Below are 55,650 nucleotides of genomic sequence, written 5' to 3'. Positions count from 1 at the left end.
AGAAGAGTGACTACCTCGATCCATTTCCAGTTCCGCCCTATGGGGGGCTCGGCTTTGGTGACGAGGCGACAAATGCAATCTTCGACAGCGCGTGGCCGACCGTAGAAAGACACCTCATTGCCACACAGGCTTTCGCCCACGTTCTCTCTGATGCCACGGTCGACGCACTCAGGAATGAGCTCCGCGCGGTGAGCAATGAATATCTTGCCGGCAAATTAAGAGCAGAAACCTTTGCTGCATCTAGCCAGAAAAAAGCCGCGAGACAGATCATCAACCATGTCGATGCACTCGTTCCACAAATTGAAGAACTCTGGCGCGTAAATCTTCCGACGAGAAGTCGTCAAATCGCAACCCTTCGGCGCGAGACCTTACTGGAGCTATTGAAGGAACTGCGATGTGAATGCGCAGCCGTAGCGGGCAAGCGCGTGCAACCGGGCGCCATGGCTGCACATTACATTCGAGGCGGAGTAGTTGATTTTATAGCTAGCTATGAGAGCATCTTGGGCCTTGGATTTGAGCGCTCCAAAGTCGTAGGCAGTGGGAAACTAGGCACTCGGAAACTGGGCACCGGATCCAAAACCGTAGGCAGCGGAAAAAATAGCGAATTTATAGCCACCGGTCCGCGCCTCCTGCAGATATTCTTTCAGGCCATCGACCCGAAACTACCTCTGAGCAAGCTCGCGAGCATTATCCAGACTCTGCCAGAAAAGTAATTAGCCAGCTACTTAAGCCGTCATTTCGGACAAGGAACAGCGTGCGTTGCAGATCCAATGCGTGCAGCATGCTCCCGTTCGCTCCGAAAGTGAGGTGCAAGTTGAGCAACAAACTACCGGAAACAGGCTTCGTTCGCCTGAAATCCATCATTGGGCCGACTGGACCGATACCCATCAGCAAATCTAGCTGGTGGAAAGGCATCCGAGAGGGACGGTTTCCGCCTCCTCAGAAACTAGGCCCTAGAACGAGCGTGTGGCCCGTCGAATCCATCCGAGATTTGATCGAAAAACACACCGTAAAATAAGAATGTAGACAATCGCCGCGGGCGGAATGCCCGCGGCTCCCCCAACAAACTCGCTCGTTTCATGCGGAGCTTCGCCTTCGATCGCCTCTCCATGCGCGAGTGATAGGCAGGAACCCAATGGAAAAGAAGAACGCAAATACATCAACGCCAAAAGTACCCGACATCACACAAAACGAAACATATAGGGGGGCTGCATACTGGCTTAAGAAGGGTGCGGCCATCGTACCGCTGGAACCGCGTTCAAAAAGGCCCTTCAATGGCTATAGCTCGCGGAAATACATCAAGAAGAAAAAGGAGCTGAAGAAATTTTTCCGCGAATATCCTGATGCGAACTACGGCATAGCAACAGGATCCGCCTCAGGGATCATCGTCCTCGACGTCGACGGGAAGGAAGGCCGCCACTCGCTGAAGGAGCTGAAGAAGGCGAAGGAGGGATTTTCGCCGACGGTTACCGTAGAGACAGGGCGTGGCAGACATTACTATTTCAAGGGAGACGACTGGTTCCGCAACTCAGCGAGCAAGCTCGGCGACGGTCTGGATGTCCGCGGAGATGGCGGCTACGTAGTCGGCCCCGGAAGTGTGCATGAAAACGGGACGCGGTATAAGTATCGTGATGGTTACAGTCCTGAAAAGGTATCCGTAGCAGACTCCTCATGGCTTCGTGAACGTGTCGCGTCAGTGGTCCACCTCAAAGCGACCTCAGTTTCTACCCATGTCGAAGAGGGCGGCCGTAACAACGCCTTGATCAGTTATCTCGGCGGATTGGTGCGCAAGGGCATTGTCGAAGATGACCTTCTAGCCTTAGCGCGCAACTTTAATGCGTCTTTCCCAAGCCCACTGGATGACGATGAGGTCGTGAAAACCGTCAACAGTGCGCTGACCTATTCTCCCGTGGACCGAGATGCTGATCCAGGCGAAGCATACGCTGATGCGGTCCTGCAATCGTATTTTGATGGTGGCAACCACCTCATGCGTTTGGATGATGGCCTGTTTTGGAGCTATGACGGGAAAAAGTGGATCATTGAAAACGTCGACAGCCTTAAGCAGAAGACGTTGAAGGTGGTCCAGCAAAACCCTCAGCGTCCGGGGATGGCGACAACTACCGTGATTAATCAGGTAGTCGACATCCTAAAGGCGAAGGTCATGCGCGATGGTGATCCTTTGCGATTTACCGAACCTCCGGCCGCCGCATTGAATCTTCGTAATGGCGAACTATGGCTTGCCTCAGACGGAGCGACGAAACTAAGCGCGCACAATGCCGAATCTTATCTCCGTCATTTTCTGGATATCGAATATGATCCCAACGCGACTTGTCCGCTTTTCGATCAGGCGATGAAGCAGATTTTCCCCGGGGAGCACGCCGAGATCATTCCCTACATGCACGAGCTGATCGGCTACATACTACAGCCTGAACGACCTATTGCCCTGATTTTGATCTGGAAAGGTGTCGGTAGCAACGGCAAGTCCGCGTTGGCTGGCTTGCTGGCCGACCTTCTGGGACGCCATGCAGTTGCGGCGATGCGTGTACGGGATCTGACAAGAAACCAGTTTTCAGTGAACAGCTTGTTTGGGCGCATGCTGTTTCTCGACGACGACGTTCAGACCGGCACCCGCCTTCCAGACGGCGACTTAAAGCGTATCAGCGAGAAAAAGATCCTGACTGCCGAGCGCAAATTCAGCGGTCACTACTCGTTCGAGAATCGCGCGGTGCCGTTGATGCTCTGTAACAATCCTCCCTCCATTACAGACCTTAGTCACGGATTGCAGCGACGACTTCATGTCGTGCCCTTCACTCGTCAGTTCCAAAAGAAGGAAATCGACAGCACGTTGTTTAACCGCATCAAAGCCCAGGAACTTCCTGGCGTTCTAAATCACGCGTTGCAAGGATATCAGCGGGTAGTCCGGCGAGGTTGGAGGTTCAAAATTCCTGATGCGGTGAGGGCAACCTCTGAGCGGTTCTTGCAGGAGGCGAATCCCGTTCCGGCTTTCATAGATGAAGAGTGCATTAAAGGGACAGGCAACTGCCTCGTGGCAGATCTCTACGCCCGCTATGGAAACTGGTGTCAGCAGCAGGGAATTACCATGGCGCAGCAACGCTCAAGCTTCGAGCGAAACGTCACCTCACTTGGCTACAAGGCTGTGAAGCGAAACAAGGGGATGACGTTTCTCAACCTTAGCATCCGCTACCTCTAGCCATTGGTGTCGTGGTGGTCGTGGTGACGAAAGTGCTGGAAATTCCTAACCCAGTGCAAGGTATATCGGGGTATAAAATACCCTAGTTTAACAGCCCGTCACTTTCGTCACCACGACCACTGCCACACCAGCATATCGGAAGCATAAAACGCTAACTAATTGACAAGATTGATATTTCTTGTATACTACTATCGCTTTCATCATCAACGATGCAGTGAAACAGAGCTGCTCAGCACAGGTGAAAGCTGATCAACATGAGCGCCAATTCGGCGCTCTTTTGCGTTTTCAGGAGCTACGCGATGGACACGCCTTCAACCTCGCCCTCAATGCCGCGTTCGACGATCACACTGCCACGCGTTTCGATCTTGGGCACAGCCCCCGCACCAACACCTGGCAGCAACTCCAAGACCAATGCCGCTGCTGCTGCGCAGGGGCCCGACGCTAAGTGGATCATGGTTGGTTTGGACGATCAGGGCAAACCGCATGCGTCGTGGTTCGCGGAAGTCGATGGCGATGCCGCTGCGGTTGCCGCCGACCTAATGGACATGGCGCTGATCGGCGTCAGCAACGACGAGCTGACTGCGGTCGCCAAGAACCTGCCGCGGGGAAAGCTGTTCGACAGTGGCAAGGCGTTCGTGCCTTTCGTAAAGCGAACGACCTACGACCAACTTGCGACGTATCTCGACGACGACTACCTCGCGGCAACAGCAGCCCGTGTGGAAGCTGCAGCAGCAGTAGCCAGCGCCGCAGCTGAGGACTATGCGAAAGCAAGCAAAGGGGAAGTGCCAGCTCGGCAACCGGAGGACTGGTCGAAGCTTTTGGTTGGCGACCTCGTGCTTGCCCGTGAGACGGCCGAGGAGGGTTGGTTTGAGGCCATCGTCGTCGAGGCCACCGACGACCGTTTTCGCCTTCGCTGGCAAGACTGGCCGGAGCTGCCGACCTTCACCCGCGTTGTCACCGAGATCGCCCTGCTGCACCCTCAGTATGTCAGGGCGTAGGGCGATCATCATGACGGTTATCATATTGCCGATACCTCATACGAGCGGCGTTGGGAACCAAAGCGGGTCCAACGTCGCCACCCCATCGTCAACGAGAGAGTGCCGCATTCGCGATCTCAACGACGAGCTGCGACGGACCTTCAGTAGCGGCCGTGTCATGCTCACCAGCGGCGTGCAAGCTCTCGAAGAAGGCCAGCGAGCCGAGCTGCTGTATGCGGTCCAGCAGTTCGACGAGTTTACCTCCGCCAACGACCCCTATGGGGAGCACGACTTCGGGCGTGTCGTGGTTGATGGTCAAGGCTATTTCTTCAAGGTCGACTACTACGACGCCGATCTGCAGTATCGGTCGCCTGACCCTGCCGATGTCACCGTGACGACTCGCGTCCTAACGATCATGCGGGAGGACGAATATTGAGCCTGCCATTCAACGATATGTTTTCGCTCGAAAGCCGCGCCTCGTTCGCGGCTTCTTTTTTGTTAGGCCCTGCCCGGCTTTCTTCCTGCCCGCATGGGCGCGGGGCGGGGTTCGTCAGGCCCGGCTTCTTGAAAGAAAACGCCTACCTTCACGTTCAAGGCACGCGACAGCGCCTCCAACACGGAAATGGTCACGTTCTCTTCGCCCCGTTCGATACGGCCGACATAGGAGCGGTCGATCGCTGCCTCAAGCGCAAGCCGTTCCTGCGACAGGCCGCGCTCGACGCGCAGTTTTCGGAGGTTCCAGCCGATGAGTTCGCGAGCATCCATAGCCGTGCAAAAGGCCACAACGCATGCTTGACAATCGACGGACTGATAGTCCCATATTTCGCGCAACGGACAGTTGTCGTCCGAGCAAAAGAAGAAGCTGGCCGTTGCTCGGCACCCGCTCTCTACCAATTGAACGGAATGCCGAGCGACGGAGTCGGGGCACATGAAAATCGCAATTGGAATTATTTCAATCTTCTTGGGGCTGCTGGTGCTGCTGCAGTCGTGCACAGTCGGCACCGCGTCGCATATGCTGGGAGACAAGGCGACGAGCGATGCGGGCTCAGTCGGTATTCTGGTCGGCCTGCTTTACTTTTTCGGAGGCGCATTCGCGTTCGGACTGCCTGCCGTCGCCATGGTCATATTGGCGCTCGCCGGCCTGCTCGGTTTCGCAGCGGCCAGCGGCGGCAGCTTCGCCGACATGACAGTATGGGCGGTGATTGCACTTATCCTGGCAGCAGGCGCGTTTTTCAGCTGGCGCAACGCCCGCAAGGCGAAGGAGGCGCAAAGCAATGCATAGGGCGGCAATCCGATTTGTGATGGGGCTGGCGATACTCGCAGCCCCAGCCTCGTCGAGGGCCGAGGAAACATCGTATTTTGCGGGCGACGTCTGGAGCGTGACGCAACACCTCCCTGCTAGTGAAGATGTCGAGGATGGGGCGAAGCCGCAGTGCCTGTTTGGCACGCGGGCTTGGCCGCAGAGGGGGTTAAACTTCGTCTATGTGCTGACCAGCCATGATTACATCGAGCCTTGGCTGCAGGTCTATTCGGAGAATTGGGAACTGCCGGTCGGCGAGAAGACAACGGTCGATCTGGTAACCGTCGGAGGTACTTTAGGGTTCGAACTTAGTGCGGGCAGCGTCAATTATCTGACCGGCTCGATCGATCCGAAGATTATCGGTGAGAAGAACAACTTCGCCCTCAATGTCGCGTTGGGCTACATGCTCGACTCACGGCGCGCAGGAATTACCATGCGCATCAAGTTTGCCGGCAGCGAACCCGAGTGGTTTATCCCGCCGATGAGTCGGCTGGAAACCTACGAGGTCAAGTCCGCGCTCGACAAATGCATCGCCAGCCTTCGAAGCAAAGCATCGGATTTTTATTCACGAGATGGGGGGAAACGCGAAGGCAAGACATCACCGTTCAATCAATCAGGCGCCTCGGATTTGACGCCCGCGCCAGACGCCTCCGACGAAAGCTCGGCAGCGTCAGCTTCTGCTCCGGTGCAAGCGTGGACGGAATGGCGCTTCGAGAGGGTGGAGGAAGAGGGATCAAATGTCTGTTTCGCCGAAACGGAGGTCGGTGACGTAAAGGTCGGCTTCATGGCTCGTCCCGGCGCGGACGTTGATGGCTTCGTAGCAGGAACGTTTAGTGGTCAAACAACCACGACGTGGACGGTCGATAACAAGGCACCTCATATTCTCGATGGAGATGAGGACGCCTATTTCGGCTGGCACAGCTTCAAAGAGGTGTCGGAGGCGCTTGTCGCTGATGTTGCTGCCGGCAATGAATTAAGGATCGCCAAGCTGGGTGAAGAACGCCTCGTTGTCCCGCTAGAGGGGGCGCAGCAGGCGCTCTTGTCATTCGCCGAGTGTGTCGGCAAGCCAAAGCCCGCTTCCGACGCTGAAAGCTCGCAAATCGACCCGCAGCCGGCTAACAAACGCGACAGGTTGTGCCTGCTTGAGGTCAAGGGCGAGAAGGTTATTGACGGACCGTGCACATGGGAACCCTACGGCACAAGCGGACCCGCCTTTCAGATGGGCGCGAACGGTTACTTCGTACTTCTGAAGATGGAAGACGCCGACAACGCAGTCGGTTACTGGAATGAAACCGCAAATTCCGTGCACGCCCACGCGGAGCTCGGAAAGCTCAACAGGAGCGGTGATTGCTGGGTTAACGCGAACGTTCGAATGTGTCCTCGAAGATGATTACCGGCTCGTCAGGGCCTGTTGAAGCGGGCCAGACTAGCGGCTGGGTATTGACGCCATATCCGCTACGACATCCGCTGACCGACAAGCGCGTTGCGCCACACCTTAACTCGTTTGACGCTCCCATCTGGATTGCGCTTGATCGAATGCGCGTGCCGGTCCGGAAAATGGTTGCGCTGCAAATCTCGGATAATTTGCCGCGTATTCCGATGAGGTGCTACAATATCGATGAACCAAAGATGGGGCCCGGAATGCCAGCAGTTCGGAGGTGGGTTGCGCCCGTCTGCAAGCATCGCTTCATGACATGCATCATCGACAAGTGCCCATGTCACAAAAGCGTCTGGCTCTCCCCTGTCATTGATATAGATCTTGAATTGACTAACAGTCAAAGGGGGAACGAGGTATAGACCGGCCTCGCCAAGCGTCATGTCAACATAACCAGAATCCATGGCTATACATGCCATCACGCCGAATGCCTCAAATGTATTCGCGGGCCAGTACGTCTTCGGTGCGTTCTCCACCTATCGTTCTCCAAAACTATCTTGCAATGCCTTTAGGATGGGCTCGAAAAAGTAGCTAATCACCCGGCGTTCACCCGTGATCACATCGACTGTAGCGGTCATGCCGGGCGAGAATGTAGCGATTCGATCTCCAAGCTGAATGCCATCTTGGTCAAGCCGCAAGCGAACTGCATAGACCCATTGTGCTGCCGAAGGCTGTTGGCGGGCATCAGCGCCGACGCTTGACACGGTTCCCTTGACGATCCCGAAACGCTCTGCTGGAAAGGCATCAAACTTCACGAATGCCCGTTGGCCTTCTTTAAGAAATCCAATATCCCGATTATCGAAGAACGCTTCGAGTTCAATCTTGCCGTCTGTCGGGACCACCGCCATTAAGGTGGCGCCAGCTTCAGCAAAGCCGCCGACCGTGTGCACCGACAAATTTTCTACCCTGCCGTCAATTGGGGCCTCGATTGACAGATCTGCCTGTCGACGTTCGGCGGCGCTAAGTTCGGCCTGCAAGGCTTTCAACGCGATTGATGCTGCACTGAATTGCTTTCGATAGGTGGAGCGCACTTCGGATATCGCGCTCTTGCGCTGTGCTGTCACCGTCTGTGCTTCGGCATCAAGCCCTGCCAGTTCGCGCTTGGCAATCAGAACCTCGTTCCTACCTGCATTGATGAGCCGTAACCGTTCAAGGTATTCCGAATTGCTAATTGTGCCCTGTTTCTTCAAGGTCTCCGAAGCAACAAAACGTTGGGAGAGAATGTCCCATTCGGTGATAGCTTTCTCAATCCGAGCGGCCTGCACCTCCTTCATTTGTTCAATGCGGAAGATTTGCGTATCGATTTGCGCAATCCGGTCGCCAAGCGCCGATAGGACCGCAACAGTGAGCGCTTCGGTATCTCCGGAGGCCGCCGCAACTTCTCGCCGCAAAACTGTCAGGCCACCATCAACAAAATCATGATCGGCAGGGTCGTTGCTATCTAGCGGTGACAGTATAGCCCGTGCGACGGCCCTATCTTGAGCCTGCCGGTCTATTTCTGCCTTGATACGATCGATGTCGCTTCTGACCGATGTTTCATCCAATACGACAAGCGGTTGTCCCTGCTTTACCGCTTCTCCTTCCGTGACATGAATGGCTGTAATCTTGCCGTCGGCCCGCGGTTGCACTGTTTGAACCCGTCTCGTCGGCACGAGTTTACCTTGACCTCGCGCGACGATCTCGGTCTTGGCGACATAGCTACCCGCGACTATTGCCCCGAACATGGAAACCAATAGCCACGCGGTGACCCGAATTGTCGGGGACAGCGGACGCGCGATGATGTTCAAATCCGTATTCATGCACCTGCCGACATCCGAGAAGCGGCGGAATCGATGGCGCTCAGAGCGACACAGTTCACACTTTTACCGAGTAAGTCAGGCCGGTGCGTAATGATGACAAGGGTTATGTCTCGTGCAAGGCGTTGCAACGTTTCTGCGATCCTCATCGTCGCCGCCGTGTCTAGAGCGCTTGTCGGCTCATCCAGAATGAGGAGACGCGGTTGGCTCAGAAGTGCCCGCGCCAATGCTATCCGCTGCCGTTGGCCGCCAGACAGGTAGCCCCCACGTTCGCCTACCTCACTGTCGAGGCCCTTAGGAAGCTGTGCTATTACTTCGTCGCTGGCGCTATCGATTAGAACTCGCGTAATTTCCTCGCTTGTCGCATCGTGCTTCGCGAGTAAAAGGTTCTCGCGTATTGATCCCGCAAACAGGGTCGGCTCTTGGGGTAGGTACGCGACTGCTCGCCTCACGCTGTGCGGATCATGTTCGGCCAGATCGAAGCCGTTGGCCAAAACGCATCCGCTATCCGGCACATAGAGACCACACATCAGTTTCGCCAAGGTCGATTTCCCACACCCCGACGCACCAACAATCAAGGTGGGAATGTCGGGTTTGATGTCCAGATTTATGCCGCGAATAATGGGTTGCTCAGGCGTATAGCCAAACGAAACATCCTTGAGCGTCAGGCGCAACTTCCCGTCGTCAGGTAAGCTAGGCCGCAGGGTCTCTGTCTCAGGCGCAGTGTTGAGGAAATCCCCAATCCTTAAGCGCGCAATCCGCAATCCCTGCCACTTCTCCCAGATCGAGGCGAGCGACATAACCGGTCCGGTGACATGGCCAGCAAGCAGGTGAAAAGCAACCAACTCGCCAAGCGTTATCTCGTTGCGGAATACCAATTGAGAACCGAGAAAGATCATGAGAATCGTTGGAGCGCTACCAAGAATTTGCCCAACAAATCCGCTGCAAATATCAATTTTGGTAACACGCCAAGATGCGCCGAGACTGCTGACAATGGTTTCTTGAAAACGTGCGACCTGCCGTTCCTCACAGGCTAGAGCCTTAATGGTTGCAATGTTCCCGAAGGCCTCGACAAGACGTGACTGATGGCGGGCATTTGCCAGAAACGACTCCTGCATTCGACGTCGCAGGAACGGGCCAATCAATCCAAAGAATATGATCTGCAGCGGCAGCGTGACCAATACGACCATCGTCAAGAATGGGCTGATCGCCAGAAGCGCGCCCAAATAGACGATCGCAAACAATAAATCGAGCAGCGCACCAGATACAGTCCCGGTCAGAAACCCCCTTACGGTATCTGTTTCGCCGAGGCGGGCGAGTGTCTCGCCAGCAGGCCATCGTTGTAGGAAAGGCAATGGTAAATTAAGTACATGCCGAAACAAGCGTTCGGCCAACTCGGCCACCAGCCGGTTTGCCATGTGATTGCCGAGATATGCGGCAAGCACACCGAGCACAGCCGAAAAGACAGTCGTCATTATCAATACGACGGCTATGAGTGTAAGCGTGGCCTCCCTCTGGAAGGGCAACACCCTATCGATGATAGTTTGAAAAACGAACGGCTCGACAAGCCCCAAGAGACGCAACACGATGGCGATAACCATCGTTTCCGCTATGAGTGGCGTGTACCTGAGCGTCGATTTGGTGAACCAAGAGAGTGCAACCGGTCGCGACGCGTCAACCGGCGGTGAGGCGTCCAACGATGTAACCATCGCCAGTTCACGCCTCCAAAGCAGGCACGAACCGGCGTTCGATTTTTAGCATCAGGAACAGGATAATCGCTATTATGGTTGTGGCTACCCAAGCCGAGGTTACCAATGGCAAAAATCTTGTCTCATCTCCAATATATATATCTCCATAAATATTGTATGCCGAATGCAGTATCGTGCAGACAAGGATGGCGAAAAATGAATTTCTGGAGTACAAATAGTAAATGCTAGTGTATAAATGAATTATGCTAGTCGATATCCCGATGATCGAAGCTCCTAAATAAACCCCGATTATTTCATCTCTTGTTCCAGTCACGTTTTGCGTCAGAGCGCCGACCTTCAGCATGGCCTCAAAAAGGAAAAACCAAACCAAAGAAGGAATAATCAAGCGCCGCATGGCAACGGCGATTTTCACGCCCGCCAGTTTAAGTATCTCTTCTACAAGCGCCCAAATCACGAAGTACGCAATCGCAGCCATTATCCGGCGAACCCTATGTGCAAAAAAGGGGGAGTCGCCTTGAGACGACTCCCGTTCCAGGGGTTAATGGCGCCCGTGGTCAAACTCTCTATCTTGCCTCGTGCCGCTGTAGAAACCGCCTCGGAAAGGGTAATCGGCCTCACTCCTGGACTGCGTCCGATCATTGGAGCCGGTAGTGAAGTTACTCTTAAAGGCTTTCCATCCTAGTGCCATCCAAGACTGTCCTGGGGGCATGCTGTAGTTGTTATTCTTCATTTTATCCATGATGGTGCCGCCATCGATGCCCGTGCCAAAGCCGTTCGAATAGCTGCTATTATTCCGGCTGCCTGACCCGCTATCTCTCCACGTTTCGATTTACCCATTGGCGCATGGCATCGTGTTGGCCGCTACCGCAATCTATGCTAGAGGCCGTCCATGTTGCATGTCAATGTTGCATGAAGCGAAAAATGCGCGTTTTGGATAACAGTTTCAGCTGTCAGCTACCCAAGATTGTCTTGGTGTAAAGCGAGCGCTGAAACAACGCTGCGAGCAAGCCCCTGTCGCCTCAAGGTATCACCACATGTGTCGCATCGGGCGTTACGCCGCTTAGCGTCACATCAGTCTTGACCCCGACTATTTGCGACAAGGTAGCCTCGACCCTAAAAGCTGAGGTGACAAATGGCGCGTATTGGCTATGCCCGTGTGAGCACGGTTGATCAGGATTTCGATATACAACAGCAGCGATTGAGGGCCGAGGGCTGTCAAATCATCCGCAGTGAAAAGGTCTCAGGCGCAAGTCGCGACGGCCGTACTGAACTTGCAACTATCATCGAATTCATGCGTGAGGGCGACGAGCTGGTCGTGACGCGGCTTGATCGACTGGGGCGGGATACGCGAGATGTTCTCAATATTGTTCACGAGTGCGAAGAACGAGGCGCCTACGTTACGATCCTTGACCCGCACGTTTCGACCCGCGGCGAGATAGGGCATGTCATTCTTACGGTTCTGGGAATGGTTGCTCAGATGGAACGACGGTTTATTAAAGAGCGACAACGGGAGGGAATTGCTCGCGCGAGAGCAGCCGGGGTTTATAAAGGAGGTCGGCCGCGCCTCGATTACCAACTCATGCAAAGACTTCACACCGAAGGCATGGGGCCATCCGCTATAGCCAAGGCGGTGGGCTGTTCGCGTATGCAGGTCTATCGCATATTAGCGAAGGTTGCGGCAGTCGCCACTGACCATGCGAGCTGAATGCAATTGGTGAGGTATGCCGGGGATCGCAACTGGCTGCGATCTGCCGACCTTTGCCCCGAAACCTGCCGGCTTAACCCTGTATCGCTCGGTTGTGGACGCATAACAACTCACTACGCCGCACGACCCGAGTAAATTAGGCGATCCAACTCAGCGGCGAGCTATCTTTCGGTGCCAACTGTTGTGATAGTCGATGAAAAGCTGGTCGACGAAATGGCCTCGGGCGATTCTCAAAGCGGCCGACTCGATGGGCCTCGCAAAATAGTCCAACTCGGCATGGTGGTTCGGGCAAACACACACGACGTTTTGTTCGGTGTCAGGACCGTTGTGTGGCTCCCCCAAAGGCCGCACATGGTGCGCTTCGACATAGCGCGTTCCGTCTGCGAGTTCGATCCCTTCCCCGCATATTTGGCATCGGTATCCGTGCAATTGCTTCACCCGCCGGGCGACAAGCGTGTCACGCAATATTCGGTATACTGTTGTCTCAACGCGAGTAGTCTTTGTGGCGTCGGCAGCCACCGGTGTCTTAGGCAGGGGTGGTGAGGTCGCAGACCGCTCGCGCGCGGGCAAATAGGGCCTCCAATCGAAGGACTTCGATCGCGCTACCTCGCTTTGCCACCAGTCGAAGTCCATAGCCGGTCGGCCGTAGACTTTGAAATAGCCTTCTCCGGGCATGCCGGTATCCTTGCGGATGACCAGACCAGTAATGGCCGGCAGGTTCGCCTCAAAAATGGCATTCGCTAGCTCAGCTAGGCCTTGGTACTCTAAATCTTGAGCAGTACCCGGCAATCCCAACGCCGAGTGGATCTCGCCATAGGTCTTGTAGGTGGACGGATCACCGGGACGGACGTTCGACAAGCTCGCGACAAGGTGCTCAAGCACAACCATAGCTTGCCGACTCAATGATAATCTGCGGCTCTCAGGCATCTCTCGCCTCGCTTGCTTCTCGACTGTGAACACGCCCCAAAGGATTGAGACCATCGCGCGCAACGTACTGCCGAGTTGCCGCTCATTTGTTCACTTAACGCCGCCGTCTCACGTCCGTGGAACGATGGCAAATTCGCCGGCGTTGGGCTCAGACAACGAATTCGGGAGTCCACCTATCGTCGACTACGGTGTCGATTACATACCCGTGTGTATCCGGTGCGCGTTCTATTCCGACGATGAAATACGAACCATAATGTGGGGCGAAGCGTGGGTTACTCGCCCAGAGCGCGAAAAAACTAAACAATTTCAAATGGTTGCAAATGCAATTGGCGGAGAGGGTGGGATTCGAACCCACGGTACGGTTGCCCGTACGCCGCATTTCGAGTGCGGTGCTTTCGACCACTCAGCCACCTCTCCGCTTTGCTGGTCGGCGCTTGGTTAGCGCGGTCGGGTTCATAGCGGCAGATTCGGGTGCTGGCAAGTGCCTGTTTGAAGAATATGTAACGGCTCTGTTGCTTTCGCCTTGACACACACGCGCGATTCCTTGTAATCCGCGCAATGAAGTGGTGTGGCCTGGCCATTCCGCATCGGGTGTGATTTGCGCCCTTTCACCGGTGGATATCCTTTTGGGCATTCCACTCAACTGTCGACTGACAAAAAGACGGCCTTGTCCTCGGGCAGAGAGCCGGATCGAACATGAAAGGATAAAAAATGTTCGCAGTCATCAAGACCGGCGGTAAGCAGTACCGCGTGGCCGCCAACGACGTCCTCACCATCGAAAAGCTGGAAGGCGTTGCAGGCGACAAGATCGAATTCACCGAGATCCTGATGGTCGGCGTTGGCGCCGATGCAACCATCGGTGCTCCGTTTGTCGAAGGCGCCGTTGTCAGCGCTGAAGTTGTGGAACAGGGCCGCGCCAAGAAGGTCATCGCCTTCAAGAAGCGTCGCCGCCAGAACTCCAAGCGCTCGCGCGGTCACCGCCAGCACCAGACGACCGTCCGTATCCTGGACATCGCTGCTGCCGGTGGCAAGGCGAAGAAGGCTTCGAAGAAGACCGAAGCCGCCGCTGAAGCCGCTGCAAACTGAGTTCAGGGATCTAAGGTTTAAAGGAGAACACCAATGGCACACAAAAAAGCTGGCGGTTCGTCGCGTAACGGTCGCGATTCTGAGTCCAAGCGCCTTGGCGTGAAGAAGTTCGGCGGCGAAAACGTCGTTGCAGGCAACATCATCGTGCGCCAGCGCGGCACGAAGTGGCATCCGGGCGCCAATGTCGGCCTCGGTAAGGACCACACGATTTTTGCACTTACGGCCGGCAACGTGGACTTCCGTACGAAGGCCAATGGCCGCGTGTACGTGTCTGTAATGCCGAAAGCCGAAGCAGCGGAATAAGCCGGTAGCGCTCTAAAACAGCCGGCGTCTCATCGACCCGGCTGACGCACCTGATGGTTCCAAGCCAGACTTCAAAGGGGAGATGGGGCAATACCCAACTCCCCTTTTTCGTTTCTGGAGGAAACCATGCAAACCGAGTTGTTGAGGGAAGACCAATCCCGGTCTCCCGAGCAGAGGCTGCGGCCCCAACGGTCAAGGACCGATTGCCCGATATTGTTGTCACCCAGGCTCGTTCTGCGCGCGCCCCATGAAGACGATATCGACGCCCTTGCCCATCTTGCCAACAATGCCAATGTCGCGACCATGGTCTCGCGCATGCCGCACCCGTATACGACGGCCGATGCCGCCGACTTCGTGCGACGCGCGAAAGCCGGCACGATTGGCAAGTGCGTCTACGCGATTACCAAGGCGGACAATGGCGCATTTCTCGGTTGCTGCGGTATCGAGCCGCATCCCGACGGCAAGACGGCGGAACTTGGCTATTGGCTGGGCGAACCATACTGGAACCAGGGCTATGCCACCGAGGCGGCCCAGGTCCTGACCGACATGGCCTTCCGCACCCGCGATATCGACCAGATCGATGCGCGCTGCCGGGTCATGAACCTCGCATCCCGCCGGGTCATCCAGAAGTGCGGCTTCCAGTTCCAGGGAAGCGGCATGGTCGGCAGCCTGGCGCTCGGCGGCTCGATCGCTGTCGAATGGTACCGGCTCGACCGCAAGACCTGGGTCTCCTTGAGAAGCTGGGGAGGCATGCGATGAACGCGCTCGTTTCCGAACGCCAGCGGGTCGTCGCCCGCCCCGGTCCCGGGCCCTGCCCGGTCATCGAGACGAAGCGTCTTGTCCTGCGCCCGCACCGGCGAAATGACGCCGAGGCGATCGCCCAGTCGCTCGGCGATTTCCAGGTGGCGCGCATGCTTGCGCGCGTTCCGGCGCCCTACGACCTGCAGGACGCGCTCGACTGGCTGACGGCGCAGACCTCAGGCCTGACGCCCGACTGGACATTCGCCGTCACCACTGGCGACGACGTGCATATCGGTTGCGTCGGCATCGAGCTCCGCCATGGCCAATGGCATGTCGGCTACTGGCTGAACCGCTTCTACTGGGGCAAGGGTTTTGCCTCCGAGGCGGTCTATGCCGCGGTCGAGCGCTTCTTCCGCCGCATGCCGGAAACGATGCTGCATTCCGGCGTCTTTGCCGACAATCCGGGCTCGCTGAAGGTGCAGGAAAAGATCGGCTTTCAGATCACCGGCTGCACCCAGGTCTATGCGCTCGCCCGCAACGCCATGGTCGCGCATATCGAAACCCGGCTGACCGCTGCCGATCTGCACCGACCGCATTGAACGACATCCCCCGCGAAGCTCGCCTTTGCGGGGGATTTTTCATGAAAGCGTGAAGCCGACTGGCAGGTGATCGGAGCCCTTGGCGTCATATTCCGTCCAGGCGTCCGTCAACCGCGGAACGAGGCCGGCGCTTAAGAAACAATAGTCGAGGTGCATGCGTTTTTCGGGGTTTTCGGGATGAATCCAGCTATAGCTTTCCGGCGTCAGTCGACCGAGATGGGCAAGCACGTCGACCGGATTCTCAAGCCGCAGCGAACGGCCATAGTAGGCATCGCGCGCACCCACCATGGCACAATATTCCCGCGTCTCCGGCTCCATGTTGAAATCGCCCATGACGACGAAGTCCTCCGGATGCGGCGGCTCGGCAAGGCCGAAATCGACCGCCCCGGTGATCGCGCCACCTTCGAGCGGATAGCCGAGCAACCGGTCCTTCAGGTAGCGGATCTGGGCGATGCGCTCGGCGGGAAGCACATGATCGAGATGCACGGAATAGACCCGGAGCGGACCGCCGGGCGTCGCGATCAACGCTTCGGTCGCACCGCGCTGCAGGTTCATCGGGCTGATCGTGCGGGTGCGTGGCAGGGGGATCAGCCGCGTCGCAAGGATCGGCCAGCGCGACAGGATCATGTTGCCGAACTGGAAGCGGCGGCTGACGGCGCGGCCATCTTCGATCGTCGAGCCGACGTCGATATCGCAGGGCGCGTGAAAGGCCGCGAAATGACCCGGGAACAACTTTTCGAAGCGGGCGACGAGATCGACGTGATCGTTGCGATGAAAACCGCGCGTTACTTCCTGCAACGCAATGATGTCGGCGTCCCCGACCGAGGCCGCGATGCGTTCGGGGTCGAAGCGGCCGTCGAGACCGATACCGTATTGGATGTTGTAGCTGACGAACCGCACGATATTCTTTGACCTCCGAATAAACCGCCTATATCGATGGCGGCAAATTAAGACCGCGCACCTACACCGAACAGATGGCAGCCCAATGAAATTTCTCGACGAAACGAAAGTCTATATCCGCTCCGGCGACGGCGGCGCAGGCGCCGTCTCGTTCCGGCGCGAAAAGTTCATCGAGTTCGGCGGACCGGACGGCGGCGATGGCGGTCGCGGCGGCGATGTCTGGGTGGAGGCCGTCAACGGTCTCAACACCCTGATCGACTTCCGCTACCAGCAGCACTTCAAGGCCAAGACCGGCCAGCACGGCATGGGTCGCAACCGCACCGGCGCCGGCGGCGACGACGTGACGCTGAAGGTTCCGGTCGGCACCCAGATCTTCGAGGAAGACAACGAGACGCTGATCGTCGACATGGTGGCCGAAGGCCAGCGCTACCGGCTGGCCGCCGGCGGCAATGGCGGCTTCGGCAACGCCCGCTTCAAGTCGTCCACCAACCAGGCGCCGAACTGGGCCAATCCAGGCCTCGAAGGCGATGAGAAGACCCTCTGGCTGCGGCTGAAGCTGATCGCCGACGCCGGTCTGGTCGGCCTGCCGAATGCCGGCAAGTCGACCTTCCTCGCCGCCTGCACCCGTGCGCGTCCGAAGATCGCCAACTACCCGTTCACGACGCTCCATCCCAATCTCGGCGTCGCGACCATCGACGGCAACGAGTTCATCATCGCCGATATCCCGGGTCTGATCGAAGGCGCGCATGAGGGTGTGGGCATCGGCGACCGCTTCCTCGGCCATGTCGAGCGCACCCGCGTTCTGCTGCATCTGGTTTCCGCCCAGGAAGAAGATGTCGCCAAGGCCTATAAGACGGTGAAGTACGAGCTCGAAGCCTATGGCGGCGGCCTCGAGGATAAGCCGCAGATCGTCGCGCTGTCGCAGATCGACGTGCTCGACGAGGACGAATTGAAGGTGAAGGCCAAGGCGCTGGCAAAGGCCTGTGGCGAACAGCCCCTTCTGCTTTCCGCCGCAGTCGGCAAGGGCATGACCGAGGCGCTGAGGGCGCTGCGCAGCGTCATCGTCGCCGCCAAGGCCGGCGAAGGCTTCGGCGAGGAGAACCTGTAAGATGACCAAGACCCGCAAGCCGCTTTTGAAGTATCGCCGGGTCGTCATCAAGATCGGGTCGGCATTGCTGGTCGACCGCGCCACCGGGTTGAAAAAAGCCTGGCTCGACGCGATGTGCACCGATGTCGCCAATCTCAAGGCTAACGGCGTCGAAGTGCTGGTCGTCTCATCGGGCGCGATCGCGCTTGGCCGCGCGGTGCTCAACGTGCCGGCGGGCGCGCTCAAACTGGAAGAAAGCCAGGCGGCCGCCGCCGTCGGCCAGATCGCGCTGGCGCGCGCCTGGTCGGAGAGCCTCTCGACCGATGCGATCGTCGCTGGCCAGGTCCTGCTGACGCTCGGCGACACCGAGGAGCGCCGCCGTTATCTCAATGCCCGCGCCACCATCAACCAGCTGCTGAAGCTCGGTGCCGTGCCGATCATCAACGAGAACGACACGGTCGCAACGACCGAAATCCGCTATGGCGACAATGATCGCCTCGCCGCCCGCGTCGCCACCATGGTCGGCGCCGACCTCCTGGTGCTGCTCTCCGATATCGACGGGCTCTATACCGCCCCGCCGCATCTCGACCCGAATGCCCGCTTCCTCGAAACGATTGCCGAGATCACGCCGGAAATCGAGGCCATGGCCGGTGGTGCCGCGTCCGAGCTTTCGCGCGGCGGCATGCGCACCAAGATCGATGCCGGCAAGATCGCGACGACCGCCGGCTGCGCCATGATCATCGCCTCCGGCAAGCCCAACCATCCGCTTGCAGCAATCGAAGAAGGCGCCCGCTCCTCCTGGTTTGCCCCCTCGGGTTCACCGGTGACCGCGCGCAAGACCTGGATTGCCGGGCAATTGCTGCCCGCCGGAACGCTCAGCGTCGACGCCGGCGCCGAAGAGGCGCTGCGCTCTGGCAAGAGCCTGCTGCCGGCCGGCGTTCGCGACGTCACCGGCAGCTTCAGCCGCGGCGATACCATCGCTATTCTCGGCACATCGGGCCGCGAGATCGCCCGCGGTCTCGCCGGCTACGACGCCGACGAGGCGCGCCAGATCGCCGGCAAGAAGTCGGCCAAGATCGCTGCGATCCTCGGCTATGCCGGCCGCGCCGCCATGGTGCATCGCGACGATATGGTGATGACCGGAAAACGCGCCCAAGAAGAGGGCAGCCGGAAGGATGAGATCCATGCTTGACGAGGTGAAGAACAAGGACGACGTCGAGAGCGTCATGCTGGAAATCGGCCGCAGGGCCAAGGCCGCCAGCCGACCGCTTGCCGTCGCCGGCGCCGAGCGCAAGCATGCCGCCTTGATCGCCATGGCCGACGCGATCGTCGCGCGGATGGGCGAGATTCTGGCGGCCAATGCCATCGACCTGGAAAATGCCCGCGAGACCGGCGTCGCCAGCGCCTTCATCGACCGCCTGACGCTCACCGAAGGCCGCATCCGCGACATGGCGAACGGCATCCGCGCCATCGCCGAGATCAAGGACCCGGTCGGCGACGTGATTGCCGAATGGGACCGGCCGAACGGCCTGCATATCGAGCGCGTGCGCACCCCGCTCGGCGTCATCGGCGTGATCTATGAAAGCCGGCCCAACGTAACCGCCGATGCCGGCGCCCTGTGTTTGAAGGCCGGCAATGCCGTGATCCTGCGAGGCGGCTCCGACAGCTTCCATTCCTCAGGCGCCATCCACGCCTGCCTCGTCGAAGGCCTCAAGGCCGCCGGCCTGCCCGAGCATGCCATCCAGATAGTGCCGGTTGCCGACCGCGCCGCGGTCGGCGCCATGCTCTCGGGTCTCGCAGGCACGATCGACGTCATCGTGCCGCGTGGCGGCAAGAGCCTGGTTGCCCGCGTCCAGAATGAAGCGCGCGTGCCGGTCTTTGCTCATCTCGAAGGTCTCTGCCACATCTATGTCGACGCTTCGGCCGACCTTGCCATGGCGGAAAAGATCGTCGTCAACGCCAAGATGCGGCGTACCGGCATCTGTGGCGCGGCCGAAACGCTGCTGATCGACCGCAACGACGCCGAGCGGCTGGTCAAGCCACTGTTGAGCGCTCTACTTGCGACCGGCTGCGAAGTGCGTGTGTCGGATGAGCTCGCAGGCTCAGTCGACGGACTGAAGGCCGCGACCGACGAAGACTGGGCAACGGAATACCTCGACGCCATCATCTCGGTGAAGCTAGTGGACGGCATCTCGGGCGCCATCGAGCACATCGCCACCTGGTCGTCGGCCCATACGGAGGCCGTCATCGCCGAGGATGCTGCGGTGGTCGAGCGTTTCTTTGCGGAGATCGATTCCGCGATCCTCCTGCACAACGCCTCGACCCAGTTTGCCGATGGCGGTGAGTTCGGCATGGGCGGCGAGATCGGCATCGCGACGGGCAAGATGCACGCGCGCGGACCAGTCGGTGTCGAGCAACTGACCTCCTTCAAGTATCGGGTGCGTGGTGCTGGACAGGTCAGGCCCTGAAGTGACCGCGGGCAAGGTGAACGCCCGCTACCTGTGCATGCCCCATGTCGAGAGCGGCATGGTGGTCGGCCTCTTCGGCGGATCCTTCAATCCGCCGCACGAGGGCCATGTGCTGGTCGCCGACACGGCGATCCAGCGGTTGGGGCTCGACCAGCTCTGGTGGATGGTGACGCCCGGCAATCCGCTGAAAGACCACAACAACCTGGCGCCGCTCGCAGACCGCATCGCCATGAGCGAGAAGATCGCACCCAACCCGCGCATCAAGGTGACCGCCTTCGAACAGGCGCTCGGCCAAAGCTACACCGCTCGCACGCTGGAGACGGTGCGCGCCCGCAACCGCGATATCCACTTCGTCTGGATCATGGGCGCCGACAACCTGAAGAGCTTTCACCGCTGGCAGAACTGGCAGAAGATCGCCCGCACCTTCCCGATCGCCGTCATCGATCGGCCGGGCTCGACGCTCGCCTATCTCTCCTCGCGCATGGCCAGGACCTTCGACTATGCCCGCATCGACGAGGACGACGCCCGCCGTCTGGCCTATCACGCAGCCCCCGCCTGGACCTTCATCCATGGGCCTCGCTCATCGATGAGCTCGACCGCGCTTCGGGCGGTGAAGCCTACGTGAATTCCCATGATTCACTTCTCCTGTCTTGAAACCGCTACGGTTTGATGCCTACATTCACTAACGGTTCGATCTTTGTTCGAATCGATAGTGCCTGTTCTGTTCATGTGGAAAGGAAAGACCCTGACAACAGCACACGCCAAGGGATATGCGGTCTCCGCGTTCCCGCGCAGCACGGGATCTAGCGACGAAGCCGCTGTCCGTGCGCTTCAACTGGTCCTCGAAAGCCTAGAGGACTCGAAGGCAGAAGATATCGTCAGCATCAACATTGCCGGAAAATCGGCGCTGGGAGACTTCATGGTCGTTGTCTCCGGGCGATCGACGAGGCATGTGATGGCCATTGCCGATCACCTGACGACCGACCTGAAAGACGGGGGCTTTGGCAATGCCCGTGTCGAAGGTCTGGAAGGCGGTGACTGGGTGCTGATCGACACCGGCGATGTGATCGTTCACATCTTCCGGCCGGAGATCCGGGAGTTCTACAACATCGAGAGGATGTGGGCGGCTCCTGAGATCGAGGACGGCACCTTGCATTGAGACCGACCGGGTCGCCGCGCAGCTGAGTGCCGGACGAGCCGAGATGCGGTCATGCATGAATTTGAAGGGCTGGCGCCGCTCGCGGCGTTGTCAGCCGTAAGTTTGTTGCGACTGATCGTAACCTTTTGAGCTCGTTATCCGGACCAGGCGCGAACGACGCTGCAAGGCTCCATGGACGCGGCATAAGATTCTCCTTGAATCGATCCGATTTCAGGAACTATGCAGTGTGCGTTGCAGCGCAAGCGAGGACGGATAAGGTCATGCGTATCGGACTTTTCGCAGTCGGCCGCCTCAAGGCGGGGCCGGAAAAGGATCTCGCGGCCCGTTATCTCGATCGCTTTTCCAAGGCCGGTCCGGCGATCGGTCTGGAACTTTCCCGCGTCGTCGAAGTCAACGAAAGCCGTGCGTCGAATGCCGACACGCGCAAGCGGGAAGAAGCCTCCCAGCTTGAGAAGGCGCTTGCCGAAGGCAGCCTGCTCGTGCTTCTCGACGAACGTGGCAAGGCGCTCGATTCCGAAGGCTTTGCATCGCTCCTCGGTACGTTCCGCGACAGCGGCAAGCGCGACCTGATGATTGCGATCGGCGGCGCCGACGGCCTCGACCCGAGCCTTCACGCCCGCGCCGATGCGGTGCTCAACCTTGGAAAGATGACCTGGCCGCACCAGCTCGTGCGTATTCTGATCGCCGAGCAGCTTTACCGCGCCGTCACCATTCTCTCCGGCCACCCCTATCATCGGGTCTAGGCAACGTGGGCCGTTTTCCGCGGGATCCTTCACCCGGCAACACGCACCGATAACGAGAATATGCTTGGTCGTGCGCGACAAATCAGATTAGGTTTTTTCTTCATATTTTTCGGATGGACGCACGCAAACCGATGACGCGCCGAGGCAGGACCAGCGCTTTCAGCATGGGAAGAGACGACGCAGGACGGCTTGCCCGTAAAGCGGCGGCCTTTGCGCTCGCGCTGGCGATCGGCCTGCCGGCCGGCGCCCAGGAGGTCACGCCGCCCGGCGCCTCGATGGCCGGCCAGGAACAGGGGCCACCCGATCCTGCCGCCGACCTCACCCTTCGCCGCAACAGCACGCGCAGCGAACTCGACGCGCTGTCGAAGACCATCACGCTGTCGCAGGAACGCGCCAACGCGCTGACCGAGACCATCGCCGAGATCGACAAGACCAACGAGACGCTGCGCGCTGCGATCATCGATTCCGCCAAAAAACGCCAGGGCCTTGAGCAACAGATCGTCGACGGCGAAAAGAAACTGAGCGATCTGCGAACCAAGGAGGACGCCGTCCGAAAGTCCCTGCATTCGCGCCGCGGGGTACTTGCCGAAGTTCTCGCCGCGCTGCAGCGGATGGGACGCAACCCGCCGCCAGCGATCCTGGTGACGCCGGAGGATGCGCTGTCCTCGGTGCGAAGCGCCATTCTGCTCGGCGCCGTCGTACCCGGTCTTCGCAAGGAAACCGAAAACCTGGTGGCCGACCTCAAGGCATTGGCCGACATTCGCGCCGGCATCGACCGGCAGCGTGAAGAACTGACCGCGACGATGACGGCCAATGTCGAAGAAGAGCGCCGCATGTCCATGCTCGTCGCCGAAAAGGAGAAGCTGCGCCAGTCGAGCGCCAGCGAACTCGCCGCCGAGCAGCGCAAGGCGCAGGAACTTGCCGGCCAGGCCACCAATCTCCAGGGCCTGATCGGCTCGCTCGAAAACCAGATCGCCTCTGTCCGCGAGGCCGCAGAAGCAGCCCGCGCTCAGGAGCAGGAGCGCCTGCGCATGAGCGAGGCCGAGCGCGAAGCAGCACGCGAGTTGGCCCGCAATGCCGTGCCCGACAAAAACCGCATTGCGCCAGCATACGTGTTTTCGGAGCTGAGGAATAAGCTTGCCTATCCGGCCGCGGGATCGCTTTTGCGAAAGTTCGGTGATGCCGATGGCACGGGGCACTCCCTGCAAGGGATCATGCTGGAAACCAATCCCGGCGCGCTGGTGACTGCGCCGTCAGATGGCTGGATCGTCTATGCAGGCAATTTCCGCAGTTATGGGCAGATGATCATTCTCAATCCTGGTGACGGCTACCATGTGGTGCTGTCGGGCATGGAGACGGTGAGCGTGCAGACCGGACAATTCGTCGTGGCGGGTGAACCGCTGGCGACGATGGGCGCAAAAAGAGTCGCAAGTGCTGCGGCCTTGGCGCTGGAAACGGACCGGCCGACGCTTTACATTGAATTCCGAAAAGACGGAAAACCGGTTGATTCCCGACCGTGGTGGACCGCAGCAGAGGTTGGAAAGGCGCGAAATGATACGTAGGGCTTCACTTGTTCTGGTCGGAGCGCTCATGGGCGCGACCGCGATGGGCGTGGTTTATTCGGCTGTCGTTCCGGCCGTCGCTGCCAACACCTCGACCTATCGCGAACTGGCAATTTTCGGCGACGTATTCGAACGCGTGCGCGCGCAATATGTGACGCCGCCGCAGGACGACAAGCTGATCGAGAACGCCATCAATGGCATGCTCTCCTCGCTTGATCCGCATTCGAGCTACATGAACTCGGCCGACGCCGAGGACATGCGCACCCAGACCCGCGGCGAATTCGGCGGTCTCGGCATCGAAGTGACGATGGAAGACGACCTCGTCAAGGTGACGAGCCCGATCGACGACACGCCCGCAGCGCGTGCCGGCGTGCTTGCCGGCGACTTCATCTCGAAGATTGACGGTGCGGACGTTCGCGGCCTGAAGCTCGAAGACGCCGTTGAAAAGATGCGCGGCGCCGTCGGCACCCCGATCAAGCTGACGATCCTGCGCAAGGGCGCGGACAAGCCGATCGAACTGACGATCGTTCGCGACGTCATCGCCGTTCGCGCCGTCAAGGTCCGCACCGAAGGCGACGTCGGCTATCTGCGCGTCATCTCCTTCACCGAGAAGACCTATGACGACCTGAAAAAGGGCATCGAGAAGATCAAGGCGGAAGTGCCGGCCGACAAGCTCAAGGGCTATGTGCTCGACCTGCGCCTCAATCCGGGTGGCCTGCTCGATCAGGCGATCAACGTCTCCGACGCCTTCCTGGAGCGTGGCGAGGTCGTTTCGACCCGCGGCCGCAATCCGGACGAAACCCGCCGCTTCAACGCGACGCCGGGCGACCTGACCGATGGCAAGCCGGTGATCGTGCTCGTCAACGGCGGCTCGGCTTCCGCTTCGGAAATCGTCGCCGGCGCCCTGCAGGATCTGAAACGCGCAACCGTTCTCGGCACGCGCTCCTTCGGCAAGGGTTCGGTCCAGACGATCATCCCGCTCGGCGAAGCCGGTGCCTTGCGTCTGACGACGGCGCTCTACTACACGCCGTCGGGCAAATCGATCCAGGGCACGGGCATCTCGCCCGACATCAAGGTCGAACAGCCACTGCCGCCGGAACTGCTCGGCAAGGTCGAGGCTCAGGGCGAATCCGACCTGCGCGGTCACATCCAGGGTCAGAGCGAGACCGACGAAGGTTCGGGCTCGGTCGCCTATGTGCCGCCGGAAACGAAGGACGACCTGCAGCTCAACTACGCACTCGACCTGTTGCGTGGCAAGAAGACGGATCCGACCTTCCCGGCCAACCCGGAACAGGCGCAGCTCAAGAAGTAAGCCTGCAGGGTATGCAATTGAGAGCGCCGCGTGTTCGAAAGAACACGCGGCGCTCTGCATTTCAGTAAGGCGCATCCTCCGCCCAAGGCAGATGCACTGGTCAACGCGACACCGCTAAATTATAGGGGTACAGGCGCTGTCGCGGCCACTGATTCTCACGCCACCGGCGCGCTAAGGGAAGAACAGGCGAAGCGTCTCAGCGCCGCCTCGCACTGCAGCGCCGCGCGTCCTGCTCGATGCGCAAAGGTCGCTGCAGCACTTTGAATTGCTGCGTGTTTTGTCCTTTGATCGACTATGATCATAGGCAGGCGTGCAGAAGCGGCAACATCGCACAGATCGACCGAGGCTCCGTTTGGGAACTGATCTCAATGCCCCCCTGGGCCAGAACCGGCGGGTGAAGCCAGCGGCGAAGCGCAATCCCCGACGCATGCTCGGGTTCTCTTTACTCGGCCTCTGTATTGCGACGGTTGTCGGACTGTCGCTGTGGGGCACCCTTGCGCCTGATGGACTGAAGCGCGGTCAGACCGAAACAGCGGCGAACGAGAGCGCCAAGGGCACCGACGAGAAACCAGCGAAGGCAGAAAATGGCCAATCGGGCGCGGGCGGAGCGATGAAGCCGGGGACCGCCTATTCCGGCGCCGACGTCGAACATACGCTCACCGATGACGGTTCCACCGTTACCACGTTTTCGCCGCGCGGCCGCGACGGCAAGGGCCCTGCCCTCATCAATGTCGGTCCGATCCGCGGCCAGGATCCGCGCATGGCGGCCATGCCCAATGACGATCTCCTGGAAGAGAGCCCCGCCGGGCGCCTGCCGATCACCGGTGCGGACGGGCTGCGCCCGATGGATCAATATGCGCGGCCCTGGTCCGGCGCGCGCGGCACCCGCATCGCGCTGGTCGTCGGCGGTCTCGGCCTCAGCCAGACCGGAACGCAGAAGGCGATCCGCGACCTGCCGGGCGAAGTGACGCTGGGCTTTGCTACCGCCGGAAACAGCCTGCAGCGCTGGATGCAGGAGGCCCGCCGAAGCGGCCATGAGATCCTGCTGCAGGTGCCGATGGAGCCGTTCGACTATCCGGCCAATGATCCCGGTCCCAACACCTTGCGCATCGGTCTCGGCGCCAAGAAGAACCTTGCGGAGCTGCATCAGAACCTCGCCGAGATCACCAATTATACCGGCATCATGAATTATCTCGGCGGCCGCTTCCTGTCGGATGCCGATGCGCTGGAGCCGGTCATGCGCGATCTCGGTAAGCGCGGCCTGTTGTTCCTCGACGACGGTACCTCGGCGCAATCGCTCTCGGGCAAGCTCGCCGATGCCTTCGATGTGCCGCATGGCTTTGCCGACCTGACACTCGACACCGAGCTCAGCCGCAGCGCGATCCTGAAGAAGCTCGACGAGCTCGAGCGTATTGCGCGCCGCAATGGCACCGCCATCGGCGTCGCCTCCGCCTTCGACGAAAGCGTCGGCGCGATTGCCTCCTGGATCGGCGAGGCACAGGGGCGCGGCATCGAGATCGTCGGCGTTTCCGCGCTCGTCAAGGATCCGCAACAGAACTAGCTTACAGCCATCCCGACAGGATGATTTGACGATTGGAAAGAAGAGGCAGTCGATGAGCAAAGACAAGGACAAACAACTCAGAGCGGAGGACCTTCCCTATCGTCCTTGCGTAGGGGTCATGGTGCTGAACCGCGCGGGTCTCGTTTGGGCTGGACATCGCATCGCCGTTGGCAATTCCGAATATGATGGCTCGCCGCAGCAATGGCAGATGCCGCAGGGTGGCATCGACAAGGGTGAGGATCCGCTGAAGGCCGCCTATCGCGAGCTGTACGAAGAAACCGGCATGAGCACGGTGTCGCTGCTCGCGGAAGCGCCGGGCTGGATCAACTACGATCTGCCCGAGCACTTGATCGGCATCGGTCTCAAGGGCAAGTATCGCGGCCAGACACAACGCTGGTATGCCTTCCGCTTCGAGGGCGAGGAGAACGAAATCGCCATCAACCCGCCGCCGGGCGGGCATGACCCGGAGTTCGATGCCTGGGAGTGGAAGCCGATGCGCGAATTGCCGGAACTGATCGTGCCGTTCAAGCGCAAGGTCTACGAGGAGGTTGTCACGGCCTTCGCGCATCTCGCGCCGTAAGGCGTGTGGCGCAAAAGTGCGCAGCGGTCCTCACTGACAAAAAAGCCGGCGAGATCGCCGGCCTTTCTTTCAGATATTGCGCCGAACTCAGTCGGCTTCGGCCTCGTTGGCCGGGGCAGCGTTGAGCTGGCCGTATTTCTCTTCGCCGATCTTGTCGAGCAGTTCGAGCTGGGTTTCCAGGAAGTCGATGTGGCCCTCTTCGTCGGCGAGCAGTTCTTCGAAGAGCTTCATGGAGACATAGTCTCCGGCGGCATGACAAATGTCGCGCGATTTCTTGTAGGCGGTGCGGGCGTCGTATTCGCCGGCGAGGTCGGCCTTCAGCACTTCCTTGACGTTCTGGCCGATGCGCAGCGGCGCAACCGTCTGCAGGTTGGGGTGACCTTCAAGGAAGATGATGCGCGCAACGAGCTTGTCGGCATGCTGCATCTCCTCGATGGATTCGGCGCGCTCCTTCTTGGCGAGAAGCGTGTAACCCCAGTCTTCGAGGAGGCGGTAATGCAGCCAATACTGGTTGACTGCACCGAGTTCGAGATAGAGCGCTTCGTTAAGCTGCTCGATGACTTTTTTGTCGCCTTTCAAGATCCGCCCTCCGATTATCCTCATGGAATTGTTTGAGGCGGGTCATGAAATCAAATATCTCAGCGTCCGTCGAGTCGCGGTGCGCGTGATATTGCTCGGTGGTGCGGATGATGATGTCGACGACATTGGGGAAGCAACCGCAGCAACGGCCGCGCTTTTCCATCGCGTGATAGACTTTTGCCGGCACGATCAGCTGCCAACAGTCCTCGTCGAGGAGGCCGACGATCGTGTCCTCGATCTCTTTTTCCGTGATGAAATTGCAGCTGCAAACCAGCATGTCGTCTCGCCTGTCGTACGCAACGCCCTGTATCAGCGCATAAAGCAAAACAGGACATTTAGTGTCAACTAAAAACTCCGCGAGCGGAAGTTGCAGGTCGATTAGAACGACTCTAAACTTGACAAAAAACTTCGTCTTTTCAGAATTTTAGAGAAACATGAACGACTATTCTTGTAAACCAGAGGTCGATCATGCCGCGCGTTTCCTGCGACATTTTTACACACCGCAGGCGCTACCCTACTATGAAGAGCCCGACTGTGGCCTCCACACATGATGATCCGGACCGTTCCGGACCTCGGTAAGATGATCTGCTTCTTTCCACGAAAACCCCACCCGGCTGCCCGTTGAAGCCGCGCGGGTCGGACCCTCCCTTCAATGGAAATTGCGCCCCTTCGGCATTACGTCCGCCACCTCGGCCGTCGTCTGTTCCGGGCTGCCACCGGAACGCCGCACCGTGGCCAGGCGCAGATCGCCCTGCACCTTCCTCTCGCGCGCATCGCCGGTCGGCCTCAGCGCTTCATCGGCACGGTCGCTTGCGCCGAACCGCCGCGTCTCTGTGCGCAACAGTCCCAGCATCGGCGTGATGTCTTCGATGTGTTCGGCAACCACATGGATGACGCTGCTTTCGCGCTGCAGCCGGCCGCGGATCTTGACCAGCCGCGCGCCCATGACCACCGACCGATAGGTCGCAAACACCTTCGGCCAGACGATCGCATTGGCAACGCCGGTTTCGTCCTCGATCGTCATGAAGATCACCCCCTTGGCGGAGCCCGGACGCTGGCGAACGAGCACCAACCCGGCGACCGTTATCCGCCGCCCGACCGGGGCGGTCGCAAGCATGCGGCTGGTGACGATGCCCTTCTCGGAAAGCGCCTCTCGCAGGAAGGAGACCGGATGCGCCTTGAGCGAGAAGGAGAGATAACGATAATCGTTGATCACCTGCTCGCCCGGCAACATCTCCGGCAGGATCATGGCTGGCTCCGGCCGCAATTCCGCCCTCGCCGCGCCTTCGAAGAGCGGTAGCCTTTCGGCAGCACTCTTTTCGTCCAGCGCCTTCACCGCCCAGAGCGCCTTGCGGCGATCGAGCCCGATCGAACGGAAAGCGTCCGCATCGGCGAGCCTTTCGAGCGCGGAACGGGAGAGACCCGAGCGCAGCCAGAGGTCACGGACCGTCCCGTAACCGGTACCCCGGTTGGCGACGAGTTTCTTCTCGATCTCTTCTTGGTTCAGCCCCTTGATCGAATTGAAGCCGAGGCGCATCGCCTTGTCAGTCTTGATCACGTCCTCCATTTCGCGATGACGCGGCTCGATGGCACCCTTATCGAGGCCACCCTCTTCGAGATCGGCATCCCAGACCGAATGGTTGATGTCGACGGGACGCACCCGGACCCCATGCTCGCGCGAGTCGCGCACCAGTTGCCCGGGCGCGTAAAAGCCCATCGGCTGCGAGTTCAGAAGGGCGGCACAGAAGACATCCGGATAATAGGTCTTCAGCCAGGACGAGACATAGACCAAGAGCGCGAAGGACGCGGCATGACTTTCGGGAAAGCCATATTCGCCGAAACCTTCGATCTGCTTGAAACAACGCTCGGCAAAGCCCCTGTCATAGTTATTCTTGACCATGCCTTCGATCATCTTCTCGTGGAAGGTATGGATCGTGCCGGTGCGCTTGAAGGTTGCCATGGCACGCCGTAGCCGGTCAGCCTCGCTGGGCGAGAAACCGGCGGCAGTAATGGCGATCTGCATCGCCTGCTCCTGGAAGAGCGGTACGCCGAGCGTTCGCTCCAGGACCACCTTTAGTTCGGGGCTCGGATATTCGATGGGTATCCTGAGATCTCGCTGCTCCCGCCGTTTCAGATAGGGATGCACCATGTTGCCCTGGATCGGCCCGGGCCGGACGATCGCCACCTCGATGACGAGATCATAGAAGATGCGCGGCTTCAGCCGCGGCAGCATGCTCATCTGCGCCCGGCTTTCGATCTGGAAGACGCCGATCGTATCGGCGCGGCAGATCATGTCGTAAACGTCCTTCTGGTCATCCTTGAAGAGCTGATGCAGGGTTTTCTTCTCGCCGTAATGCCGGTCGAGCAGCTCGAAGGCCCGGGCGATGCAGGTGAGCATGCCGAGCGCCAGCACGTCGATCTTCAGGATCTTCAGCGTGTCGAGATCGTCCTTATCCCACTCGATCATGTAGCGGTCGGGCATTGCCGTGTTCATGATCGGCACGACCTCGTCGAGCCGGTCGCGGGTAATGACGAAGCCGCCGACATGCTGGGAGAGGTGACGCGGGAAGCTCATCAGCTCCGTGGCATAATCGAGCACCCGGACAGTCGTCGGATCCTTTGTGTCTAGACCCGCAGCCTGAGCCTCGCGCTCGGAAAGATCGGCCACCAACCAGCCCCAGACCGAGCCGGCGAGTGCCGATTGCACGTCCTCGGAAAAGCCGAAAGCCTTGGCGGTCTCGCGGCCGGCCGAGCGCGCCCGGTAGCTGATGACGGCCGCCGTCAGCCCCGCATGTTCTTTGCCGTAGGTCTCATAGATATGCTGGATGACCTCTTCTCGCTTCTCATGCTCGAAATCGACGTCGATATCCGGCGGCTCGTCGCGCTCGGTAGAAAGGAAGCGGTCGAAGAGCAGGGTGGTCGAAAGCGGATCGACTTCGGTGATCCTCAGACAGTAACAGACGGTGGAATTCGCCGCCGAGCCGCGGCCCTGGCAGAGGATTTCGGCCTTGCGCGCAAACTGCATGATATTACGCACCGTCAGGAAATAGGGCTCGTAACGCTTGCTGGCGATCAGCTCGAGCTCGTACTCGATCTGCTTGGAAACCTTCTGCGAAATGCCGTCGGGATAGCGCTCGTGCGCGCCTGCCATCGTCAGACGCCGCAGGGTTTGTGTCGGCGTCTCGCCCGCAATGCTTTCGTCCGGGTATTGATATTCGAGTTCCGACAGCGAGAACTTCAGCCTCCCAAAAAACTGCCCGGTATTGGCGATCGCTTCCGGATAATCGCGGAAGATGCGCGCCATTTCGGCGGGCGTCTTCAGATGCCGCTCGGCATTGGCATGCAACCGGTAGCCTGCGGTCGCGATCGTCACATGCTCGCGGATGGCGGTGACGACATCGGCGAGCGGCCGTCGCGCGGCGACATGAAACAGCGGACTGTTGGTGGCGACGAGCTTGATCGCGGCATGGCGGGCAATGGTCGCAAGTCCGGCGAAGGCAAGCTGGTCGAAGCCGTCATAGCGCGGCACCAGCGCCAGATAGAGCCGGTCGACAAAATGCGGCTTCAGGCGCTTGAGAAAGTCGGCAAGCAAGGTTGCTTCCGGCGCGCCGATGACAGGATCCGGCAGCACGACGAGCAACAGGTCCTCGCCCCACTCGACGAGATCGGCTTCATAGAGCGTGCAGGTGCCCTTCTTGGCGCGCAGGTTTCCGGCACTCAGCATCCGGCAGAGATTGCCCCAGCCGCGGCGACTTGAGGGATAGGCGAGCACGTCGGGCAGATCTTCCGCAAAGGAGAGCCGCGCGCCGGGCTGGAAGGCGTATTTCTCCACCTTGGCCTGCGCATGCGCGCGCACCACACCGGCAACCGTATTGCGGTCGGCAATGCCAAGGCCGCCAATGTTAAGGCGGCTTGCCGCAACGACCATTTCACCCGGATGGGAGGCACCTTCAAGGAAGGAGAAATTCGACCAGGCGCCGATCTCAAAATAGGGGATCATGTCGCTCATGCGAAGACCCCATGCATGAACCAGCGTGGCGGGGCGCTCGCACCATAATGCCCCTCGCGAAACAGCCAGAACCGCCGGCCGCGTTCGTCTTCCACCCGAAAATAATCGCGCTCCATCGCCGGCTCGCCGTCGAGCCACCACTCGCCGGCGATCCGCTCCGGCCCCTCGGCCCGCGCAATGCGGTGCAGCGTGCGCCGCCAGCGGAAGCTTCTCGGCGGCCCCTCCGGCACCTCGGCCACCGCCTCCACCGGCTCGGGGCTTGGAAAGAGCCGCTGCGGCCGAGCCGCCGCGGCAAGCAGGATCGCGGGAATGTTTTGCGCAGGCGCCTCGGCCTTGCCCATGAGCGCGAGATCCGTGAGTGGGCGGAAGCTTGCCGCCCGCTCCGGCACGTGGCTTTCCGACAGAGCCGGCACCAGCAGGCTCTCCGCCCCGAACCTTGCCATCACTCGGTCGGCAAAGGCCGCAAGCGGGCGCTCGCGATCCGGCGTGCCGGAGAAATCCTCCTGCATCGCCTCGTATTTTTCGCTCTTCGGCACCGAGAGCCTGAGGATTTCGAAGCCGAAGCCGGCATCGAGATCCTCGTGCACCGCCTGCAGCCGTTCACGGAAGAGACCGGCGACGCGCCGCGGCTCGTTGAGCGGCGAGGACGTGCCGGCGGCGATGCGGAAGACCGCGCCATCGACGCGGAAAAGCAGAAGCTCGAACAGACGCCCGCCCTGCCCACGCTTTTCCAGTTCCGGCTTCAGCCGCATCGCCAGCTCTTCCGTCAAGCCGAGAATATCGTCTTCGCCCTGGACCGGTTCGCCGAGACGGCGCTCCACTGAGAGGGCGGCGACGGGCAACCGCGGCGACAGTGGCTCATCCTCCCGCCCGAGCGCCTGATCGAGGCGCAGAAGCAGGGTCGCGCCGAACCGGCGGGCAAGCGGCGCGCGCGGCGCCTCGACGATGTCGCCGACCTGCTTGAGCCCGACCCGGCCAAGCGTTTCGATCGTCTCCCGCGGCAGCCGAAGAGCCGCCATCGGCAGCGGCGCCAGCACCCGCGCCGCCTCGTCCGGGGCAAGAATGCCGTCGGAGCCGAACCGCGCCACCGCCCAGGAGAGCCCGGCGGAAGAGGAGATCGCCGCGCGGGCTTCGACCCCCAGATGAAAGAGACGGGCGAGCAGATCGTCGAACAGCGCCTTTTCCCCGCCGAGAAGATGGGCGCAGCCGGTGATGTCGAGAAAGAGGCCGCTGTCGCCATCGAGCGCGACGAGCGGTGTATAGCGGCAACACCAATCCGCAAGGCCTTCGAGCAGGGCCCGATCGGCAGCGGGATCGGCCGGCAGCACGTCGATCTCGGGACACATGGCCCGGGCTTCGGCAACACCCTGACCGATGTGAAACCCGCACTTTTCGGCGTAACCGTCGAGCGCGACGAGGCGCATCGCGCTCTTCACCTTGTCAGCGAAGACGACAGGCGGATGCTCAGGACGCCCGCGGGAAAGCCACGAGTTCCCCCAGCGTTTGCGGGCGACCCGATCGGCCGGAAGATGCGGAAAGGCGAGCGACAGAATGCGCTGGTTCTGGATCTGCCGCAGCAGCGGCTGGTAGGGGCTCGACGGGGTAAAGGCGGCGGTCATGGGGATTCCACTCCAGCAGGAAGCCGAGCGGCGCAGGAGCCCTGCTCTTCTCGGCGATGATATGAAAGACGGGATGGCCGATGCTGCCGCGAAGCATCGATCCATCCGGTAGGGGACGCTCGCGCGCCGGCGCCGGCTCGACGAGGAAGCGGAAGAAGGCGCTGCTCGCCTCCTCGTGCCCGGACTGGCGCAGGAGCAGAAGGGGAACATGGCCCGCGCGTGAGCGAACATGCAGGCGCCGGCTCTCGCTGAGCGCAAGAGCTGCGGGATTGCCGCGAATTTCCAGGATGACGGCACAGAAACTCGGGACGGAAAGCGCCGCCTCGGCGATCCAGAGCGCGTCCTTCACCGTGCGCGGCAGGCTGAAGACGAGGCCGCGGACATCGAGCCCATAGGCCTTGAGACCCAATCCATAGGGCAGGCCCGCCTCGTTGGAAGCCATCGACTGGCTGATCCAGAGAACCGGAGCTGCCGGCTCGCCTTTTTCCAGGCGCGCCTGCTGGCAGAGCACGCTGAGTGCCGCGGCAAAACCGGCGGCAGCGCCGGCATCGCGCGTCTCGGCATTGCGGATTTCCGTCATGCCTTCGAGCGGTAGGCCGCCTTCGAGAAGCGTGTCCAGATCCGCAACCCCGAGCGCAAGCGCCCGACGGCCAGGCTCATCTTCCTCGCGCTGACGGAAGCCGCCGGGATCGGCCGCCTTGGCGGCGCGCACGACGCCCGGAAGCCGACGGTTTTCGATCCTGGCTATGGTCTCTCGGAGCGAAAGTACCGTCTCCCGCTCCACGGCTTTGTCGGCCATGACGGTCAACTCCCATCATAAATGTTCATGTTATGTTCTATTAGATTCCAGAGCTTCCTAAATGAGTCAACAGCCAATTCTAAGAATTTATTCCTGTCCCCATGCCCGCGGAATTCAACACTCGAAAAACACTGGCAAAATCGCTATATGGAGGGCAACAAGGAGTGCCTATGGCCCGCATTGACCAGACCGATGATTGGCGGGAACGCCACGCACCGACGCTTACCACTTTTGAACAGCTCGCACTGGAAGCCTACGGCCACCTGCCGCAGGAATTCCGCCAGCTGACGACCGACCTCATCATCGAAGTTGCCGACTTCCCGAGCGACGACATTTTCGAGGACATGGCACTGGAAACGCCTTTCGACCTGCTCGGCCTTTTCGAGGGCCGTGGCATCAGCGAGCGCTTCACCATGGAAACCGGCCAGTTTCCAAACCGCATCACCCTCTATCGCCGCCCGATCATCGACTATTGGGCTGAGAACGAGGAGACGCTGGGTGACATCATCACCCATGTCCTGATCCATGAGATCGGCCATCACTTCGGCCTTTCCGACGACGACATGGAGCGGATCGAAGCCAGCGTCGAGCACGTCGGCGGCTAACCCGTTTTATCTGCCCCTCATCCGCCTGCCGGCACCTTCTCCCCGCAAGCGGGGCGAAGGAGACTCGCGGTACCGTTCGCATCCCAATCGGAGCACGGGTTAACCGATACCAGAAAACAGGCCTCACACGCCGATTGCGAGCATCAACCGCGTCCCCTCGCCCCGCTTGCGGGGAGAGGGTTAGGGTGAGGGGCAAACTTGCACGACGGCAAACAGCCTCGACTACTGTTCCGACAGCTTGATATCCGGGGTGTAATCCTTGCCCTCGACCTCCTTGAACACCGCCTGGCCGCACTGCATGTGCTGCGTATCGGCATTGAAGGCATAGGTGGGCGAGCCGTGCAGGCTCCAGCCCTGGTTCAGCGCTGCCGTCACCTTGTGACAGAAGGAAGCGTCGTCGGGACCGGTCAGGAAGCGATAGAGTTTCAAGATTTTGTCTTTCGTTTTTCGATGAGATCCGCCTTGGCGGCGAGCATCACGGCCTGATCGAGGTGCAGCCGCTCGACCATCCGTCCGTTGAGATTGATGACGCCCTTGCCGGCGTTTTCCGAGAGCGCAAAGGCAGCGATGATCGCGCGCGCCTCGTCGACGGCGATCTGCTCGACGCCGAAACGTTCGTTCGCCGGGCCGATCTGGGCCGGGTGGATCAGCATCTTGCCGTCATAGCCCATGTCGCGGCCCTGCCGGCATTCCTCGTCGAATCCATCAGCGTCGCGAAAATCGTTGAACACGGCGTCGATGACGTCGAGCCCGCCGCCGCGCGCCGCCAGCAGGATCTGCATCAGCCAGGGGATCAGATAGGGACGGCCGGGGCGATCCGGAACGCCGGTGTCCTTGCGCAGGTCGTTGAGACCAACGACGAAACAATCGAGCCGGCCGCCGAAGGTGCGGCCGGTCTCGGCGATAAGAGGCGCGTTGATGACACCGCGCGGCGTCTCGATCATCGCCCAGAGACGCAGCGTCTCCGGCGCATCGTTTTCGGCCAGCCAGTCGGCCGCCGCCTGGATATCCGCCGGGCTTTCGACCTTCGGCAGAAGAATGGCGTCGGGCTTCGCCGCAAGCACCGCGGCGAGATCGTCCTGGCCAAAGCCGGAACCGAGCGCATTGATGCGGATGACGATCTCACAATCCGGCCGGTTCGTCGTCAGATGCCGAACCAGCGCCTCGCGTGCTTCCATCTTGCGCTCAGGCGCAACCGCATCCTCGAGATCGAAGATCGCGGCATCGGTCGCGAGTTCAGCGACCTTGGCAAGCGCGCGGGCATTGTCGGCCGGCACCGATAGCACCGAGCGACGCAGGCGCACCGGGTGATGTTCGATCGATTTGCTCATGTTTCAGTTGTGCCCGCCTTTGCCTCGTTCCGCAAGACGAGGCGAACCGCCGCACCCCTTTCGCAAAGCCGCCTCTTGCAAGTGCGGGGAGGAGCCCCCACATCGCCATCAGAAAGGTGACGATTATGCAAAGCATTCGCTCTGTTCTCTTCACGGCCGCAGCCCTGACCATCACGTTTGCGGCCTTCGTTCTGACCGCCTCGCTGGCGCTGGCACTGGCCGGCATCGCCGCCGTCGTCGTGATCGGCAGCGCGATTGCCGCCCGGCTGAACCTCAGGCCGGCCCGCACCACCGCCCGTCCGGCCGCCGCCGCTGCCGCCCACGGCCAGCGCGAGATGCGCATCTGGAACGACGGTCGCGGCACGATCATCGACCTCTGATCCCGGCGATCGTAGTGATCCGCAATCGGGCCGATCCGTAATCGGCTCGAAGCCTTTTGCTGTTTCTCGAGAGCTGCCATTCAGCCGGCTGCGAAATTTTTCCATCCCCGTGTCGGATCCATCGCTCCATGTCCGTCCTTGAGGCAGGCCAGCACGGTCCTGGCTCTTCGAACAGGATGGAGAACGACATGGACACTGAGACGCAGCAAACCGAAACGAAGCAGCCGGCACCGGTCCTGAACGGGCTTCTGCCCTATCTTCAGGTCGATGGCGCCGCCAAGGCATCCGAATTCTACCAGCGCGCCTTCGGCGCCAAGGAGGTCAACCGGCATCCGCTCGACGAGCAGGGCCGGACGATGCACATCCATCTCTACGTCAACGGCAGCTCGCTGATGCTGGCGGATGCCTATCCGGAATATGGCCATCCGCTGGAAAAGCCGCAGGCCTTTACCTTGACGCTCACCGTCGAGGACATCGATGCCTGGTGGGACCGCGCCGTTGCCGCCGGCGCCGAGGTGGTGATGCCGATCGAGGTGATGTTCTGGGGCGACCGCTACGGCCAGCTCCGCGATCCCTTCGGCGTTCTCTGGGCCATGAACAGCCCGGTGAAGGCAGGCTGAGGCTTCCCGACAATCGAAATCCGGGCGAAGCTTTCACCGGGCGGGCATTTTCACCCGCCCGGCGAAGCGTGTTTGGATAGATTTTCCTTCATTTCGGCGCAAAACTCATCTAAACGCTAGCGCAACATTCTTCTGAAATCGAAGGCCTGAAGTTATGGAAAAATTCGTCAAGCTCACCGGTGTCGCCGCCCCCCTCCCCGTCGTCAACATCGACACGGACATGATCATTCCGAAGGATTACCTGAAGACGATCAAGCGCACCGGCCTAGGCAAGGGTCTTTTCGCCGAAGCCCGCTACAATGAGGATGGCTCGGTCAACCCGGACTTCGTGCTCAACAAACCCGCCTACCAGAACGCCAAGATCCTGGTTGCCGGCGACAACTTCGGCTGCGGCTCCTCGCGCGAGCATGCCCCCTGGGCGCTGCTCGACTTCGGCATCCGCTGCGTGATCTCCACGTCCTTTGCCGACATCTTCTACAACAACTGTTTTAAGAACGGCATTCTGCCGATCGTCGTGAGCCAGGCCGACCTCGACAAGCTGATGGACGACGCTTCGCGCGGCTCCAACGCCATCCTCTCGGTCGACCTGGAATCCCAGGAAATCACCGGCCCGGACGGCGGCTCGGTCAAGTTCGAGGTCGATGCCTTCAAGCGCCACTGCCTGCTGAACGGCCTCGACGATATCGGCCTGACGCTGGAAAAGGCAACTGCGATCGACAGCTTCGAGAAGACGGTCGGCGCCTCGCGCCCCTGGGCTTAAAGCGAGACATGGCGCGCAAGCTCATCTCTTCGGGTTCGCCCTTCGAAAAGACGGCAGGCTATTCGCGTGCCGTCGCGATGGGCGACTGGTGCTTCGTCTCCGGCACGACCGGCTACGACTATGCCACCATGACCATGCCCGAAACGGTGGAAGAGCAGGCGCGCAATTGCCTGAAGACGATCGAGGGCGCACTGAAGGAAGCGGGCTTCTCGCTCAAAGACGTGGTGCGCAATCACTACTACGTCACCGATGCCAGCTTCGCCGACCGGGTGTTCCCGATCTTCGGCGAAGTCTTCGGCGAGATCCGTCCGGCCGCAACCATGATCGTCTGCGATCTGATCCGCCCGGAAATGCTGATCGAGATCGAAGTCACCGCCCTCCGCGGCTGAGACCGAGCTTTTCTGCTCACGCCATCTCTTCTCAAATCGATTCCGATTTTGGCCAATATGCGATAGTCCATGGACACCGCCTGCTAGACCTATGCTGAACCGGAAGACGATTATGCAATTCGAAGGCACCGCAGATTACATCGCCGACAAGGACCTGATGATCGCCGTCAATGCTGCGATCCGGCTGGAGCGGCCGCTGCTCGTCAAGGGTGAACCCGGCACCGGCAAGACCGAGCTTGCCCGCCAGATTGCCGCTGCCCTTGGCCTCGATCTGATCGAATGGAGCGTCAAGTCGACGACCAAGGCGCAGCAGGGCCTTTACGAGTATGATGCCGTGTCGCGCCTGCGCGACAGCCAGCTCGGCGACGAGCGCGTCAACGAGGTCAGGAACTATATCCGCAAGGGCAAGCTCTGGCAGGCCTTCGAGGCCGACCGTCGCGTGGTGCTTCTGATCGACGAGATCGACAAGGCCGACATCGAGTTTCCGAACGACCTCTTGCAGGAACTCGACCGCATGGAATTCCATGTCTACGAGACCGGCGAGATGATCGGCGCCCGTCACCGGCCGATCGTCATCATCACCTCCAACAACGAGAAGGAACTGCCGGACGCCTTCCTGCGTCGCTGCTTCTTCCACTATATCCGCTTCCCCGATGCCGAAACGCTCGCGCGCATCGTCGAGGTGCACTATCCCGGCATCCGCAAAACGCTGCTATCTGCGGCCCTTGCCGCCTTCTACGACATCCGCCAGGTGCCGGGCCTCAAGAAGAAGCCGTCCACCTCCGAAGCGCTCGACTGGATCCGCCTGCTTGTCGCCGACGAGGTCGATCCGGCCGACCTCCGCGTCGACGCCAAGACCATGCTGCCGAAGCTGCACGGGGCGCTGTTGAAGAACGAGCAGGACGTGCATCTCTTCGAGCGCCTGGCCTTCATGGCGCGCCGCGACGGATGAGGCCGGACGCCCACAAGGTCCTGATCTACGCCACCTGGCAGGACCACCTGCTGGTCTTCGACGAGCCGGACTTTCCCGAAATCGAGTTGCAGGTACCCGGCGGCACGATGGAGCCGGACGAAAGCCCTGAAGCTGCCGCCTTGCGGGAATTCGTGGAAGAGACCGGGCTGACGCCATCGCGGGCCCTCACCCATCTCGTCACGAAGGACTACTCCTTCCGGAAGGAAGGCCAGACCATCTGCCATCGCCGGCACTATTTTCATGTCGCCCTTGCCGGCGAGCAACAGAAAACCTGGCTGCACCATGAAATGACGCCCTTTGGCGGTGGTGCGCCGATCCGCTTTCGCTTCTTCTGGCTCGGCTTAGACGAGGCTAGCCGTCGGCTCGGATACGGCATGCAGGACGGCCTAGATTATCTTCACACGCACGGAAGTTGCCCCTCACCCTAGCCCTCTCCCCGCAGCCGGGGAGAGGGGACGGAAATGGCGACGGTCGCCGCGAGACAATGATGTCCGGGCTTCTTTCTGGAACGGAAATGATCGGCCCCTGGGAGGCGCGAGCGGGTGCCACAAGCTCCCTTCTCCCCGCCTGCGGGGAGAAGGTCGCGGCAGCGGGATGAGGGGCCGCCCGACCGCCCGAATCGTTTTTCTTGACCCCCGCGCCCCAGTCGCGCTATCAAATTCCCCGTGGTGATTTGGCCGGCCGGCTTGCAGCCACGTTAAACAAGTCGCTAAAGGGCCGAGGAAAGTTGGATTTCCGAGGACCGGTCGCGATCAATCGCCGCCGGTTTTTTTGTATTGATCGAGTGAAGCCCATGCCCATCAAGATTCCCGATACGCTGCCCGCTTTCGAAACCCTCGTGCATGAGGGTGTACGGGTAATGACCGAGACCGTGGCGATCCGTCAGGATATCCGCCCGCTCCAGATCGGGCTCCTGAACCTCATGCCGAACAAGATCAAGACCGAGATCCAAATGGCACGCCTGATCGGCGCCTCACCGCTGCAGGTGGAATTGTCGCTGGTGCGCATCGGCGCCCACCGGGCGAAGAACACCTCGGAAGATCACCTGCTTTCTTTCTACGAGACCTGGGACGAGGTGAAGGGCCGCAAGTTTGACGGCTTCATCATCACCGGCGCGCCGGTCGAGACGCTCGAATACGAGGACGTCACCTATTGGAACGAATTGAAGCGCATCCTCGATTGGACGGAGACCAACGTGCATTCGACGCTCAATGTCTGCTGGGGGGCGATGGCGGCGATCTACCATTTCCACGACGTGCCGAAGTATCCGCTGAACGAGAAGGCCTTCGGCGTCTACCGCCACCAGAACCTCAATCGCTCGTCCGTCTATCTCAACGGCTTCTCCGACGACTTCGCCGTCCCCGTCTCGCGTTGGACCGAGGTCAGGCGTGCCGACATCGACAAGGTGCCCAGCCTCGAAATCCTGATGGAATCGAAGGAGATGGGCGTCTGCCTCGTGCACGAGAAAAAGGGCAATCGGCTCTACATGTTCAACCACGTGGAGTATGATTCGACCTCGCTGTCGGACGAATATTTTCGCGACGTGGACGCAGGCGTGCCGATCAAGATGCCGCACGACTATTTCCCGCACAACGATTCGACCCTGCCGCCGCAGAACCGCTGGCGCAGCCATGCGCATCTTTTCTTCGGCAACTGGATCAACGAGATGTACCAGACGACGCCCTATGATCTCGCAGAGATCGGCACCGGAGAAAGCTGAGGCTTAGCGATGTTCGTCCCCTTCTTCCTCGAACTCAAGGCGGCGAAAGTTCCGGTGACGCTCCGGGAATTCCTGTCGCTGATCGAGGGGATGGAGGCGGGCATCGCCACCTTCGACGTCGAAGCCTTCTACTTCCTGGCGCGCACGGCGCTGGTGAAGGACGAGCGCCATATCGACCGCTTCGACCGGGTGTTCCAGCACTGCTTCTCCGGGCTCGAGGCGGTCAATCCCATGGAGACGGGCGAAGAGGCCGTCATCCCCGAGGACTGGCTGCGCAAGCTCGCGGAAAAACACCTGACCGAGGAAGAAAAGCGCCTGATCGAAGCCCTCGGCGGTTTCGACAAGCTGATGGAAACCCTGCGCCAACGGCTTCGGGAGCAGCAAAGCCGGCATCAGGGCGGCTCGAAATGGATCGGCACTGCCGGGACCTCACCGTTCGGCGCCTATGGCTACAATCCCGAAGGGGTCAGGATCGGCCAGGACCAGTCGCGCCACCGCCGCGCCGTCAAGGTCTGGGATCGGCGCGAATTCAAAGACTACGACGACACCGTCGAGCTCGGCACGCGCAACATCAAGGTGGCGCTGAAAAGGCTGAGGCGCTGGGTACGCCAGGGCGCAGCCGACGAACTCGACCTTTCCGGCACGATCCGCGCCACCGCCGAGCACGGCTATCTCGACGTGGTGACGCGGCCCGAACGCCGCAATGCGGTCAAGCTGCTGATGTTCTTCGATATCGGCGGCTCGATGGACGATCACATCCGCATCGTCGAGGAACTGTTTTCAGCCGCCCGAGGCGAGTTTCGCCACATGGAGCATTTCTACTTCCATAACTGCGTCTATGAGGGCCTGTGGAAGGACAACCGCCGCCGCCGTGTCGACATCACCCGCACCACCGAAGTGCTGCGCACCTATGGCGGCGACTATCGCGCCATCTTCGTCGGCGACGCGTCTATGAGCCCCTATGAGATCAGCCATCCCGGCGGCTCGGTCGAACATTGGAACGACGAGGCGGGCGCACTCTGGCTTTCGCGCATGACAGCGCATTTTCCGCGTTCGATCTGGATCAATCCCGTGCCCGAACAGCACTGGGGCTACACCCAGTCGATCGGCATGGTGAAGAGCCTGTTCGAGGGGCGGATGTTCCCTTTGACGCTCGCCGGCCTGCAGGATGCCACCAAGCAGCTATCGCGCTGACATGACCGCAGAGAGGTCGCTGTAGCACCTTGAATAGCTAGACGTTTTTGCCCTCAGGCCAGAGACGAAGCAAGGCCCCATTTAGTATGATTTTCCGGTTGCCGTGCCTTTGGAAATGACGCAGGTTGCTGCGGTCGCGAAGAGGGAGCCAGCGGTGAACATGCATCAGAACACGGAAATCTTCGGCCATCTGCCGTCCGGCGAGCCGGTCCATCGTATGGTGCTCTCCGGTGGCGGCCTCACCGCCCATGTCTTGACCTGGGGCTCGGTGATCCAGGACCTGCGCCTGGAAGGCCATGAGCCGCCATTGGTGCTCGGTTTCGCCGATCTCGAAAGCTATCTCGCCCATTCGCCCTATCTCGGCGCGACACCGGGGCGCTGCGCCAACCGGATCGCCGACGGGCGCTTCACGCTCGACGGTGAGACCTACCAGCTCGAACTGAACGAGAAGGGTGTCACCCACCTGCACGGCGGCAGCGACAATATCGGCAAGCGCAACTGGACGATCGTCCGCCAGACGCCTGATAGCGTGACGCTCAGCATTACCGATCCGGATGGACGCGCCGGCTATCCCGGCAACTGCAAGGTCACTTGCACCTACGCGGTGAAGCCCGGCGGCGTCTTGAGCGTCGTCTACGAGAGCGAGACCGACCGGCCGACGCTCGCCAATGTCTGCCAGCACAGCTACTTCAATCTCGACGGCACTGTCGACGCGCTCGGACACGACATCATGATCGCCGCCGACCACTACCTGCCGACCAACGAACGCCAGGTGCCGACGGGCGAGATCCGTGCGGTCGAGGGCACCGCCTTCGATCTCCGCGAAATGACGTCGATGCGTCGCCAGACCGAAGGTGAACGCATCAGCTACGACCACAATTTCTGCCTTTCGAACGAGCCCATGGCGAAACATTCGGTGGCGCTTGCCCGCAGCATCAATTCCGGCGTCACGCTCGAAGTGCTGACGACCGAGCCTGGTGTGCAGCTCTATACCGGCGCAAAGCTCGACATCCCCGTGCCCGGCCTCGAGGGACGCCGCTACGGCCCATTTGCCGGCTTCTGCCTGGAAACCCAAATCTGGCCGGACGCCATCAACCATGCCGGCTTCCCGAATGCAGTGCTTCGCCCCGGCGAGATCCGTCGGCAGGAAACGGACTACGTCTTCATGAAGAGCTGAGTGGCGCGCGGGCGTCGACGATCTCTAGCGACAAGGGGAGGGACGGCGAACGTTCCAAAGGACCGTCGTGCTGTCCGATCGCCACAGGTGTTCGCATGGCGAAGCATCCGGCGCCTGACGGCGGATGCCGTTCATTTCCAAAATAACAGTGAAATGAAGTGGTTGGGAGAAATTGGAGCGGGTGAGGCGATTCGAACGCCCGACCCCAACCTTGGCAAGGTTGTGCTCTACCCCTGAGCTACACCCGCTCATAAACCGCGGTCCGGGGTAGTCGGTGGACCGTGGCGTCGCTGTCTTGCGGCGACGGGCGGTATATGGCCTAAGCGATTTTGGAATGCAACAGGGAAATGACGAGAAATCGAATATTTTTTTGGAGACCCCTCGCGAAGCCCGGAAATGCCGCGTTTTCGGCCGCTGCCGCCGCCTGTGAGATTGCGCGGCCACCGGCTTCTCCCCTAAAGCAGAGGCGAAACGAATGCCCAAGGGATGAGAATCATGAGTGAATCACAGCCGAAGACCGCCGAAGACCTCTTTCATTTTCTCGACGGACTTGGGATCGAGCATAAAACCAAGAGCCACGAGCCGGTGTTCACCGTCGCCGAATCGGTGGCGCTGCGTGACGAGATCCCTGGCGGCCACACGAAAAACCTTTTCGTGAAGGACAAGAAGGACAACTATTTCCTGCTCACCGTCGAGGAACACGCGACGGTGGACCTGAAGACCGTTCACCAGGTGATCGGTGCGGCAAGCAAGGTGTCCTTCGGCAAGCCGGAGAAGCTGATGGAATATCTGGGCGTCATTCCAGGTGCCGTGACCGCCTTCGGCGCGATCAATGACACCGAGGGCAACGTCAAGATGATCCTCGACGAGGAGCTGATGAAGTTCGACATCGTCAACTGCCATCCGCTCTCCAATGACGCGACGACCTCGATCGCATCCAGCGATCTGCTGCGCTTCATGGAAGCGACCGGACACGAACCGCTTGTCTTGAAAGTCACGGCCTGACATACGATCTTTGGCGCGAATGCAGTAAGCTGGCAGACGAGCCGGCGAGGAGAGAAGAATGACGGGCAGCGACAATCCCTATGCAGGGTCTTTCGGCACTCAGATGACGGCTTCGGCCTCTTTCGGTCAGCCGGCGCCGGCGGCCGCGTCGGACGGTGACCTGATCAAGGAAACCACCACTGCCAACTTCACCAAGGACGTGCTCGACGCCTCCAGGCAGCAGCCGGTTCTCGTCGATTTCTGGGCGCCCTGGTGCGGCCCGTGCAAGCAGCTGACCCCCGTCATCGAAAAGGTGGTCACGGAAGCCGCAGGCCGCGTCAAGCTCGTGAAGATGAACATCGACGATCATCCCTCGATCGCCGGACAGCTCGGCATCCAGTCGATCCCCGCCGTCATCGCCTTCGTCGGCGGGCGTCCCGTCGATGGTTTCATGGGCGCGGTGCCGGAAAGCCAGATCAAGCAATTCATCGAAAAGATTGCCGGCCCCGCCGTCGACGACAGCAAGGCCGAGATCGAAGCGGTTCTCGCCGATGCCAAGGCGCTCATCGACGCCGGTGACGCCCAGAACGCCGCCGGCCTCTACGGCGCCGTGCTGCAGGCGGACCCCGAAAACGTCGTGGCGATTGCCGGCATGGTCGATTGCATGATCGCGCTCGGCCAGGTCGCCGAAGCCCGCGAAGCGCTCTCCGGCCTGCCGGAAGACCTTGCCAAGGACGCAGGCATTGCGGCCATCGGCAAGAAGCTCGACCAGATCGAGGAAGCCCGCAAGCTCGGCGATCCCAATGAGTTCGAACGGCGCCTGGCAGCAAACCCCGATGATCACGAAGCGCGCGTGCTGCTTGCCAAGATCCGCAATGTCGAAGGCGACCGGACGGCTGCGGCCGATCACCTGCTGACCGTCATGAAGCGCGATCGGGCTTTCGACGACGACGGCGCGCGGCGCGAGTTGCTCGCCTTCTTCGAGGTCTGGGGACCGAAGGATCCGGCAACGATCGCCGCACGGCGCAAGCTCTCGTCGATCCTGTTCTCCTGAGCCGTCCGGCATTTTTTTCGAGGAGGGGCGCTGTTGCGCCCCTTTTTCGTAAGTGCGTCTGATCACGATCCACATTCACCCATGAAGATCGGTGTGCTCGTCCCTTGAGATTTTCAAGGAATGCACCATCTTTTGGTCTGGTTGACCACGCTTCCTTGGCGGGGCAAGAGCGGACATCTGCAAGGTCTATCGGAAAATGCACGTCGGAAATGCACGCTATCTCGGTCCGAAGGACTTGCCGGAGATCATTCCGGTGTTTCCGCTGACCGGTGCGCTGCTGCTTCCCGGCGCCCAGCTTCCGCTCAACATCTTCGAACCGCGCTACCTTGCCATGCTCGATGACGCGCTCTCCGGCAACCGCCTGATCGGCATCGTGCAACCCTCCTTCTGCGAAGGCCGCAGCGAAACTGCCACCGGTCCGATGCAGGCGCTCTGCGAGGTCGGCTGCATCGGCCGCATCACCTCCTTCGCCGAGACCGGCGATGGCCGCTACATCACCTCGCTCACCGGCGTCTGCCGCTACCGGCTGTTTTCGGAAGTCTCAGCGACGCGCGGTTACCGCCGTTTCCGCATCGGCCCCTTTGCCGCCGATCTCGAAAACCGCGACGATGAAACCCTCGTCGACCGGGCAGCTCTGCTTGCCGCCTTCAAGGCCTATCTCGAAGCCAACAAGCTCAAGGCCGATTGGGAAAGCGTCGAACGGGCGAGCAACCGTACCCTGGTCAATTCCATGGCGATGATGTCGCCCTACGGCCCCGCAGAAAAACAGGCGCTGCTCGAAGCGCCCGACCTCAAGACGCGCGCGGAAACCCTGATCGCCATCACCGAGATCGTGCTCGCGCGCGACTTCGGCGATATGGACAGCATCCTGCAGTGAGCGACGGATAATGGATATCAACGCCAGCAAGGTCGATCCGAAACTGCTTGAACTGCTCGTCTGCCCGCTGACCAAGGGGCGCCTCAGCTACCACGCCGAAGCCAACGAACTCATCTCGGAAAAGGCCCGCCTCGCCTATCCGATACGCGACGGCGTGCCGATCATGCTGGTCTCGGAAGCCCGCAAGATCGAGGATTGAGGGCGCGGCCGCCACCTCGTTGAGAGGTAGTTGCCCCTCATCCGGCCTGCCGGCCACCTTCTCCCCGCAGGCGAGAAGGAACCTCGTGGCGCACTCGGCGCCAACCTCTTCTCTTCGACATCAAGACAGTGCCACGCATTCGACCGAGTCCCCTCGCCCCGCTTGCGGGGAGAGGGCTAGGGTGAGGGGCAATCCTCAGGTCGATGTTCAGATCGGCTCGCCCGACAAGAGCCGCGGATCCGCCTCGCTGGCAATCCCGGCCGCCTGGCGAATGAAGAAATTCTTGAGAGACGGCAGCCGGTCGACCAGACCGAGGCCGAAGTCGCGGGCGATGCGAACCGGAGTGATATCGTTGGAAAACAGCCGGTTGAGCACGTCGGTCGTCACCCCCATGCGGAAGGTGTCGAACCGCCGCCAGCTCTGGTAGCGCTCGAGCACGGCGAGCGAGCCGATGTCGAGCCCGAGGCGATCCGCCTCGACGATCGTTTCCGCCAACGCCGCCACGTCCTTGAAGCCGAGATTGAGCCCCTGCCCCGAGATCGGATGAATGCCGTGGGCCGCGTCCCCGGCAAGCGCGAAACGTGGTTTGACAAAATCGCGCGCAAGCGTCAGCCCCAGCGGAAAGGCCCGCCGTCCGCCGACCACCTTCAGGTGCCCGAGCTTGTGGCCGAAGCGGCGCTCCAACTCTTCCTCGAACAGGAAATCGTCGCCGGCGACCAGGCGTTCGGCGTCCTCGGTACGCTCGGTCCAGACCAGCGACGAGCGGTTGTTCTTGAGCGGCAGGGTCGCAAACGGACCGGCCGGCAGGAAATGCTCCTCCGCCGTGCCTTCGTGCGGCCGTTCGTGTTCGACCGTCGTGACGATGCCGGACTGGCCGTAGTCGAATTCGACCGTCTTGATGCCGGCAGCATCGCGCAGCTTGGAGCGTACGCCGTCACAGGCGACGAGCAGGCGCGCTTCCAGTTCTTCGCCGTCGGCGAGCGTGATGGCGACCGCATGGTCGCCGCTTTTAAAGGTTTCGACCATCGTCGACTGACGATTGACGACGCCAAGGTCCTCGCACGCCCCGCGCAGCGCGCCGACCATTGCCGTGTTCGGCACCATATGGGCGAAGGGCCGGCCATCGCCGCTGTCGCCATCGAAGGTCAGGAACACAGGGCGCACCGGATCGGCCGCCTTTGAATCGGTAATCACCATGCGGCGGATCGGCTCCGCCTCCGGCACGATCTGATCCCAGACGCCAAGCACGTCGAGCATGCGTTCGGCAGCCGACGCAACCGCCGAGGCGCGCTGGTCCTTCTTCCAGGCGCCTTCCGGCGCGCCGTCGATCACCATGACGCTGAGATGCGGCGCCGCCTTTTTCAGGGAAACGGCGAGCGAAAGGCCGACATAGCCGCCACCGGCAATCAAGACATCGAGCATCGGCTTTCTCCGTCGCACTTGAGCATCGTTTTATGTCTATATAGATCAATGCCATCGACGTTCCTACCATCGGAGACAGCCGAAATGTCGCGCCCTACCGAGACCGCCACACCCATGGATGCGCTGCTCGCCATTCTCGATATCGAGAAGCTGGAGGAAAACCTGTTCCGCGGCTTGAGCCCGCAGGTCGGCTGGCAGCGGGTCTTCGGCGGCCAGGTCATCGGCCAAGCACTGGTGGCGGCCCAGCGCACCGTCGACGCGGACCGCTTCGTCCATTCGCTGCATGCCTATTTCATGCGGCCGGGCGATCCATCCGTGCCGATCATCTACGAGGTAGACCGTATCCGCGACGGTTCGAGCTTCGCCACAAGGCGCGTCGTCGCCATCCAGCACGGCAAGGCGATCTTCTCGATGTCCGCCTCTTTCCAGTACGACGAGGACGGTTTCGACCACCAGATCGAAATGCCGAAACTCGCCATGCCGGAAACCCTGCCGGGCGAACAGGAGCTGAAGGAGAAATTCCTCGTGCATGCGCCGGAAGCGATCCGGCGCTACTGGGAGCGGCCGCGACCGATCGAGATCCGCCCGGCCTCGCTGCACCACTATTTCATCCGTAACGACGGCAAGCCGATCCAGGACGTCTGGGTCAAGGCGGTCGGCACGGTTCCGGACGAGCGCCATATCCAGGCGGCCATCCTTGCCTATCTCTCCGACATGACCCTGCTCGACACCTCGCTCTATGCGCACGGCACCTCGGTCTTCGATCGGAACCTGCAGGTCGCGAGCCTCGATCACGCCATGTGGTTCCACCGCCCCTGCAAGATGGACGACTGGCTGCTCTATACCCAGGACAGTCCGAGTGCACATGGTGCCCGCGGGATGACCAGAGGCAGCCTTTTTACGCGTTCCGGCGTGCTGATCGCCTCCGTCGCCCAGGAAGGGCTGATCCGGAAAAAGGCAACTGAATAGAAAACGGGCAGTTTTTTCAATCTGCCTATTTTTTAATCTTCTAAATTGACGATTTTTTGATGCGCCGCAGCATTGTCGCTGCGGCGTCCGTTTTTCCCATTGTTTTTCATAGACTTAGAACAGACATCCGAATCTGGCACGCCCCTTGAATGTCATTATCCGGTTGCACGGCGCACTGGCGCTCCGCAGCAAGGAGAGATGGCCTCCTCCGGAGGCGAACAAGGATGAAACCAGATGAAAATTGTGATGGCCATTATCAAGCCGTTCAAGCTCGATGAGGTTCGCGAAGCCCTCACTGCTGTCGGCATCCAGGGCCTGACCGTGACCGAAGTCAAAGGCTACGGCCGCCAGAAGGGACACACCGAAATCTACCGCGGCACCGAATATGCCGTCAGCTTCCTGCCGAAACTGAAGATCGAAATCGCCGTTCCCTCGGAGCTCGTCGACATGGCGGTGGAAGCGATCGCCGCAGCCGCCAAGACCGGCCAGATCGGCGACGGCAAGATCTTCGTCTACGCCATTGACCATGCCGTGCGCATCCGCACCGGCGAAACCGATTCAGAAGCGTTGTAAATCACGCCGTTCAGGGAGCACTACTCGATGTCATCTACGAAACTTTCCACCTCTCTTGGACGCCTCGGCGCGCTGACGGCCGCCTTGCTTGCGCCGGTTGTCGCCTTCGCACAGGAAACAGCACCGGCTGCAACGGAGGCTGTTGCCGCCGTCCCGGTTCCCGACAAGGGCGATACCACCTGGATGCTCTTGTCCACCATTCTCGTGCTCCTCATGACCGTTCCGGGCCTTGCGCTCTTCTACGGCGGCCTGGTGCGCGCCAAGAACATGCTGTCGGTTCTGATGCAGGTACTGATGATCACCGCGATCGTCATGATTATCTGGGTCACCTACGGCTACTCGCTGGCCTTCACTGACGGCGGCTCGCTCAACCCGTTCGTCGGCGGCTTTTCGAAGATGTTCCTTGCCGGCGTTGATACGACAACGCTCGCCGAGAGCTTCTCCAAGGGCGTGTTCATCCCCGAATATGTCTTCGTGGTGTTCCAGATGACCTTCGCCTGCATCACGCCGGCGCTGATCGTCGGCGCCTTTGCCGAGCGCATCCGGTTTTCGGCCGTCGTCCTGTTCGTCATTCTCTGGGTCACTTTCGTCTACTTCCCGATCGCCCACATGGTCTGGTTCTGGGGCGGCCCGAGCGCCTACACGGCTCCGACCGGCCTGATTTTCTCCTTCGGCGCTATCGACTTTGCCGGCGGTACCGTGGTCCACATCAATGCCGGTATTGCCGGCCTCGTCGGCGCCATTCTGCTCGGCAAGCGTACGGGCTTTAAGAGGGAAATCATGGCTCCGCATTCGATGACGCTCACGATGGTCGGCGCATCGCTGCTCTGGGTCGGCTGGTTCGGCTTCAACGCCGGCTCCAACCTTGAAGCCAACGCCTATGCCGGCCTCGCGATGATCAATACATTCCTCGCAACTGCCGCTGCCATCATCTCCTGGGCGGTCGTCGAAACGCTCGTCCGCAGCAAGGCTTCGATGCTTGGTGCGGCCTCCGGTGCCGTCGCCGGTCTCGTCGCGATCACGCCGGCCGCTGGCTTTGCCGGCCCGATGGGCGCGATCGTGCTCGGTCTCATCGTCTCCCCCGTCTGCTACTTCTTCGTCGACGTCGTGAAGAACAAGTTCAACTACGACGACAGCCTTGACGTCTTCGGCGTTCATGGCGTCGGCGGCATCCTCGGCGCGATCGCCACGGGCATTCTTGTCAATCCGGCGCTCGGCGGTGCCGGCATCGTCGACTACTCGACCGCGGATTTCGCGGCGGGCTATCCCGGCGTGGCAACCCAGGTCCTGGCGCAGCTCAAGGGCGTACTCGTCACCGTCGTCTGGTCCGGCATCGGTTCGCTCATCATCTTCAAGATCGTGGACGCGATCGTCGGCCTGCGTGTCTCCGTCGAAGCCGAGCGCGAAGGCCTCGACCTCTCGTCCCACGGCGAAGCCGCCTACCACATCTAAGCGGATTGCAGCGTCGAATCTGGCGCCGCTCATAGTCCCGTCGCGATCCGTCTGATGCGGATCGCCCTTGGCCCGGATCGAAAGGTCCGGGCTTTTTCATGCCGATCTTCAGGTCAACCACCGCTATTTTAGCGGCAACTACGCATGGTTAATGTCGCATTAACCGTACTCCGCTTAGGTTGATTCTATGGCGCGCAATGCGCCCTAGAGATCGAGACGGGCAGCAGGCAACATGAGCAGAAGCAATCAGGCAACGCTTGACAGCCGTTCCAACCGGTTCGTGCTAACCACCTTCGTTTGGCGACAGATCGCGTCGCTGGCGGGCTTTGCGCTGTTCGGCGCATTGGCGCTGGCCGTCGCGGCGCTATCGACATGGAACGTCGCCGACCCGAGCTTCTCCTACGCCACATCGGAAGCACCGACCAACGTGCTTGGTTATCCGGGTGCGGCCTTTGCCGATATCTTCATGCAGTTCTTCGGCCTTGCCAGCGTCGTCGCCCTTCTGCCGGCTGTCGCCTGGGCGCTGGTGCTGATCAGCGGCAAGCGCTTCGACAAGACCTTCAAGCGCCTTGGCGTCTGGTTCATCGGCTCCGTGCTTGCCGGCGCGGCGCTGAGCTGCGTCCCCGCCCCGATCACCTGGCCGCTGCCCAACGGCCTCGGCGGCGTCTTCGGCGACATGATTCTTCGCTTCCCGGCACTCTTCACCGGCGCCTTCCCGACCGGCACGCTCGCGACCGTACTCGCCTGCATCTTCGCCGCACCGGCCGCCTGGTGCCTGATCTACAGCGCCGGCCTCATCGGCGTCAGCGATGAAGAGGAAGACGAAGAGGTTGTCGAGCCGACGCCGAGCAAGGCGCGCACCGTTCGCGACGAGCTGGACGAGGACGACAGCGAGGGCCCCTTCACCCTGCTGATGGGCTCCTTCGCCCATATGCGCTACACCATGCACGCACGCGTGCGCCGCATTTTCGGCATGAGCGGCACGCGCAGTTCGCCCAAGCGCCAGTATGACGAGCCTTACGATTTCAACAACGACGAGTTCGGCACGCTGAACGAGCCGGTTCGGCCGAAGCCGATGGCCGCCGGCGACCGCATCGAACCCTCGCTCGACCGCTCCGAACGCCGCATCGTCACGCCGCCGCCGATCATGGCCGATGACGAGGACGACGACATGCCCTTCGACATCGACGAGCGTCGCCCCGCCGGCATCCTGCCCGACGACGAAGACGACGATCCGGCAGCCGACTGGGCGCCGCGGGCAGCACCGCCGAAGCAGGGTCTGCCGAAGTCGGGCTCGCGCGTGGCAACGCCGGCTCCCCGTCCGAAGACTGGCCAGCGGATCGAGCGTGAAGCCCAACGCTCCTTCGTCGAGGACGATGGCGACTTCACGCTGCCGCCAATGCATTTCCTTGCGGAACCGAAGAACGTCGGCCGCGACGCATCGCTCTCACCGGACGCGCTTGAACAGAATGCCCGCATGCTCGAGGGTGTGCTTGAGGACTTTGGCGTCAAGGGCGAGATTATCCACGTCCGCCCCGGCCCGGTCGTAACCCTCTATGAACTGGAGCCGGCGCCCGGAATCAAGTCGTCCCGCGTCATCGGCCTTGCCGATGACATCGCCCGCTCGATGAGCGCGATCGCTGCCCGCGTCGCCGTCGTTCCCGGCCGCAACGCCATCGGCATCGAACTGCCGAACCAGCGGCGCGAGACCGTCTACCTGCGTGAGCTCATCGGTTCGCGCGACTTCGAGACCTCCAAGGCGCGCCTCGCCATGGCGCTCGGCAAGACGATCGGCGGCGAACCCGTGGTCGCCGATCTCGCCAAGATGCCGCATCTGCTCGTCGCCGGTACCACCGGTTCGGGTAAGTCGGTGGCGATCAACACCATGATCCTGTCGCTGCTCTATCGCCTGCGCCCGGACCAGTGCCGGCTGATCATGATCGACCCGAAGATGCTCGAACTCTCCGTCTATGACGGCATTCCGCACCTGCTTTCGCCCGTCGTCACCGACCCGAAGAAGGCGGTGGTCGCGCTGAAGTGGACGGTGCGCGAGATGGAAGAGCGCTACAAGAAGATGTCGAAAATCGGCGTACGCAACATCGACGGCTTCAACAGCCGCGTCGAGCAGGCGCTTGCCAAGGGCGAGCAGATCACCCGCACGGTGCAGACCGGCTTCGACCGCCAGACGGGCGAAGCCATGTACGAGACCGAGGAATTCGACCTCACGCCGCTGCCCTACATTGTCGTCATCATCGACGAAATGGCCGACCTGATGATGGTCGCCGGCAAGGATATCGAAGGCGCCGTCCAGCGTCTCGCCCAGATGGCGCGTGCCGCCGGCATCCACGTGATCATGGCAACGCAGCGCCCTTCGGTCGATGTCATCACCGGCACGATCAAGGCTAACTTCCCGACCCGTATCTCGTTCCAGGTCACCTCGAAGATCGACAGCCGTACGATCCTTGGCGAACAGGGTGCCGAACAGCTGCTCGGCATGGGCGACATGCTCTACATGGCCGGCGGCGGTCGCATCCAGCGCGTCCACGGTCCCTTCGTCTCCGACACCGAGGTCGAAGAGGTCGTCGCCTATCTGAAGACCCAGGGCGTGCCGCAATATCTCGACGCGATTACCGAGGATGATGACGAGGATGGCGAAGGCGGCGGCCCGGCCGGCACCTCCAATCTCGCCGATTCGGACGACCCTTACGACCAGGCGGTCGCCGTCGTCCTGCGTGACGGCAAGGCTTCCACGTCCTACGTTCAACGGCGCCTCGGGATCGGTTACAATCGTGCCGCCTCGCTGATCGAGCGCATGGAGCAGGAAGGCATCATCGGCCCGGCGAACCACGCCGGAAAACGCGAAATACTGGTTCCGACCGAGGAATAAAGCAATTTCGGCAGGATCTCGGGGCATTTTTCGTCCGGATTTACGCCGATAGATCAACACGGCAATCCCGCACCGGATTGCGGGGCCGAACTGGTAACGGTCATGTGAGAGCGCGAGCCCTAAAGCTCGAAAGTAGCGCCTTGAAGGCGCCGCACTTGCGCTCCAGATGATCCGTAAATGAAGGAGACTGAGATGACAGAGACCAAGAACGGCGAGCGCAACCACCCGGTAATTTCGCGCCGCCTCTTCGTGTGCGGGCTTGCGGCATTCGCCGGCATCGGCGGCACCGGTCTCGACATCGCTGAGGCCTTCGCCCAGGCGCCGAGAGCCGCCCAGAAGATCGCCGATCACTTCTCCTCGGTAAAGACGATGGCCGGCGAGTTCGTGCAGTTCGGCCCGCGCGGCGAGCAGACCGGCGGGAAGTTCTATATCCGCCGCCCCGGCCGCATCCGCTTCAACTACGAGGCCCCCTCGCCGATGCGTGTCATTGCCGACGGCAAGTCGGTGGTCATCGGCAATATGAAGCTCAAGACCTGGGACATCTATCCGCTGTCGAAGACACCGCTCAATCTGCTGCTCAGCGAGAAGATCGACCTGACCGGCAAGATGGTGCGCGACGTCAAGGAAGAGTCCGACCTCATCACCATCGTGCTTGGCGACCGCTCGATCTTCGGCGATTCGACCATCACCATGATGTTCGACCCGAAGACCTATGATCTGCGCCAGTGGACGATCACCGATGCGCAGAAGAAGGACACATCGGTCATGATCTTCAATGTCCAGACCGGGATGGCGCTGGACGACAAGGTCTTCCAGATCCCCTACGACGAGGTCCGTAACAAGCGGGGCGGCTGAGCGATTCAAGCGCTACGAACCTATACGCGCCCACAAGACGCGCGGTTTAGTGCGGCCTTCTTCATGCATTCCTTGTCCCGGCGCGCCGGACCTGCTTAAAGCTCGGGTCAAACATCCATCCCGAGCCGGCGTTCCCTTCGCAAGCGTCCGGCCCCAGCCGATCAGGGAATGACGCATGGCCCTTTCCGTCGCCACTTGGAACATCAACTCCGTTCGCCTGCGCATGCCGCTGGTCGAGCATCTCCTGAAGACCTGGCAACCCGACATCCTCTGCCTACAGGAAACCAAGTGCCCGAACGACCAGTTCCCTTCCAAGCCGCTGAAAGCGCTCGGCTACAATCATATCGAGATGCACGGCCAGAAGGGCTATCACGGCGTGGCGACGATCTCGCGCCTGCCCCTGCATGAGCTCAGCGACCGCCGCGACTATTGCGGCGTCGGCGACGCCCGCCACCTCTCGGTTGTTTTCGAGGCCGGCGGCAAGAAGATCCGTCTGCATAATTTCTATGTCCCGGCGGGCGGCGACGAGCCGGACCGCAGCATCAACCCGAAATTTGGCCACAAGCTCGATTTCGTCGAAGAGATGAAGCTGCTGCATGCGGAAGCCGAGGCTGGCATCTCCTCGATCCTCGTCGGCGACCTCAACATCGCGCCGCTGGAAGACGACGTCTGGTCGCACAAGCAGCTCCTGAAGATCGTCAGCCATACGCCCATCGAAACCGAAGGCCTGACGACGGTGATGAACGGCGGCGGCTGGGTCGACCTGATGCGCCAACACACACCGTCCCCGACCAAGCTCTACACCTGGTGGAGCTACCGGGCGAAGGACTGGGAAGCTGCCGACCGCGGCCGCCGGCTCGACCACATCTGGTCCTCCGCGGACCTGGCGCCGGCGCTGAAGCACGTCGATATCCTGCGCGAAGCGCGCGGCTGGGAACGCCCCTCCGACCACGTGCCCGTCATCGCGCATTTCGATATCTGACCGCTTCTCACCAAGCGGCGGCACGCGCCTTGAGCGCTTGTCGTTTTCATCAAGATAAACATGACTAAAAGAATCATATT

The 55,650-nt window shown here is 60.8% G+C and carries 58 protein-coding genes, 2 tRNA genes and 1 riboswitch (2 of these 61 cut by a window edge); of the genes, 43 read left to right on the top strand and 17 right to left on the bottom strand.

All coding sequences use genetic code 11. The features are described from left to right. A protein-coding gene (locus BLU35_RS11530; protein ID WP_353615029.1) for a tyrosine-type recombinase/integrase crosses the window boundary here: on the top strand, nt 1-10 show its end. 1,061 nt of this gene lie to the left of the window's left edge; the window shows 10 of its 1,071 coding nt (coding positions 1,062-1,071); the start codon falls outside the window, past its left edge; it ends in the stop codon at nt 8-10. Continuing rightward, nucleotides 1-713, top strand: partial view of a hypothetical protein gene (locus tag BLU35_RS11525; RefSeq protein WP_093233110.1) — the 3' portion only. It extends 28 nt beyond the left edge of the window; only the last 713 of its 741 coding nucleotides appear in the window; its start codon lies beyond the left edge, outside the window; its stop codon occupies nt 711-713. The genes BLU35_RS11530 and BLU35_RS11525 overlap by 38 nt, the downstream gene beginning before the upstream one ends. Nucleotides 714-781: 68 nt before the next feature. Then, on the top strand, nt 782-1,018 hold the full coding sequence (locus BLU35_RS36655; protein WP_093233109.1) for a helix-turn-helix transcriptional regulator: 237 nt from the start codon (nt 782-784) through the stop codon (nt 1,016-1,018). 117 nt (nt 1,019-1,135) lie between these two features. Then, nucleotides 1,136-3,211, top strand: a complete 2,076-nt coding sequence (locus BLU35_RS11515; RefSeq protein WP_093233108.1) for a phage/plasmid primase, P4 family — start codon at nt 1,136-1,138, stop codon at nt 3,209-3,211. A 299-nt stretch (nt 3,212-3,510) separates the two neighbouring features. After that, complete coding sequence (locus BLU35_RS11510; protein WP_143032917.1) at nt 3,511-4,209, top strand: hypothetical protein; 699 nt, start codon at nt 3,511-3,513, stop codon at nt 4,207-4,209. A 10-nt stretch (nt 4,210-4,219) separates the two neighbouring features. Next, nucleotides 4,220-4,624, top strand: coding sequence for a DUF3768 domain-containing protein (locus tag BLU35_RS11505; protein WP_093233177.1), 405 nt, complete (start codon nt 4,220-4,222; stop codon nt 4,622-4,624). A 62-nt stretch (nt 4,625-4,686) separates the two neighbouring features. On the opposite strand, the gene BLU35_RS11500 is transcribed toward BLU35_RS11505, so the two are convergent. Beyond that, nucleotides 4,687-4,953, bottom strand: coding sequence for a helix-turn-helix domain-containing protein (locus BLU35_RS11500; RefSeq protein ID WP_093233106.1), 267 nt, complete (start codon nt 4,951-4,953; stop codon nt 4,687-4,689). A 163-nt stretch (nt 4,954-5,116) separates the two neighbouring features. Here BLU35_RS11500 and BLU35_RS11495 point away from each other — a divergent pair, with 163 nt between their 5' ends. Both BLU35_RS11495 and BLU35_RS11490 read left to right on the top strand, forming a co-directional pair. Further along, complete coding sequence (locus BLU35_RS11495; RefSeq protein WP_093233105.1) at nt 5,117-5,470, top strand: hypothetical protein; 354 nt, start codon at nt 5,117-5,119, stop codon at nt 5,468-5,470. After that, nucleotides 5,463-6,878 (top strand): hypothetical protein, encoded by a 1,416-nt coding sequence (locus tag BLU35_RS11490; RefSeq protein WP_093233104.1) that lies wholly within the window; start codon nt 5,463-5,465, stop codon nt 6,876-6,878. The genes BLU35_RS11495 and BLU35_RS11490 overlap by 8 nt, the downstream gene beginning before the upstream one ends. A gap of 65 nt (nt 6,879-6,943) precedes the next feature. On the opposite strand, the gene BLU35_RS11485 is transcribed toward BLU35_RS11490, so the two are convergent. Genes BLU35_RS11485 through BLU35_RS11470 form a run of 4 tightly spaced genes read right to left on the bottom strand, consistent with a single transcriptional unit; the run spans nt 6,944 to nt 10,903 of the window. Continuing rightward, on the bottom strand, nt 6,944-7,399 hold the full coding sequence (locus BLU35_RS11485) for a toxin-activating lysine-acyltransferase (RefSeq protein WP_286161498.1): 456 nt from the start codon (nt 7,397-7,399) through the stop codon (nt 6,944-6,946). Continuing rightward, nucleotides 7,400-8,722: an HlyD family type I secretion periplasmic adaptor subunit gene (locus BLU35_RS11480; RefSeq protein ID WP_093233103.1), complete on the bottom strand. Its 1,323-nt coding sequence runs from the start codon at nt 8,720-8,722 to the stop codon at nt 7,400-7,402. After that, entirely contained in the window at nt 8,719-10,428 is a 1,710-nt protein-coding gene (locus BLU35_RS11475; RefSeq protein ID WP_093233102.1) for a peptidase domain-containing ABC transporter, read from the bottom strand. The genes BLU35_RS11480 and BLU35_RS11475 overlap by 4 nt, the downstream gene beginning before the upstream one ends. Before the next feature lie 7 nt (nt 10,429-10,435). Next, complete coding sequence (locus BLU35_RS11470) at nt 10,436-10,903, bottom strand: hypothetical protein (RefSeq protein ID WP_093233101.1); 468 nt, start codon at nt 10,901-10,903, stop codon at nt 10,436-10,438. Between the two features lie 657 nt (nt 10,904-11,560). On the opposite strand from BLU35_RS11470, the gene BLU35_RS11465 reads away from it, so the two are divergent. After that, entirely contained in the window at nt 11,561-12,133 is a 573-nt protein-coding gene (locus BLU35_RS11465; RefSeq protein ID WP_093233100.1) for a recombinase family protein, read from the top strand. Nucleotides 12,134-12,283: 150 nt separating this feature from the next. Here the strand turns inward: BLU35_RS11465 and BLU35_RS11460 are convergent, their stop codons facing one another. After that, on the bottom strand, nt 12,284-13,021 hold the full coding sequence (locus BLU35_RS11460) for an HNH endonuclease (RefSeq protein WP_176907213.1): 738 nt from the start codon (nt 13,019-13,021) through the stop codon (nt 12,284-12,286). A 366-nt stretch (nt 13,022-13,387) separates the two neighbouring features. After that, a tRNA-Ser gene (locus tag BLU35_RS11455) sits at nt 13,388-13,477 on the bottom strand. A 294-nt stretch (nt 13,478-13,771) separates the two neighbouring features. Between BLU35_RS11455 and rplU the strand changes: the two genes are divergently transcribed. The 4 genes from rplU to BLU35_RS11435 all read left to right on the top strand — a co-directional run bounded on the left by rplU (nt 13,772) and on the right by BLU35_RS11435 (nt 15,789). Next, nucleotides 13,772-14,146, top strand: coding sequence for a 50S ribosomal protein L21 (rplU, locus tag BLU35_RS11450; RefSeq protein WP_057254969.1), 375 nt, complete (start codon nt 13,772-13,774; stop codon nt 14,144-14,146). 33 nt (nt 14,147-14,179) lie between these two features. Next, nucleotides 14,180-14,449, top strand: a complete 270-nt coding sequence (gene rpmA / locus BLU35_RS11445) for a 50S ribosomal protein L27 (RefSeq protein ID WP_037470908.1) — start codon at nt 14,180-14,182, stop codon at nt 14,447-14,449. A 126-nt stretch (nt 14,450-14,575) separates the two neighbouring features. Next, nucleotides 14,576-15,208, top strand: a complete 633-nt coding sequence (locus tag BLU35_RS11440; RefSeq protein ID WP_034802649.1) for a GNAT family N-acetyltransferase — start codon at nt 14,576-14,578, stop codon at nt 15,206-15,208. Continuing rightward, complete coding sequence (locus tag BLU35_RS11435) at nt 15,205-15,789, top strand: GNAT family N-acetyltransferase (protein ID WP_093233098.1); 585 nt, start codon at nt 15,205-15,207, stop codon at nt 15,787-15,789. Before BLU35_RS11440 ends, BLU35_RS11435 begins: the two co-directional genes overlap by 4 nt. Before the next feature lie 39 nt (nt 15,790-15,828). On the opposite strand, the gene BLU35_RS11430 is transcribed toward BLU35_RS11435, so the two are convergent. Continuing rightward, complete coding sequence (locus tag BLU35_RS11430; RefSeq protein WP_093233097.1) at nt 15,829-16,689, bottom strand: endonuclease/exonuclease/phosphatase family protein; 861 nt, start codon at nt 16,687-16,689, stop codon at nt 15,829-15,831. Between the two features lie 85 nt (nt 16,690-16,774). Between BLU35_RS11430 and obgE the strand changes: the two genes are divergently transcribed. The 10 genes from obgE to BLU35_RS11380 all read left to right on the top strand — a co-directional run bounded on the left by obgE (nt 16,775) and on the right by BLU35_RS11380 (nt 27,161). Further along, complete coding sequence (obgE, locus tag BLU35_RS11425) at nt 16,775-17,797, top strand: GTPase ObgE (protein ID WP_057254966.1); 1,023 nt, start codon at nt 16,775-16,777, stop codon at nt 17,795-17,797. A 1-nt stretch (nt 17,798) separates the two neighbouring features. After that, the gene (gene proB, locus BLU35_RS11420) at nt 17,799-18,968 is read left to right on the top strand and encodes a glutamate 5-kinase (protein WP_093233096.1); all 1,170 of its coding nucleotides are present in this window, start codon (nt 17,799-17,801) and stop codon (nt 18,966-18,968) included. Continuing rightward, nucleotides 18,961-20,244 carry a glutamate-5-semialdehyde dehydrogenase gene (locus tag BLU35_RS11415; RefSeq protein ID WP_058321708.1) on the top strand — a complete coding sequence of 428 codons (1,284 nt, stop codon included), beginning with the start codon at nt 18,961-18,963 and terminating at the stop codon, nt 20,242-20,244. Before proB ends, BLU35_RS11415 begins: the two co-directional genes overlap by 8 nt. A 16-nt stretch (nt 20,245-20,260) precedes the next feature. Then, entirely contained in the window at nt 20,261-20,869 is a 609-nt protein-coding gene (locus tag BLU35_RS11410; RefSeq protein ID WP_093233175.1) for a nicotinate-nucleotide adenylyltransferase, read from the top strand. Nucleotides 20,870-20,971: 102 nt separating this feature from the next. After that, the gene (gene rsfS / locus BLU35_RS11405) at nt 20,972-21,403 is read left to right on the top strand and encodes a ribosome silencing factor (RefSeq protein WP_057254963.1); all 432 of its coding nucleotides are present in this window, start codon (nt 20,972-20,974) and stop codon (nt 21,401-21,403) included. Nucleotides 21,404-21,663: 260 nt separating this feature from the next. Next, nucleotides 21,664-22,146 (top strand): 23S rRNA (pseudouridine(1915)-N(3))-methyltransferase RlmH, encoded by a 483-nt coding sequence (gene rlmH / locus BLU35_RS11400; protein WP_057254962.1) that lies wholly within the window; start codon nt 21,664-21,666, stop codon nt 22,144-22,146. Nucleotides 22,147-22,310: 164 nt separating this feature from the next. Then, the gene (locus tag BLU35_RS11395) at nt 22,311-23,708 is read left to right on the top strand and encodes a murein hydrolase activator EnvC family protein (RefSeq protein ID WP_093233173.1); all 1,398 of its coding nucleotides are present in this window, start codon (nt 22,311-22,313) and stop codon (nt 23,706-23,708) included. After that, nucleotides 23,698-25,020 carry a S41 family peptidase gene (locus BLU35_RS11390; protein WP_057254961.1) on the top strand — a complete coding sequence of 441 codons (1,323 nt, stop codon included), beginning with the start codon at nt 23,698-23,700 and terminating at the stop codon, nt 25,018-25,020. Before BLU35_RS11395 ends, BLU35_RS11390 begins: the two co-directional genes overlap by 11 nt. 352 nt (nt 25,021-25,372) lie before the next feature. Further along, complete coding sequence (locus tag BLU35_RS11385; RefSeq protein WP_093233095.1) at nt 25,373-26,581, top strand: divergent polysaccharide deacetylase family protein; 1,209 nt, start codon at nt 25,373-25,375, stop codon at nt 26,579-26,581. A gap of 52 nt (nt 26,582-26,633) precedes the next feature. Further along, the gene (locus tag BLU35_RS11380; protein ID WP_093233094.1) at nt 26,634-27,161 is read left to right on the top strand and encodes an RNA pyrophosphohydrolase; all 528 of its coding nucleotides are present in this window, start codon (nt 26,634-26,636) and stop codon (nt 27,159-27,161) included. 87 nt (nt 27,162-27,248) lie between these two features. Here the strand turns inward: BLU35_RS11380 and bfr are convergent, their stop codons facing one another. The 5 genes from bfr to BLU35_RS35600 form a co-directional block, all read right to left on the bottom strand. Next, on the bottom strand, nt 27,249-27,740 hold the full coding sequence (gene bfr / locus BLU35_RS11375) for a bacterioferritin (RefSeq protein WP_034802698.1): 492 nt from the start codon (nt 27,738-27,740) through the stop codon (nt 27,249-27,251). Next, nucleotides 27,706-28,017, bottom strand: a complete 312-nt coding sequence (locus BLU35_RS11370; RefSeq protein WP_065374130.1) for a (2Fe-2S)-binding protein — start codon at nt 28,015-28,017, stop codon at nt 27,706-27,708. The genes bfr and BLU35_RS11370 overlap by 35 nt, the downstream gene beginning before the upstream one ends. A gap of 372 nt (nt 28,018-28,389) precedes the next feature. Next, the gene (locus BLU35_RS11365) at nt 28,390-31,749 is read right to left on the bottom strand and encodes an error-prone DNA polymerase (protein WP_093233093.1); all 3,360 of its coding nucleotides are present in this window, start codon (nt 31,747-31,749) and stop codon (nt 28,390-28,392) included. Further along, on the bottom strand, nt 31,746-33,299 hold the full coding sequence (locus tag BLU35_RS11360; protein WP_286161503.1) for a Y-family DNA polymerase: 1,554 nt from the start codon (nt 33,297-33,299) through the stop codon (nt 31,746-31,748). The genes BLU35_RS11365 and BLU35_RS11360 overlap by 4 nt, the downstream gene beginning before the upstream one ends. Beyond that, the gene (locus BLU35_RS35600) at nt 33,214-34,167 is read right to left on the bottom strand and encodes an ImuA family protein (RefSeq protein WP_058325726.1); all 954 of its coding nucleotides are present in this window, start codon (nt 34,165-34,167) and stop codon (nt 33,214-33,216) included. The genes BLU35_RS11360 and BLU35_RS35600 overlap by 86 nt, the downstream gene beginning before the upstream one ends. A 170-nt stretch (nt 34,168-34,337) precedes the next feature. Here BLU35_RS35600 and BLU35_RS11350 point away from each other — a divergent pair, with 170 nt between their 5' ends. Next, nucleotides 34,338-34,772: a metallopeptidase family protein gene (locus BLU35_RS11350; protein WP_057254954.1), complete on the top strand. Its 435-nt coding sequence runs from the start codon at nt 34,338-34,340 to the stop codon at nt 34,770-34,772. Nucleotides 34,773-34,994: 222 nt separating this feature from the next. On the opposite strand, the gene BLU35_RS11345 is transcribed toward BLU35_RS11350, so the two are convergent. Together BLU35_RS11345 and BLU35_RS11340 are read right to left on the bottom strand one after the other, a co-directional pair. Then, entirely contained in the window at nt 34,995-35,201 is a 207-nt protein-coding gene (locus tag BLU35_RS11345; RefSeq protein WP_057254953.1) for a DUF1737 domain-containing protein, read from the bottom strand. Then, nucleotides 35,198-36,103: an HpcH/HpaI aldolase/citrate lyase family protein gene (locus BLU35_RS11340; protein WP_093233092.1), complete on the bottom strand. Its 906-nt coding sequence runs from the start codon at nt 36,101-36,103 to the stop codon at nt 35,198-35,200. The genes BLU35_RS11345 and BLU35_RS11340 overlap by 4 nt, the downstream gene beginning before the upstream one ends. A gap of 125 nt (nt 36,104-36,228) precedes the next feature. Here BLU35_RS11340 and BLU35_RS11335 point away from each other — a divergent pair, with 125 nt between their 5' ends. The 9 genes from BLU35_RS11335 to BLU35_RS11295 all read left to right on the top strand — a co-directional run bounded on the left by BLU35_RS11335 (nt 36,229) and on the right by BLU35_RS11295 (nt 43,316). Then, nucleotides 36,229-36,483: a hypothetical protein gene (locus BLU35_RS11335; RefSeq protein WP_093233091.1), complete on the top strand. Its 255-nt coding sequence runs from the start codon at nt 36,229-36,231 to the stop codon at nt 36,481-36,483. A gap of 188 nt (nt 36,484-36,671) precedes the next feature. Further along, complete coding sequence (locus tag BLU35_RS11330; protein WP_057254950.1) at nt 36,672-37,103, top strand: VOC family protein; 432 nt, start codon at nt 36,672-36,674, stop codon at nt 37,101-37,103. Between the two features lie 154 nt (nt 37,104-37,257). Beyond that, nucleotides 37,258-37,863: a 3-isopropylmalate dehydratase small subunit gene (leuD, locus tag BLU35_RS11325; protein WP_057254949.1), complete on the top strand. Its 606-nt coding sequence runs from the start codon at nt 37,258-37,260 to the stop codon at nt 37,861-37,863. Between the two features lie 8 nt (nt 37,864-37,871). After that, complete coding sequence (locus tag BLU35_RS11320) at nt 37,872-38,252, top strand: RidA family protein (RefSeq protein WP_057254948.1); 381 nt, start codon at nt 37,872-37,874, stop codon at nt 38,250-38,252. Nucleotides 38,253-38,364: 112 nt separating this feature from the next. Beyond that, nucleotides 38,365-39,204, top strand: a complete 840-nt coding sequence (locus BLU35_RS11315) for an AAA family ATPase (RefSeq protein WP_057254947.1) — start codon at nt 38,365-38,367, stop codon at nt 39,202-39,204. After that, nucleotides 39,201-39,653: an NUDIX hydrolase gene (locus tag BLU35_RS11310; RefSeq protein ID WP_093233090.1), complete on the top strand. Its 453-nt coding sequence runs from the start codon at nt 39,201-39,203 to the stop codon at nt 39,651-39,653. The genes BLU35_RS11315 and BLU35_RS11310 overlap by 4 nt, the downstream gene beginning before the upstream one ends. A gap of 227 nt (nt 39,654-39,880) precedes the next feature. Beyond that, nucleotides 39,881-39,958: riboswitch (SAM riboswitch) on the top strand. 60 nt (nt 39,959-40,018) lie between these two features. Continuing rightward, nucleotides 40,019-40,945 carry a homoserine O-acetyltransferase MetA gene (gene metA / locus BLU35_RS11305; RefSeq protein WP_093233089.1) on the top strand — a complete coding sequence of 309 codons (927 nt, stop codon included), beginning with the start codon at nt 40,019-40,021 and terminating at the stop codon, nt 40,943-40,945. Nucleotides 40,946-40,954: 9 nt separating this feature from the next. Next, nucleotides 40,955-42,139, top strand: coding sequence for a vWA domain-containing protein (locus tag BLU35_RS11300; RefSeq protein ID WP_093233088.1), 1,185 nt, complete (start codon nt 40,955-40,957; stop codon nt 42,137-42,139). 160 nt (nt 42,140-42,299) lie between these two features. Beyond that, nucleotides 42,300-43,316 carry an aldose epimerase family protein gene (locus tag BLU35_RS11295; protein WP_093233087.1) on the top strand — a complete coding sequence of 339 codons (1,017 nt, stop codon included), beginning with the start codon at nt 42,300-42,302 and terminating at the stop codon, nt 43,314-43,316. A gap of 173 nt (nt 43,317-43,489) precedes the next feature. Here BLU35_RS11295 and BLU35_RS11290 read toward each other — a convergent pair. Next, nucleotides 43,490-43,564, bottom strand: a tRNA-Gly gene (locus BLU35_RS11290). Between the two features lie 247 nt (nt 43,565-43,811). On the opposite strand from BLU35_RS11290, the gene BLU35_RS11285 reads away from it, so the two are divergent. The 4 genes from BLU35_RS11285 to BLU35_RS11270 all read left to right on the top strand — a co-directional run bounded on the left by BLU35_RS11285 (nt 43,812) and on the right by BLU35_RS11270 (nt 46,430). Continuing rightward, nucleotides 43,812-44,321: a prolyl-tRNA synthetase associated domain-containing protein gene (locus BLU35_RS11285; RefSeq protein WP_093233086.1), complete on the top strand. Its 510-nt coding sequence runs from the start codon at nt 43,812-43,814 to the stop codon at nt 44,319-44,321. A gap of 58 nt (nt 44,322-44,379) precedes the next feature. Then, on the top strand, nt 44,380-45,354 hold the full coding sequence (trxA, locus tag BLU35_RS11280; protein ID WP_093233085.1) for a thioredoxin: 975 nt from the start codon (nt 44,380-44,382) through the stop codon (nt 45,352-45,354). Nucleotides 45,355-45,550: 196 nt separating this feature from the next. Beyond that, on the top strand, nt 45,551-46,231 hold the full coding sequence (locus BLU35_RS11275) for an LON peptidase substrate-binding domain-containing protein (protein WP_057254940.1): 681 nt from the start codon (nt 45,551-45,553) through the stop codon (nt 46,229-46,231). Nucleotides 46,232-46,241: 10 nt separating this feature from the next. Next, nucleotides 46,242-46,430 (top strand): Trm112 family protein, encoded by a 189-nt coding sequence (locus BLU35_RS11270; protein ID WP_057254939.1) that lies wholly within the window; start codon nt 46,242-46,244, stop codon nt 46,428-46,430. A 207-nt stretch (nt 46,431-46,637) separates the two neighbouring features. Here the strand turns inward: BLU35_RS11270 and BLU35_RS11265 are convergent, their stop codons facing one another. Then, nucleotides 46,638-47,852 carry a ubiquinone biosynthesis hydroxylase gene (locus tag BLU35_RS11265; protein ID WP_057254938.1) on the bottom strand — a complete coding sequence of 405 codons (1,215 nt, stop codon included), beginning with the start codon at nt 47,850-47,852 and terminating at the stop codon, nt 46,638-46,640. Nucleotides 47,853-47,936: 84 nt separating this feature from the next. Here BLU35_RS11265 and tesB point away from each other — a divergent pair, with 84 nt between their 5' ends. The 6 genes from tesB (at nt 47,937) to BLU35_RS11235 (ending at nt 55,570) form a co-directional block, all read left to right on the top strand. Then, a complete protein-coding gene (tesB, locus tag BLU35_RS11260) occupies nt 47,937-48,821 on the top strand; it encodes an acyl-CoA thioesterase II (RefSeq protein ID WP_093233084.1) in 885 nt (294 codons plus the stop codon). Nucleotides 48,822-49,055: 234 nt separating this feature from the next. Beyond that, complete coding sequence (locus BLU35_RS11255) at nt 49,056-49,394, top strand: P-II family nitrogen regulator (RefSeq protein WP_057254936.1); 339 nt, start codon at nt 49,056-49,058, stop codon at nt 49,392-49,394. A 27-nt stretch (nt 49,395-49,421) separates the two neighbouring features. Then, nucleotides 49,422-50,846 carry an ammonium transporter gene (locus BLU35_RS11250; protein ID WP_057254935.1) on the top strand — a complete coding sequence of 475 codons (1,425 nt, stop codon included), beginning with the start codon at nt 49,422-49,424 and terminating at the stop codon, nt 50,844-50,846. 232 nt (nt 50,847-51,078) lie between these two features. Further along, the gene (locus BLU35_RS11245; RefSeq protein ID WP_093233083.1) at nt 51,079-53,733 is read left to right on the top strand and encodes an FtsK/SpoIIIE family DNA translocase; all 2,655 of its coding nucleotides are present in this window, start codon (nt 51,079-51,081) and stop codon (nt 53,731-53,733) included. A 192-nt stretch (nt 53,734-53,925) separates the two neighbouring features. Next, on the top strand, nt 53,926-54,588 hold the full coding sequence (locus BLU35_RS11240; RefSeq protein ID WP_057254933.1) for an outer membrane lipoprotein carrier protein LolA: 663 nt from the start codon (nt 53,926-53,928) through the stop codon (nt 54,586-54,588). Nucleotides 54,589-54,763: 175 nt separating this feature from the next. Next, nucleotides 54,764-55,570 (top strand): exodeoxyribonuclease III, encoded by an 807-nt coding sequence (locus BLU35_RS11235; RefSeq protein ID WP_058325733.1) that lies wholly within the window; start codon nt 54,764-54,766, stop codon nt 55,568-55,570. The last annotated feature ends 80 nt before the right edge of the window (nt 55,571-55,650 follow it).

It is taken from the genome of Sinorhizobium sp. NFACC03 (assembly GCF_900103435.1).
GTDB lineage: Bacteria > Pseudomonadota > Alphaproteobacteria > Rhizobiales > Rhizobiaceae > Ensifer.
Note: the sequence above shows the minus strand (reverse complement) of the source record. Positions and strands in the feature narration are given on the sequence as shown.

Bases quoted from the DNA above. Each gene is read 5' to 3' on its own strand.
- rplU (WP_057254969.1), top strand. From the start codon at position 13,772: ATGTTCGCAGTCATCAAGACCGGCGGTAAGCAGTACCGCGTGGCCGCC.
- BLU35_RS11315 (WP_057254947.1), top strand. From the start codon at position 38,365: ATGCAATTCGAAGGCACCGCAGATTACATCGCCGACAAGGACCTGATG.
- proB (WP_093233096.1), top strand. From the start codon at position 17,799: ATGACCAAGACCCGCAAGCCGCTTTTGAAGTATCGCCGGGTCGTCATC.
- BLU35_RS11490 (WP_093233104.1), top strand. From the start codon at position 5,463: ATGCATAGGGCGGCAATCCGATTTGTGATGGGGCTGGCGATACTCGCA.
- BLU35_RS11435 (WP_093233098.1), top strand. From the start codon at position 15,205: ATGAACGCGCTCGTTTCCGAACGCCAGCGGGTCGTCGCCCGCCCCGGT.
- rsfS (WP_057254963.1), top strand. From the start codon at position 20,972: ATGTGGAAAGGAAAGACCCTGACAACAGCACACGCCAAGGGATATGCG.
- BLU35_RS11395 (WP_093233173.1), top strand. From the start codon at position 22,311: ATGGGAAGAGACGACGCAGGACGGCTTGCCCGTAAAGCGGCGGCCTTT.
- BLU35_RS11515 (WP_093233108.1), top strand. From the start codon at position 1,136: ATGGAAAAGAAGAACGCAAATACATCAACGCCAAAAGTACCCGACATC.
- BLU35_RS11415 (WP_058321708.1), top strand. From the start codon at position 18,961: ATGCTTGACGAGGTGAAGAACAAGGACGACGTCGAGAGCGTCATGCTG.
- rlmH (WP_057254962.1), top strand. From the start codon at position 21,664: ATGCGTATCGGACTTTTCGCAGTCGGCCGCCTCAAGGCGGGGCCGGAA.
- BLU35_RS11295 (WP_093233087.1), top strand. From the start codon at position 42,300: ATGCATCAGAACACGGAAATCTTCGGCCATCTGCCGTCCGGCGAGCCG.
- BLU35_RS11510 (WP_143032917.1), top strand. From the start codon at position 3,511: ATGGACACGCCTTCAACCTCGCCCTCAATGCCGCGTTCGACGATCACA.
- BLU35_RS11285 (WP_093233086.1), top strand. From the start codon at position 43,812: ATGAGTGAATCACAGCCGAAGACCGCCGAAGACCTCTTTCATTTTCTC.
- BLU35_RS35600 (WP_058325726.1), bottom strand. From the start codon at position 34,167: ATGGCCGACAAAGCCGTGGAGCGGGAGACGGTACTTTCGCTCCGAGAG.
- BLU35_RS11470 (WP_093233101.1), bottom strand. From the start codon at position 10,903: ATGGCTGCGATTGCGTACTTCGTGATTTGGGCGCTTGTAGAAGAGATA.
- BLU35_RS11480 (WP_093233103.1), bottom strand. From the start codon at position 8,722: ATGAATACGGATTTGAACATCATCGCGCGTCCGCTGTCCCCGACAATT.
- trxA (WP_093233085.1), top strand. From the start codon at position 44,380: ATGACGGGCAGCGACAATCCCTATGCAGGGTCTTTCGGCACTCAGATG.
- BLU35_RS11320 (WP_057254948.1), top strand. From the start codon at position 37,872: ATGGCGCGCAAGCTCATCTCTTCGGGTTCGCCCTTCGAAAAGACGGCA.
- BLU35_RS11495 (WP_093233105.1), top strand. From the start codon at position 5,117: ATGAAAATCGCAATTGGAATTATTTCAATCTTCTTGGGGCTGCTGGTG.
- BLU35_RS11340 (WP_093233092.1), bottom strand. From the start codon at position 36,103: ATGAGCAAATCGATCGAACATCACCCGGTGCGCCTGCGTCGCTCGGTG.
- obgE (WP_057254966.1), top strand. From the start codon at position 16,775: ATGAAATTTCTCGACGAAACGAAAGTCTATATCCGCTCCGGCGACGGC.
- BLU35_RS11350 (WP_057254954.1), top strand. From the start codon at position 34,338: ATGGCCCGCATTGACCAGACCGATGATTGGCGGGAACGCCACGCACCG.
- BLU35_RS11365 (WP_093233093.1), bottom strand. From the start codon at position 31,749: ATGAGCGACATGATCCCCTATTTTGAGATCGGCGCCTGGTCGAATTTC.
- BLU35_RS11440 (WP_034802649.1), top strand. From the start codon at position 14,576: ATGCAAACCGAGTTGTTGAGGGAAGACCAATCCCGGTCTCCCGAGCAG.
- BLU35_RS11310 (WP_093233090.1), top strand. From the start codon at position 39,201: ATGAGGCCGGACGCCCACAAGGTCCTGATCTACGCCACCTGGCAGGAC.
- BLU35_RS11465 (WP_093233100.1), top strand. From the start codon at position 11,561: ATGGCGCGTATTGGCTATGCCCGTGTGAGCACGGTTGATCAGGATTTC.
- BLU35_RS11370 (WP_065374130.1), bottom strand. From the start codon at position 28,017: ATGCTGGTTTGCAGCTGCAATTTCATCACGGAAAAAGAGATCGAGGAC.
- tesB (WP_093233084.1), top strand. From the start codon at position 47,937: ATGTCGCGCCCTACCGAGACCGCCACACCCATGGATGCGCTGCTCGCC.
- BLU35_RS11300 (WP_093233088.1), top strand. From the start codon at position 40,955: ATGTTCGTCCCCTTCTTCCTCGAACTCAAGGCGGCGAAAGTTCCGGTG.
- metA (WP_093233089.1), top strand. From the start codon at position 40,019: ATGCCCATCAAGATTCCCGATACGCTGCCCGCTTTCGAAACCCTCGTG.
- BLU35_RS11270 (WP_057254939.1), top strand. From the start codon at position 46,242: ATGGATATCAACGCCAGCAAGGTCGATCCGAAACTGCTTGAACTGCTC.
- BLU35_RS11380 (WP_093233094.1), top strand. From the start codon at position 26,634: ATGAGCAAAGACAAGGACAAACAACTCAGAGCGGAGGACCTTCCCTAT.
- BLU35_RS11250 (WP_057254935.1), top strand. From the start codon at position 49,422: ATGTCATCTACGAAACTTTCCACCTCTCTTGGACGCCTCGGCGCGCTG.
- BLU35_RS11235 (WP_058325733.1), top strand. From the start codon at position 54,764: ATGGCCCTTTCCGTCGCCACTTGGAACATCAACTCCGTTCGCCTGCGC.
- rpmA (WP_037470908.1), top strand. From the start codon at position 14,180: ATGGCACACAAAAAAGCTGGCGGTTCGTCGCGTAACGGTCGCGATTCT.
- leuD (WP_057254949.1), top strand. From the start codon at position 37,258: ATGGAAAAATTCGTCAAGCTCACCGGTGTCGCCGCCCCCCTCCCCGTC.
- BLU35_RS11245 (WP_093233083.1), top strand. From the start codon at position 51,079: ATGAGCAGAAGCAATCAGGCAACGCTTGACAGCCGTTCCAACCGGTTC.
- BLU35_RS36655 (WP_093233109.1), top strand. From the start codon at position 782: ATGCTCCCGTTCGCTCCGAAAGTGAGGTGCAAGTTGAGCAACAAACTA.
- BLU35_RS11240 (WP_057254933.1), top strand. From the start codon at position 53,926: ATGACAGAGACCAAGAACGGCGAGCGCAACCACCCGGTAATTTCGCGC.
- BLU35_RS11460 (WP_176907213.1), bottom strand. From the start codon at position 13,021: ATGGTTGTGCTTGAGCACCTTGTCGCGAGCTTGTCGAACGTCCGTCCC.
- BLU35_RS11275 (WP_057254940.1), top strand. From the start codon at position 45,551: ATGCACGTCGGAAATGCACGCTATCTCGGTCCGAAGGACTTGCCGGAG.
- BLU35_RS11475 (WP_093233102.1), bottom strand. From the start codon at position 10,428: ATGGTTACATCGTTGGACGCCTCACCGCCGGTTGACGCGTCGCGACCG.
- BLU35_RS11505 (WP_093233177.1), top strand. From the start codon at position 4,220: ATGACGGTTATCATATTGCCGATACCTCATACGAGCGGCGTTGGGAAC.
- BLU35_RS11335 (WP_093233091.1), top strand. From the start codon at position 36,229: ATGCAAAGCATTCGCTCTGTTCTCTTCACGGCCGCAGCCCTGACCATC.
- BLU35_RS11265 (WP_057254938.1), bottom strand. From the start codon at position 47,852: ATGCTCGATGTCTTGATTGCCGGTGGCGGCTATGTCGGCCTTTCGCTC.
- BLU35_RS11500 (WP_093233106.1), bottom strand. From the start codon at position 4,953: ATGGATGCTCGCGAACTCATCGGCTGGAACCTCCGAAAACTGCGCGTC.
- BLU35_RS11255 (WP_057254936.1), top strand. From the start codon at position 49,056: ATGAAAATTGTGATGGCCATTATCAAGCCGTTCAAGCTCGATGAGGTT.
- BLU35_RS11330 (WP_057254950.1), top strand. From the start codon at position 36,672: ATGGACACTGAGACGCAGCAAACCGAAACGAAGCAGCCGGCACCGGTC.
- BLU35_RS11390 (WP_057254961.1), top strand. From the start codon at position 23,698: ATGATACGTAGGGCTTCACTTGTTCTGGTCGGAGCGCTCATGGGCGCG.